Below are 57671 nucleotides of genomic sequence, written 5' to 3' on the forward strand. Positions count from 1 at the left end.
GCGTAGCAGTTTGCGTCCTGCCGGTGCTGAAGCTGAGGTCACTCGATCGACCTTACGCCTGCCGTGCGCCGCCGTCGGATGCAGTCCATCACTGTCCCGGGCAACGCGATAGCAGCCGACTCATTCGGCTTTCGCAGGCTCGGCGGCCGGTGCGGCGCGGACGATGTCGTGTGCGGTCACCGAGAGTTCGCCATTGAGCGCGCGGGTGATCGCAGCGGCGACGAGCGGCTTGACTTCGGCCACCGTGACTTCGCGACCGAGTTCGCGCGTCAGCGTGGTGACACCGGCGTCGCGGATGCCGCAGGGGACGATCGCCTGGAAGCCGTCGAGCGCGGAATTGCAGTTGAGCGAGATGCCGTGCAGTGCGACGCCCTGCTGTACCCGCACGCCGATCTGGGCGACCTTGCGCTCGGAGTAGAGCTCGGTCGCGGCCAGCCAGACACCGGAACGGCCTTCGACCCGCCCGCAATTCAGGCCCAGCCCGGTGCAGACGGTGATCAGCGCTTCTTCCAGCCTGCGGACGTAGTGCACGACATCCACCGGCTCGGCCAGCCGCACGATCGGGTAGCCGACCAGCTGGCCCGGCCCGTGCCAGGTGATCTTGCCGCCGCGATCGACCTGCACCACCGGGCTTCCATCGATCGGCAGATCCTCGGCCTCGGTGCGGCGACCAGCGGTGTAGACCGACGGGTGCTCGAGCAGGAGCAGATGGTCGGAGCCCTCCCCGGCGGCCCGCTGCGCGGCGATCGACCGCTGCATTTCCCATGCGCTGTGGTAATCGATGAGTCCGAGATCCTCGACCACGATCGGGGTCGTATCGAATCGGGCGGACCACGTGGTACGCGTGTCGTTCACGCCCTTGACGGTACGCCCAGAGTCAGCGCCGAATGAACCAGTACGGTGTGGCGGATGCCACAGGGTAGCCGGGTTTAGTTCAGCGGATCCGAGAGTCGCTAGTCGCCCTCGACCGGCAGGGTCAGTTGCATCAGCGTCAGATCCATCCAGCGACCGAATTTGCGGCCCACTTCCGGCAACTCCCCGACGGTGCAGAAATCGAATCGCTCGTGCAGCGCGATCGAACCGGTATTGCTGGATTCGATCGCGGCGACCATGGCGTGCACGGTGCCCGCTTCGCGGGCGCGCTCGATCAGCGCGGTGAGCAGGGCGCTGGCAATACCGCGGCGGTGGAAACGGTCGGCGACGTAGACCGAATTCTCCACGGTGAAGCGGTAACCCGATCGGGTCCGCCACGGGCCGTAGCTGGCGTAACCGGCGACCTCGCCGCCGATATCGGCGACCAGAATGGGTAGCCCGGCGGCGGTGCGCCCACGGAACCAGGCGCGTCGATCGTCGAGATCGACCTGTTCGTGATCCCAGATGGCGGTAGAGGTGGCGATATTCGCATTGTGGATGACGAGGATCTCGGGCAGATCGCCCTCATGCGCGTCGCGGATGACGGTGGCACCTCGGGTGTCTAGCTCAGTCATCGATCTACTCCATGGGGACGCTTGGCAATTGGCTCCGATGCCTGGACCAATGTGCTGCCGGTGAATGTCGACGCGCGGTCGACACACTGCCGGGCTCGGGTCCAGCGTCATCGGTCGTCATCATGGCCCAAGGCAGCCGCGAGCGCGGCACCGATCGTCTGGTGCTGGAACGGATAACCCGCCTCTTCCAGCGCCGTCGGAATCGCGCGCGGCCCGTTCAGGATCGCCTCTTCGGCGAATTCGCCGATCAGCGCGCGTAATGCGAACGCGGGCACCACGAATGGGGTCGGCCGGTGCAGCACACGCCCCAGTGCCCGATTGAATTCGGCATTGGTGACCGGTGCCGGACCAACCGAATTGATCGGCCCGGCAATGCTGTCGTGGGTAAGCGCGAAGATGATCGCGCCGATCTCGTCGGCCATCGAGACCCACGGCGTGTACTGCCGTCCATTGCCGAGTCGGCCACCGAGTCCGAGCGAATACAGCGGCTGCAGCATGCCGAGCATGCCGCCGTGATGGGACAGCACCACGGCACTGCGCAGCAACACCGTGCGCACACCCGCATCGACGGCGGGTTTGGTCGCGGCCTCCCAGTCCCGGCAGAGGGTGGCAAGGAAACCCGTTCCCGCGGGGGTGGTTTCGTCGACCACCCGGTTGCCGGTGGCGCCGCCGTAGTAGTGCACGCCGCTGGCATTCACCAGCACCGGCACTCCAGCGGCGGCGACCGCATTGGCCAGGACATCGGTCGGGGTCAGCCGACTGTCACGCAGCTCCTGTTTGTAGCTGCCGTTCCAGCGCCGCCTGCCGATGCTCGCCCCGCAGAGGTTGACCAGCGCGTCGGCACCCCGCAGGGCCCGCTCGTCCAGATCGGCGCGAGCGGGATCCCAGCGGTATTCGTCCGGCGCGTTGGGGGAGCGGCGTACCAATCTGGCGACTTCATGCCCCTCGCGGCGCAACGCCGCGACGAGTGCCGTCCCGATCAGCCCGGACGAACCGGCGATCACCACCTTCATACGCGACAGACGACCCTTTCCGACTACAGACCGAGGTCCGCCTCGAACGCCGCTTCCTCGAGCCGGTGCCGGATCGTGGTCAGGAAGCGACCGGCGTCGGCGCCGTCGATGAGGCGGTGATCGTAGGTGAGCGGCAGGTAGCACATGGACCGAACGCCGATGGACTCGTTGCCGGTCTCATCGGTGACCACCACCGGACGCTTGACGATGGCACCCGTGCCGAGCATGCCCGCCTGCGGCGGAACCAGGATCGGAGTATCGAACAGCGCGCCCTGGCTGCCGATATTGGTGATGGTGAAGGTGCCACCGGCCAGCTCGTCCGGCTTGAGGCCACCGGTGCGGGCGCGGTTGGCGATATCGGCGATGGCGCGGGCCAGTCCGGCCAGCGACAGGTCGCTGGCGTTGTGGATCACCGGGGACAGCAGCCCCTGCTCGGTGTCGACGGCGATGCCGAGGTGCACCGAGGCGTGGTAGGTGATCTCCTTGGTGGCCTCGTCGTAGCTGGCATTCACATTCGGGTGCACCCCGAGCGCCTCGACCACCGCCTTGGCGAAGAACGGCAGGAACGTCAGGTTGACGCCCTCGCGGTCCTTGAACGCGGCCTTGGTCTGGCTGCGCAGCGCCGCGATCTTGGTGACATCCGCCTCGTGCACCTGGGTCAGCTGCGCGGTGGTCTGCAGCGATTCCCGGGTCTTGGTCGCGGTGATCTGGCGGATGCGGCTCGCCTTCTGCACGGTGCCGCGCAGGTGCGCCAGCTGCGACGGGACCGCGGCGGCGGGCGCCTTCGCGGCCGGTGCGGCTGCCGCGGGGGCGGCTGCGGCCGGAGCCGGTGTCTGCTTGGCCTCGACGGCGGCGAGCACATCCTGCTTGCGGATGCGTCCGCCGACACCGGAGCCGGTGATGGTGGCGAGGTTGACGCCGTTCTCCTCGGCCAGCTTGCGGACCAGGGGGGTGACGTACGGGGTCGCGCCGTTGCCGGAGGTGTCCGGAGCCGGAGCCGTGGCGGCCGGAGCCGGAGCAGGCTTGGGGGCAGGGGCAGGGGCAGGTGCCGGAGCGGCGGCCGCGGGTGCCGGAGCAGGGGCGGGTGCCGGGGCTGCAGGTGCAGGTGCCGGTGCGGGGGCGGCGGGTGACGGTGCGGGGGCGGCGGGTGCCGGTGCGGCGGCCGCGGGGGCGCCGCTGCCGATCACGCCGAGCTGTCCACCGACGGCGACGACATCGTCTTCCTGCGCGGAGATTTCCAGCAGGGTGCCCGCGACGGGCGAGGGGATCTCGGTGTCGACCTTATCGGTGGAGACCTCGAGTAGCGGCTCGTCGACGGCGACCTGGTCACCGACCTGCTTGAGCCAGCGGGTGACGGTGCCCTCGGTAACCGACTCGCCGAGTTCCGGCATCTTGACCGGGGTGCCCGACGCGGCGGCGGGGGCGGGTGCGGCGGGAGCCGCGGGTGCTGGGGCCGCAGCGGCGGCAGCCGGCGCTGGGGCCGGTTCCGGTGCTGGGGCCGGGGCGGGTGCAGGCGCGGCTTCAGGTGCGGGTGCGGCGGCGGGCGCGGGCGCTTCGCCGGCTTCGCTGATCACACCGAGCTCACCGCCGACCTCGACGACGTCATCCTCGGCGGCGACGATCTTCGACAACACACCCGCCGCCGGCGACGGGATCTCGGTGTCGACCTTATCGGTGGAGACCTCGAGCAGTGGCTCGTCGACCTCGACCGTGTCTCCTTCCTGCTTCAGCCACCTGGTCACCGTTCCCTCGGTGACGCTCTCACCAAGAGCCGGCATCTGGACGGAGAAGGCCATGTCCGTTGACTCCTCTGACTGCTCGACGGGTTCTACAACAGTTGATCTCACTGCGAACACCCACCGCGGGTCGCGATGGGTGTCCGAAAGCCACCGATCATTGTGCGTGGCACCGGAGATCTGTGTGGTTCTTGTACCGCGATCCATCCTTGCACTCGTCCGCGAGACGTGTAGCACAGGGCAGCGAACTACACGGTGCTGGCAAGATGGAATGACCGGTGCCGAGCACTCGATAACCGGTGGAAGGAGGTCGGCGTCGTTGGGTTTGCTGGATCGTTTCCGAGGCGGCGCGGCCCGGGGTGGCAGCGCTTTACGTGGGGGTTCGGGTAGCGGCGACGATGCGCGCTATCTCGCCGAGTGGGTACGCACCCATACCGGGGTGGAGGGCTACGTGGAGCCGAAGACGACCGTGACGGATGTCACTGTCGTGTTGGTCGCGGCCGACGGTGAATGGACCCGTCGGGTGGTCGGCGAGCGCGGTGCGCGACGGCTAGCCGGAGATTTGCGGATTCCCGTTTACGACGTCCACAAGACCGGTTATCCGCAACGGATGCGCGACTATGACGCCCGCAAGCGGATCGAGCGCCAACGGGCGCTGGAACGCGAATTGGACGACTTGTAGGGCTGTTCTTTTCGTTCAATTTGTTCGCGGGCCGTGGTGCGACGCCGGGGAATCCCGGACGCCGCACCGGCATTCGGTTACTCCGCCGCGTCCTCGTGCGCGATGTCCTCGATCACCGAGACCAGGGTGCGGACCGGAACCCCGGTGCCGCCCTTGCCGATGTAGCCGAACGGGCCGCCGGTGTTGTAGGCCGGACCCGCGACGTCCAGGTGCGCCCACTGCACACCCTCCGGGACGAACTCCTTGAGGAAAATCGCGGCCGAGAGCATGCCGCCCCAGCGGTGCGATGCGACATTCGCCAGATCGGCGACCTTGGAGTTCAGATCGGCCCGCAGTTCGGTGGGCAGTGGCATGGCCCAGCCGTTTTCACCGGCCAGCCGCGACAGCCGCGCGACGCGGTCGCGGAAATCGTCGGTGCCCATCACACCGGGGGTGCGGGTGCCGAGCGCGACCATCTGCGCGCCGGTGAGGGTGGCGACGTCGATGAGGTACTCCGGATCGTCCTCGCCCGCGCGCACGATCGCGTCGGCCAGGATCAGGCGGCCCTCGGCATCGGTGTTCAGTACCTCGACGGTCTTACCGCCGTACTGGGTGAGCACATCGCCGGGGCGTTGCGCGGTGGCCGACGGCATGTTCTCGGCCATCGGCACGGTCGCGATCACGGTGACCGGTAACTCCAGCTTGGCGGCGGCGACGGTCGCGGCGATGACCGCGGCGGCGCCCGCCATATCGGAGGTCATATTTTCCATATTCGCTGCGGGCTTGATGGAAATGCCGCCGGTGTCGAAGGTGATGCCCTTGCCGATGAGCGCGACCTTCTTGGCGCCGCCGTTGTAGGTCAGGCGCACCAGGCGCGGCTGGCGCGAGGAGCCCTTGCCGACGCCGAGCACGCCGCCGTAGCCGCCGTCGGCCAGCGCCTGCTCGTCGAGCACCTCGACCTGCAGACCCGCCGCCTCGGCCAAAGCCTTTGCACGGGTGGCGAATTCGGCCGGGTACAGGTGACTCGGCGGAGTGTTGACGAAATCGCGTGCGGTGGCGATGGATTCGGCGATCACCCAATCGTGGTTGAAGCCCTTGCGGTAGGACACGCTCGGGTCGCCGACCAGGAGTTCGACCTTGTGCACCGGCTGCTCCTCCGGCTTGCCGTCGGCACTCTCGGATTTGAACGCGGTGAAGGTGTACGCGCCGAGGAAGAACCCTTCAGCGGTCGGGCCGATGCCGCCTTCGAGACCCGACAGCGTGGTCACGGCCAGGCCGACACCGGTCAGCGCACGTCCGGCGACACCGGCCGAGCGGCGGATCTGTTCGGCATCGATCTTGTCCGCGGCGCCGAGTCCGACGGCGAGCACGCTCTTCACATCGAGGCCGGTGGGGGCGGGAATCCGGGTGAGCTCCTCGGCCTTACCCTTCGCACCGACGGCGCGCAGCTGTTCCTGCAGCGCAGCGCGGACATCCGGGGCGAGGATGTGGTCGACGAATTCGTCCTCCAGTGTGGCGATCGTCGGGCCGTCGTCACCGGACACCAGGCCGATCACCAACACGTCGGTGTCGGCGCTGATGGTGTCGACCAGGTCCAGGTCCGGTCCGAGCGAGCGATCTGCAACAGCGGTCATGGCAACAGGCTATTCGGTCCGCTCCGGGTGGCGCATCGCGACGCCACCACCGGGCTAAGCTCGGCCGGTGACCGATGCGAACCTGCTGCAAGGCCCGATCCATGCTGTCCACGTCGAGCTCGGGGCGAAGTTCGCGCCGTTCGGCGGATGGGAAATGCCGGTGTCGTACGCGGGGACGGTCGGCGAACATCAGGCAGTTCGCACGACCGTTGGCCTGTTCGATGTGAGTCACCTCGGCAAGGCCACTATCCGCGGCGCGGGCGCGGCGGATTTCGTGAACTCGGCGCTCACCAACGACCTCGGTCGGATCCAGCCGGGCAAGGCGCAGTACACGCTGTGCTGTGCGCCCGACGGCGGTGTGATCGACGATCTGATCGCCTATTACGTCGGCGATGACGAGATCTTCCTGGTGCCCAATGCCGCCAATACGGCGGCGGTGGTCGCGGAACTACAGAAGGTCGCGCCGGAGGGCATCACGGTGACCGACGAGCACCGCGAGTACGGGGTGTTCGCAGTGCAGGGACCGCGCTCGACGGAGGTGCTCAACGCGCTCGGGCTACCGACCGATATGGAGTACATGGCCTATGCCGACGCCGAATGGGACGGCCGCCGGATTCGGGTCTGCCGCACCGGATACACCGGCGAACACGGCTACGAACTGTTGCCGCGGTGGGCCGATGCCGAGCCGCTGTTCCGCGCGCTCGTCGAGCAGGTCCGCGCGCACGATGGGCAGCCCGCCGGGCTCGGCGCCCGCGATACGTTGCGCACCGAAATGGGTTATCCGCTGCACGGACATGAACTGTCGCTGGAGATTTCGCCCGTGCAGGCGCGCTGCGGGTGGGCGATCGGCTGGAAGAAGGCCGAGTTCTGGGGTAAAGCCGCACTCGAGCAGGAGAAGTCGACCGGTCCGCGCCGAATCCTGTTGGGGCTGAAGGCGCTTGATCGAGGTGTACTGCGCCAGGGACAGGCCGTGCTGCGTGACGGTGCGCCCGTCGGCGAAACCACCTCCGGCACCTTCTCGCCGTCGCTGCAGATCGGTATCGCCCTCGCCCTGCTCGATACTGCGGCGGTCCTCGAACCCGGCGCGGAGGTCGAGGTCGACGTGCGCGGCCGCCGCCTGCGCTGCGAGGTCGTGCGTCCGCCGTTCGTCGACACGAAGACCAAATAGTCGGCGTCTCGCTGTGTACTGCGGATGTCGGCAGGTGACGCGGGCACATTCGCGGCGCGCCGACACTCGCACCGCGGCAAAACCGCGACCGATAGGATCTGCCTCATGACCGTTGCCGCACAGTTCACCCATGTTCCGCATCCCGCGCCAACCCCGGCGCAGCGGGTACAGGAGATTCTGGCGGCACCGGGCTTCGGACGCTTCTTCACCGACCACATGGTCTCCATCGACTACACCGAGGGCGAAGGCTGGGGCAATGCCAGGGTCGAGCCGTACGGGCCGTTGGCGATGGATCCGGCGACGATGGTGTTCCACTACGGCCAGGCCATCTTCGAGGGTCTGAAGGCCTATCGGCAGAACGACGGCAGCATCTCCTGCTTCCGCATCGACGCGAATGCGACGCGCTTCCGCAAGTCCGCGCGCCGGATGGCGATGGCGGAACTGCCCGAGGAACTATTCATCGAATCCGTGCGTCAACTGCTCGAGGTCGACAGCGGCTGGGTGCCCGCGGCCGGTGGTGAGGAGTCGCTGTACCTGCGGCCGTTCATGTTCGCGACCGAGGCCGGGCTCGGCGTGAAGCCCGCCTCCGCCTACAAATACCTGCTGCTGGGATCGCCTGCGGGCGCGTACTTCCCGCGCGGTGTGAAGCCGGTGCGGGTCTGGCTGTCGACCGAATACGTACGGGCGGCACCGGGCGGTACCGGTGAGGCGAAGGTCGCCGGCAACTACGCGGCCTCGCTGCTCGCCCAGGCACAGGCCTCCGAGAAGGGCTGCGATCAGGTCGTCTGGCTCGATGCCTGTGAGCGTCGCTATGTCGAGGAGATGGGTACCAACAACCTGTTCTTCGTCTTCGGCTCCGGTTCCGAGGCGCGGCTGGTCACCCCGGAACTGTCCGGATCGCTGTTGCCCGGTATCACCCGTGATTCGCTGCTCACCCTCGCCGCCGATTCGGGCTATGTGGTTGAGGAGCGCAAGGTTTCGGTGGAGGAGTGGCGCAAGGGCGCCGAATCCGGTGAGATCACCGAGGTTTTCGCCTGCGGAACCGCCGCCGTGATCACGCCGGTCGGCTGGGTTCGCTCCGCCGATGGTGAGTTCGCCGTCGGCGGTGGTGAACCGGGCGAGGTCACCATGGCGCTGCGTGACACCCTCACCGGCATCCAGCGCGGCACCTTCGCCGATATCCACGGGTGGATGCGCGGCATGTGACTGCGGCAGTCTCGCGAACGCCGCAGCCGTGTGCCGTTCGTGAGTCAGCTGGGCATGAAGGTGCGCCATTCCTCCAGGGTTTGCGGGCGCATGACGTAGTTGGCGTCCTTGACCGTGGAGAGCGCGGCGGAGGGGTGCTGGGAATACCAGTGACCGGGGTAGACGACCGGGTCGCCGGATAGGTCGGCTAGGTAGCGCAGGCTACGGAACATGGCGTCGGAGTCGCCGCCGGGGAAGTCGGTGCGGCCGCAGCCGTCGATGAAGAGCGTGTCGCCCGCGATGAGGCGATTGTCGAACAGGAAGCATTGGCTGCCGGGGGTGTGGCCGGGGGTGTGCAGCAGCTCGATATCGAAGGCGCCGACGCTGACCTTGTCGCAGTGCTCGTGTCCGGTGAGTTCGCTCGGCGCGATGCCTGTGACATTGGCGACCCAGGACAGTTCCTCGGCATTGACATGCACCGGAACGCTGGTCTTCTCCAGCAACTCCCGCACCCCGCGCAGGGTGAATCCCAGCATGGTGCCGCCGACATGGTCCGGGTGGTGATGGGTCGCGAGTACCCCGGTCAGCCGCAGCCCGTCAGCCTCGGCGATATCCACCAGATCGCCCGCCGCATACGCCGGATCCACCACCACACACTCGCCGGTCTCCCGATCGCCGATCAGATACGCGAAATTTCGCATCTGTGTCGCGATCGGATCACCCACGGCAAAATCTCGACCGGACAGCAGTTGACGAAAATACAGACGCTCGGAAGGCATACCGTCCACTGTATTGCCTGACCCAGACAATGCGCGCACCGTGCCAGCTATCTCATCGCGGGCAATGTGTCCGGATGCGAGTGTGGGCGTGCGTGTGTACGTGGTTACCGGACTGACGAAGCCGCCGGGTGGGCAGGCACTGGCCCGATGCGAGTGAATACCGCCGCTGCCCTGTCCAGCTGACGGTGAGCGTGCACTTTCCCGCCGAGTCCGCGCGAGAATGCACGCTCGAGCCCGATCCGCTATCCCGGCGGGGACCAATGTGGGTCATGAGACCTGAAATATCAAGGGCGGCATGGCGACGCGTTGCTGGCGACGCTGTTGTGAGTCAGGTGCCCAGGGTTAGTCCGGCGGCGGTGACGGCGACGGATATCTCGAGTGTTGCGCCGAGGATGTCACCGGAGAGGCCGCCGAAGCGGTGAGTGCAGTGTCGGGCGAATAGAGCTGAAATGCCCAGGGCGACAAGGACAACGGCGGGGCCGAGCCAGCGGTGGTCCGGGACGGCGAGTATGCCTGCGGCTACGGCGAGTGCGGACCAGAGTGCGATGGTGATCAGGTGCTGGGTCCCGGCGACTAATGCGCCGAAGCCGGTGCCGGGCGCGGCGGCGATGCCACGCCGACATGCGAGGACCACGACCACTCGGCCGACGGCCACCGCGAGCAGCACCGCGAACCAACGCTCGGCCTGGGCCAGCGCGGCGAACGAAAACGCTTGGATCCCAACGGCGAACACAATTGCCGCCACCCCGAACGGCCCCGTGTCACCACGCTTCAATATCTCCCTGGCCCGCTCGGGCGAACCATAGGACCCCAACCCGTCCAGCGTGTCGGCCAACCCATCCAGGTGCATCCCCCGAGTGATGAGCGCTAACCCGGCAACCACCACCAGCCCCGCGACCGCCGTACTCGCCCCACCCCACACCAACACCCACAGCACCCCGACCCCGGCGGCCCCGAGTCCCACCCCCACCAACGGCGCCAACGCAATCGCCCGCCCCGCCGCGCTCCGATCGACACTCTCCGGCCCGCGCACCGGCAGCACCGTCAGCCACGACACCGCAAGCCGCACACCGTTCATATTTGCCGACCTGTAATCGCTCGACCATCGCCATCGTCGAATTCACGCAGCGAAACCGCCGTCGCGCACGCCCTACGCCGTGCACCGTTCGTGCTGAGCGTTCCGTCGGCTCGGAGTGCCAGGCCCGCCTGTCGCCGCAGGCGTGTGTTGCCGCTGGTGGTTGGGGTCGCCTTGCGAGTCGGGACCGTCGGCTGCCGATGGCGGTTGTCGCGGAGCTTCGGACCGGAAGCGCGGTCCGCTTGCCCGGAGCGCAAGGCTCGCTTGTTGCGGAAGGCGCGTGCGGTCACCGTCTATTTCCGCAAGTCCGGTTGCGCGGTCGCTTCGGCGGCGATGCTGGTCTCGGCTTCGGCTTCGGCTTCGGCTTCGGCTTCGGCTTCGGCTTCGGCTTCGGGTTCGGCGGCCGAATCGGCTGTGCTCACGCCGGCTTCCGCGAAGGTGGCCATTTCGGCGAGGGTGGCCACGGCGGCGCGGAGGACGGGGAGGGCGGTCAGGGCGCCGGATCCTTCGCCGAGGCGCATGTCCAGGTCGAGGAGGGGCTCGAGGCGGAGGTGGCGCAGGGCGAGGGCGTGCGCGGGTTCGGTGGAACGGTGGCCCGCGAGCCACCAGGCGCTGGCACCCGCGGCCAGATCCTCCGCGACCAGGGCGGCCGCCGTGACAACCACGCCATCGAGGATGACCGGAGTCCGTCGGGTCGCGGCCTGGGCGAGGAAGCCCGCCAGGGCGGCGAAGTCGGCGCCTGCGGCTACGCGCAGCAATTCGGCCGGGTCCTTGGCGACCGGGCGGGCGCGGCGCATGGCATCGCGGATCGCGGCGACCTTGCGGATCCAGCCCGCATCGTCCACGCCGGTACCCCGGCCGACCGCGGCGATGGGTTCGGTATCGGTAAGGGTCGCGATGAGGACGGTGGCGGGTGTCGTATTGCCGATGCCCATATCGCCCGCAATGAGCAGGTCGGCGCCCGCATCAATCTCTTCGTCGGCGATCGCCTTGCCCGCGGCCAGCGCGGCATGGATCTCGTCCTCGCTGAGCGCGTCCTCGCGATCGATCGCCCCGCTCGAGCGCCGCACTTTGTGCTTGGCGATCTGCGGATCGGTATCGGCGTCGACGGAAATATCGACGACCCGCACGGTCGCACCCGCCACTCCGGCCAGCGTATTCACCGCTGCGCCGCCGCCGAGGAAATTGGCGACCATTTGTGCGGTCACCTCACTCGGATATGCCGAAACACCGTGGCGCGCAACGCCGTGATCTCCGGCGAACACCACCACCCGCGCCCGCTCGAACTGCTTCGGCGGGCACACGCCCTGACATGCCGACACCCAATTCCCAAGTATCTCGAGCCGCCCGAGCGCCCCACCGGGTTTGGTCAGCTGCGCCTGCCGCTGCTCCGCCGCCACCCGAACCCCCGCATCGGGTGGCACAACCGGTCCGAATCCGTCTGTCACTATCGAGCCTTTCGGGTCGGGGCAGTTCATTCCTACACCGCGCAGTCCATATCCGGCCCAATCTTGCCGCCACCCCCACCCATCCGCACCACCCACCCCGCGCCCGATGCCTCCTCCCGCGCGCTCGCGGCCCACCCGGCCGTCCGCGTGGCGCATCCTGCACGGTTGGCGCGACACCCGATACGGCGCGGCTCTCGCGAGTGACGCGACGTGATCGCCGCAGCTGTGCGGTCCTATTTCAGCCGGAGAGGGAGCCCGGCGACGATCAAGAAGGCCTCGTCGCAGGTTTGCGCGAGGCGTTGGTTGAGGGTGCCGATCTCGTCGCGGAAGAGGCGGCCGGAGCGGGTGGCGGGGATGACGCCCATACCTACCTCGGGGGTCACGATCACCAAGCGGCCGGGGTAGGCAGTGACGGCGGCGACCAAGGCGTCCGTGTCTGGGGCGATGGTGCCGCGCGGGGCATCCCAGGCCTCGCGCGCATCGATACGGGCGGTGAGCCAGGTGCCGATATCGTCGATCAGTGTGGTTCCGGCCGGGGGAGCGGCGGTGAGAACTGTTGCCGGATCAGCGCTTTCGAGGACAATCCAGTCCGCGGGCCTGCGGTCGCGGTGGCGGGCGATGCGCTCGGCGAAGTCGAGATCGGCGGGATCGGGAATCGCGGTGGCGATATAGCGCACCGGGCCGCCCTCGGCCGCCAGCACCTCCGCGAATGCCGACTTACCGGATCGCGCGCCGCCGAGTACGAGGATGCGGTGCGCGCGGTTGCTGGTAGATGAGCGATCCGACACGGCAGCACCGTATCAATCCGCCGCGGTCATGCCTGCACCTCGCTGGCGCTCGGTTCCGGCGTGACCGCGTTGGCGGCTGTGTTGATAGTTCGCTCGCTTCGCTCGCTCATGCCTGCACCTCGCTGGCGCTCGGTTCCGGCGTGACCGCGTTGGCGGCCGTGTTGATAATTCACTCGCTCACGCCCGCTGTTCGGTCGCCTCCGTGGGGCCGAACCGGCGGCGATACTCGGTCGGCGCGATACCGACGACCTTCTGGAAGTGATGCCGCAGCAGCGCGCCGGATCCGAAACCGGCTTGTGCGGCAATCTGTTCCAGTCCCTCGTCGGTGTCCTCGAGCAGATGCTTGGCGTACAGCACACGTTGATTGGTCAGCCATTTCACCGGTGTGGTTCCGGTTTCGGCGGCGAAGCGGCGGGCGAAGGTGCGGGTGGACATCATCGAGCGGGCGGCCAGATCGTCGATGGTGTGCGGCAGGTCGAGATTTTCGTTCATCCACTGCAGCGTGGAGCTGAGACTGTCGGAGGTGCATTCGGGCACCGGACGCTCGATGAATTGGCGCTGTCCGCCGTCACGCTGCGGCGGCACCACCATCCGGCGGGCGATCGCATTCGCGACGGAACTGCCGATCTCCCGGCGTACCAGATGCAGGCAGGCATCGATACCCGCGGCCGTGCCCGCCGAGGTGATCAGATTGCCCTCGTCGACGAACAACACATCGGGATCGACCGTGGCCTGTGGAAACTGCGCCGCCAACTGGTCGACATAGCGCCAATGCGTGGTGCACTTGCGACCGTCGAGCAGGCCGGCCGCCCCGGCCAGGAACGCACCGGAACATACGGTGAGCACGATCGCCCCACCATCCGACGCGTCCCGTATCGCGCCGACCACCCGCGGGTCGAGCCCCTGCTCGAGGGCGGATGCGGGAAAGGCCGGAATCGCCACCAGATCGGCCTTTGCCAACTCCTCCAGCCCGAACTCCGGTGTGACAGTGATACCGGGAGTCGTGGACGGCAGCGGCTTCCCGGGCTCGGCCCCGCACACCTTGAAATCGAATCCGGGCAGTCCGTCCGCGGTCCGATCGAGCCCGAAAACCTCACAGACCACGCCGAATTCGAACATGGCCAGGCGCTCCGACAGCACCACCGCGACCTTGGACAGCATGCAGACAGCGTACCTGGCTGAATCTTTACGAACAATGTCAGAACAGCCACTTTCGGCGGTAAATCGCCGAGCGCAAAATTACTGCCATGATTACTTTTCTCGTAAGCATGGCGGTAGTGGTGGGCTTCGCGGTCCTCGTCACACGAGGCGGCGGTCACGCCGGATCCGCGAATGTCACCGATCGCGACGCCCAGCGCCTGCAGTCCGATCTGTCCGCCATCATCGCCCACTCACATCACCACTGAGGGATCCACGACCATTCCGGGACGCACGATGGGCGTGGGCGATTGCCGCTCTCCCTCTCCCGACCACGACGGAGCGAGTCTTACGAGCGACCCGTTCGCGGCCCGTCTCGCGTCCGAGTCGTCGAAGCGCATGCGCCGCAGGCGCGAGTCTCGACGGCTCGGACGCGAGACAGAAGGGGCCGCGAACCCGCAGCGCCGAAGGCGCTGCAAATTAAACACTGTCGCCGGGGCCGACCCGCGGCTTCGGCGCCCGCATCTTGCGGATCTGCGAGGCGCGGACGAAGGCGTACCACCCCAGCTTGTAGCCGGTATCAGTGCTCTCCGGGAAGCGCTCACGCACTCGTCCGTTGATGATCCGGCCGAGCAGGAAGCCCTCGGCGATCATGAAGAACATCATCACCAGCATGGCGAGGGTCACAATCGTCTGCAGCGCGGGCGCAACGAACATCGACAGGATCAGGACCAGCGCCATCGGCATGAACAACCCGACCAGGTTGCGTCGCGCATCGACGATGTCGCGCACGAACGCCCGCACCGGACCCTGATCACGGGGCAGCAGGTATTTGTCCTCACCGGCCAGCATCCTGGCGCGCCGGTCCTGGGCCGCCAGCCGACGCTCGGCCGAGGCCGTTTTGCGGTCCTGGCGGCTACCGCGGGTGGCCTTGCGCCGGGCGCGCGCCTCCTTCGCGGTGAGCGGGGCCGGAGCCACCGGGCCGCGCCGCTTGCCTTGGGCGTCACGACGTTTCGGAGTCGGTCGGCCCTTGCCCTCGGTGGCGGTGGCCGCTTTCGTGATGGAGACTGCGGTCGAGCCGCCGTCCGAGCCCGCCGTCTGGTCGGCGCTCTCGTCGGTGGTGCTGGACTCGCCGCGACGGAACAATTTCACGCGACCAGGCTATTCGATGCGGTACCCCGCAGGAAATGAGGTCGGTGGGAGGTTGTGTCCACCGCGGCACCCGGTGGTGGCAAGATGGGGGAATAACAGCCCGCTGCGTGGTGTTGACAGCCACGAGCCGTGCGCTGTTCACGGGTTGAACACAGCTGTCTTGAGGAGAGTTCATGACTGTGCAAGACGAGACGACCACCCACGGTGTGGCTCTGACCGACGCCGCCGCCAGCAAGGCGAAGGCGCTGCTCGACCAGGAGGGTCGCGACGACCTCGCCCTGCGTATCGCCGTGCAGCCGGGCGGCTGTGCGGGCCTGCGCTACCAGCTCTTCTTCGACGACCGCTCGCTCGACGGCGACCTGACCGTCGACTTCGGCGGCGTCAAGCTGGCCGTCGACCGGATGAGCGCGCCGTACGTACAGGGCGCCTCGATCGACTTCGTCGACACCATCGAGAAGCAGGGCTTCACGATCGACAACCCGAACGCGACGGGTTCCTGCGCCTGCGGCGACTCCTTCAACTGACACCTCGACCCCCGGCCGGTTGTCGCCGGGGCGGAGAAGTCGTTGGTGCTCGGCGGACGCGGTAGTTGATACGGTGAAGGCGCGGGTTCCTCCCCGCGCCATTCGTCGTCTGCCGCCTACTCGAAGGGGCTCAGCCTCGTGTCTATCGCCGTGTCCGCGTCCATTGCAACCGACCACCTCATGCGTTTCCCCGGACGGTTCGCCGACGCGCTGCTGGCCGATCAGCTCGACCACGTCTCGGTGAGCTTTCTCGTCGATGATCTGCAGATCCGCAAGGGCGGTGTCGCGGGCAACATCGCCTACGCCATGGGCGTATTGAACCGCACGCCGCTGCTCGTCGGCGCGGTCGGTGCCGATTTCACGGAGTACGGCGGCTGGCTGGAGAAGCACGGTGTCGACTGCTCCACGGTCAAGATCTCGGACCGGGCGCATACCGCGCGCTTCGTTTGCACCACCGATGACGACATGGCCCAGATCGCCTCGTTCTACCCGGGCGCGATGAGCGAGGCCCGTGACATCTCGATCGGCGAGCTCGCCGAGCAGCACACCCTCGACCTGGTGCTCATCGGCGCCAACGATCCCGAGGCGATGCTGCGCCACACCGCCGAATGCCGCGAACTCGGCATTCCGTTCGCCGCCGACCCGTCCCAGCAACTGGCCCGCCTCGACGGCGATCAGGCCGTGCAGCTGATCGAAGGCGCCGCATACCTTTTCACCAATAAGTACGAGTGGGCGCTGCTGCTGCAGAAGACCGGTCTGAGCGAGGAAGAGGTCGCGCGCAAGGTCGGTATCCGGGTCACCACGCTCGGCAAGGACGGCGTGCAGATCGTCGACCGCGACGGCACCGAGGTGACCGTCGGTGTGGTCCCCGAGGTTGACAAGGTCGAGCCCACCGGCGTCGGCGACGCTTTCCGCGCGGGCTTCCTGACCGGCCACACCACCGGACTCTCGCTGGAGCGTTCCGCCCAATTGGGTTCGCTCATCGCGGTTCTCGTACTCGAGACCATGGGCACCCAGGAGTGGACCCTCAGCAAGGACGATGCCCTCGAGCGCCTCACCAAGGCTTACGGTCCCGAAGCCGCCGCCGATATCAAGCCTCTGCTCTGACCGACGCGATCCCGACGGCCGCACCGTATCCCGGTGCGGCCGTTCGCATCTGCTCACCGCGCCCCGCTCGGCAACCCCCGCGCTGCGCACGCTTTAGCGCGCCGCCCACGAATTCGCTGGGCGCATCCATGCGCGGCGTGCGCAAAGATGCGCCGCACAGCGCATTGCGTCGAGACGACGGCTTGGCACTCTGGTTCCGTGCTGCGCACGTCTTGTTGCGCCGCGCACGAAATTGCACGCGAATCCATGCGCGGCGTGCGAAAAAATGCGCGGCACAGTCGCATTGCGCGGAGACGACGGTGCCGCCGTGCTGCGCAACATGATGTGCGCGGCGCGAGTGGCTACAGCGAGACGGGGTAGACCGGCTCCTGGATGTCGGGGGTGATGCGCTTCTCCACGAAGATCCCGTGCCAGACCATGAAGACCAGCAACGTCCACAATCGGCGGCTGTGGTCGCCGCGGCCCGCGCGGTGGTCTTCGAGCATGCCCTTGATCGCGCCCTTGTCCAGCAGGTGATCGGTCTGCGATTCGGCGATCTGCAGGTGCGCCCAGTCGTAGAGTTCGGTGCCGCGCAACCAATGCCGCAGCGGCACAGGGAAACCCAGCTTCGCTCGGTGCAGCACATGCGGCGGGACGATGCCCTCGAGTGCCTGGCGCAGCGCGTACTTCGTGGTCTCCTTGGTGATCTTCTGCTCGTAGGGCAGTTGCTCGGCGACCTTCAGCACCTCGGAGTCCAGGAACGGCACGCGCAGCTCGAGCGAATTCGCCATGGTCATCTTGTCGGCCTTGACCAGGATGTCGCCGCGCAGCCAGGTGTAGAGATCCAGATGCTGCATGCGCGCCACCGGATCCCAGCCGCGCGACTGCGCGTAGATCGGCGCGGTGACGTCCTGGTGGGTCCATTCCGGCCGGAATTCGCGCAGCACCGCACGCAACTGCGCATCGCTGAAGCTGCGCGCATTGCCGTAGTAGCGCTCCTCGAGGGGGAGCGAACCGCGGTGCAGCAGGCTCTTACCGCGGGTGCCGTCCGGAATCCGCTCCGACAGCTTGCCCGCCAGCTTGCGCACGCCACGCGGCAAGTACTCGAAGGGCTTGAGCGACAACGGTTCCCGGTAGATCGTGTATCCGCCGAACAGCTCGTCCGCGCCCTCACCGGAGAGCACCACCTTGACGTGCTTGCGCGCCTCCTTGGCGACGAAGTACAGCGGGACGAGCGCCGGGTCGGCCACGGGATCGTCGAGGTACCAGACGATTTCGGGGATCGCGGCCGCGAATTCGGCGGGGGAGACAACCTTCACGATGTGCCGCGCGCCGATCGCCTCCGCGCTCTCGGCGGCCACATCGACCTCGGAGTAGCCCTCGCGTTCGAAGCCGGTGGTGAAGGTGATCAGCTTCGGGTTGTGCCGCATGGCCAGCGCCGCGACCGCGGTGGAGTCGATGCCGCCGGACAGGAACGATCCGACCGTCACATCCGCGCGCATATGCTTGGCGACCGAGTCCTCCAGGGCCTCGGCGATATCGCGATAGCGGGCGGCCGCCGAACCGGGTGCGAAGGCCCGCACCTTGAACTGCGGGTTGAAGTAGCGGGTGATCTGCGGTGCCTCGCCCGCCCGCACGGTCGCGTAGTGCCCGGATTCCAAGCGACGGATGTCCTTGTGCAGGGTCTCCGGCTCCGGCACATACTGCAGCACCGTGTAGTGCTCCAAAGCCCGCGGATCCAGCGCATCGGACAGCCCGAGTGCGGGCAGCAGCCCCAGCAGACTCTTCTTCTCACTGCCGAACGCGGTCCCGCCGGGGCCCGTCGCCAGGAACAGCGGCTTGATCCCGAACGGATCGCGCGCCAGGAACAGCTCCTGGGTTTCGGTATCCCAGATCGCGAACGCGAACATGCCGCGCAGCTTGCGCACCGCCTCCGGACCCCAGTAGTGGAAGGCCGCGACGATCGCCTCGCTGTCGCCCTCGGTCTCGAAGATCCTGCCGTCCGGATACTCCTCGGCATGCGCCTTCGCGAGTTCCTCGCGGATCTCGATGTAGTTGTAGATCTCACCGTTGAAGGTCAGTGCGTAGCGCTCCCGGTTTTCGGCCGGACCCCAGCGCAGCGGCTGGTGCGAATGCTCGATATCGATGATCGACAGCCGGTTGAAGCCGTAGATCACATGATCGTCGTGCCAGGTGCCGCGCTCGTCCGGGCCGCGATGACGTACGCAGTGCAGGGCGTCGTACACCCGCTCCACGGTGTTTACCCACCCCGCCAGCTGCGCTGGCTGCCGTCCCCGACTGTCGTCGGTTGCCGCATCAGATGTCAGAAATCCGAGCAGTCCACACACGGCGTCGGCAACCTCGTTTCCTACTTGGTACGGGCGCTGGCCCGATTCATTGGGTGGCTGCGCCCGATAGGTGGGCGCACAGGACGAAATCTCGTGTCCGAGTATGCCGCACCGGCTGGATTTGTGTCTCGCGCAGACCGTGTTCCGGGAAGGCCGGGCCCGCTGAGTGCCGCGATCTACCGATCTCCCGGTCTGCGTCCGACGCCGCGACGAAATCTTCGTGTCCGAGTACGTCGCACCCCACTGGATCAGCCGGTCTTTCCGGCGCGGATGGTGCGGCGTCGAGCGCGCGAAGTGCAGCTGCCCGGCATTCGAAATATTGTGTCCGAGGCCCTCGCATGCGCCGGATCCGGTCGCGGCGCAGGCCCTGTCCTGGGACGATGTTCGGGTGACCGTACCCACCTCGGCGTCGGCGGAGTGTCGAATGCGACCCGACGTCAAACGGGGCGCCGGTTTGGTCTACGCTGCGTAGTACTCAGGACATTCTTAGGTGGATCGCGCCCGAACGGGCAGGTCGGCCGGAATGCCCTGAAACGTGCTTAGGACGTACCGCCGGGCGATCGCAACCCGAGCGGTGCACTGTCGGAATGTGTGGCGACCAGGAAGGCGTGAGCGTGGCGCACAAGGCGAGCGAAGAGATCGGGGCACGACCCGTAAAGGGTCGGCAGGGCCGGATCCTTCGGCGGGCCGGGCTGGCGGTGTCCTTGGGGATCACCGCGGTGCTCGTCTCGGGCTGCTCGATCGACAATGTTTGGCTGCGATTCGGCTGGCCCTCGGGCATCACGCCGCAGGCCACCCGGATGCGGGAACTGTGGACGTGGTCGGTCATCGCGGCGTTGTTGATGGGTGTGCTGGTGTGGGGTCTGACCTTCTGGACCGTCGCCTTCCACCGCAAGAAGAAGGACTCCCCGGAGTTCCCGCGCCAGACCGGTTACAACGTGCCGCTGGAGCTGACCTACACGGCGGTGCCGTTCGTCATCATCGCGGTGCTGTTCTACTTCACCGTGGTCGTGCAGAACTACGTGCACGAGAAGGTCGCCGACCCGGATGTGACCGTCGACGTGACCGCCTTCCAGTGGAACTGGAAGTTCGGTTACCGCGATGTCGACTTCAAGGATGGCTACCGCTTCGACGGCATCGATAAGGCCCGCGAGGACGCCAACCAGGAACAGCTCGAGGAGTACAAGGAGCTGACCAAGGACGGTCACCCGCAGCCGGGCCCGGTGCACGGCAAGCCGGAGAACGACATCCTGTCCTACCTGCACTACGACAAGGTCGAGACCGTCGGCTCCAGCAGCGAGATCCCGGTGCTCGTGTTGCCGACCAACAAGGTCATCGAATTCCAGATAGCCGCGGCCGATGTCGTGCACGCCTTCTGGGTGCCGGAGTTCCTGTTCAAGCGCGACGTGATGCCGAACCCGAAGGAAAACCACTCGGATAACGTCTTCCAGATCACCAAGATCGAGAAGGAAGGCGCATTCGTCGGCCGCTGCGCCGAGATGTGCGGCACCTTCCACTCGATGATGAACTTCGAGGTCCGCGCGGTATCGCCGGAGAAGTTCACCAAGTACATCGATGCGCGTAAGGCGGGTAAGACCAACGCCGAGGCGCTCGAGTCCATCGGTGAATCCCCGATCGCGACCTCCACCCAGCCGTTCAACACCAAGCGCGACACCAAGAGCGCGTCCGCGGTAGAGAGCAAGTGAGGACTGATCTGAAATGAAGATCGAAGCGCGGATTTTCGAACTGCTCACGGTGTTCTTCATCATCGTGGCAGTCGTGTACGGCTACTTCACCGGCCAGTCGCGGACCGGTGTCGAGTGGGCGGGCACCACCGCGACGGTGCTGACCGCCGGTCTGTCGCTGATCATCGGCACCTACTTCCGTTTCGTCGCACGTCGCCTCGACCTGCGCCCGGAGGACTACGAGGATGCCGAGATCGTGGACGGCGCGGGCGATCTGGGCTTCTTCTCGCCCGGCAGCTTCTGGCCCATCACCCTGGCCGGCGCGGGCTCCATCACCGCCCTGGGCCTGGCGTTCTTCCAGTTCTGGTTGATCGGCATCGGTGTGGTGTGCATCCTCGGTGCGGCCGCCGGTCTGGTCTTCGAGTACTACCTCGGCCCCGAAAAGCACTGAGCTGATAGCTCTTTTCGAAGCGCCCCACCGGACTCCGGTGGGGCGCTTCGTCGTTGCTGGGCTGGGATATCGCCGACGGTAGTCGAATGGTTGTTGCCCAAGGGCCTTGAAGCCACTATTCGACTACCGTCGGCGCTGCTGCCGCCGGTCTAGAGCGAGGCGAGGCGGGACAGGATGCGGTTGGTGGAGCGGGGTGCGACACCGGCCAGTCCGCGCAGGGTGCGCGCGAAGCGGGGTTGGAGGCGGGCCGGGCGGGTGCGGATGGCCGTTTCGATCAGCCGGGCGGCGTCGGTCGGTTCCAGTGCGGGCTCGGTGACGTAGTGCGCGATTGTTCCGGTATCCGGTTGGACGGCCGGATATTGGACGGCGGTCACCTGGATGCCGCGTGGCGAGAGTTCGGCGTCCGCGCATTGACCGAAGGTGGTCCAGGCCGCCTGGGAGCTGGCGTAGGAGGCGAAATTCGGTGTGGCGCCGGTCTTCAGACTCCACGGGCCCACATTGATCACGTGGCCGGAGCCGGATTCCAGCATGGCGGGCAGCAGACCGAGCGTCAGACGCAGCGGACCGAAGTAGTTGGTCGCCATCATGCGCTGGTAGTCACGGAAGCGGTCCAGGGATTGTGAGACGGGTCGGCGCAGCGGACGGCCGGCATTGTTGATCAGCACGTCGACGCGGCCGAAATCGCTGAGCACCCAGTCGACGAGTTGATCGACATCACCGAGTGCGGAGATATCACAGCGGAACCAATTCGCCGCACCGCCCGCATCGACGATCTGATTGCAGCTGGCGACGAGTTGATCCCCGCGCCGGGCGACCAGCAGCAACTGCGCGCCCTGTGCGGCAAGCAGCGTGGCTGTGGCGTGACCGATTTCGGAACACGCGTCCGTCACGAGAACCCGCAGCCCCTCGACGGATTCGGGCCGCTGACGCTTACGGTCCGGCAAACGGGGCGGGGCAGTGCGGAATTCGAGCATCAGAGCAACCTTCACCGTAGATGGGCTGAACCAACGCATCGACACCCCGCCGACAGTGCCGAAGTCGACCGCCGTCACCAACAGATAGCCGAACCGCCGGATGGGCGGTGAAGCTATTTGCTGGCGACTATATGCGGCGCGACCAGTCTAATCCGTGGAGTCGTACCGCAGGGCGTGTTCGGATGCGCAGATCTCATCGATTCCGGTAACGATGTCGCGCAACAGTTCTGAGGGCAGCGCCGAGGGCCGCAAACGGCAGGTGAAGGTGATCAGTCCGTGGTCCTCGACCGCGAGTCCGCGTGCTTGCGCGTCCTCACGCAGGTACTTCGAGCGCACGCCGTAGGTCATCGCGGAGATGACGGTGAAGCATCCGGTCCGCTCCCGGTGTCCAGCAAACAAATCGTGCAGTCTGTAGAAAACCGAGGCATAGGTCGACAGCGGCGCGAAAATCGCGACCCGGTAGGCGGGTCCGCGTTCGGAGGAGCTGATGACCGTGTCGGCCAGATACTCCGCATCGCGCAGTGTCAGCACTTTCGGGGCGAACATGAGCGCGCCCGCCGCGGCATTGCGCACCGGTGCACCCGCGCGGCCGCCCGCGGCAGAGGCGATGACGCCCAACGACTTCCTGGTCTTGGTGCCGACCTCACGGCGCGCCCGCAGCGAGCGGGTGGGCGTGGTGGGGTACAGGCTCGACCACTGACCGAACCGCACGGTCCCCAACTGCACATGGCCGGTGCCGACCGGGCGCGAAACCTTCAGCGGCGCGGTATCGACCCAACGACCGACCTGCAGTGCGACATTGCCCGGCCGGGCGATTTCGGCGTATGCGTGTTCGACGAAGGAGTCGAAGTCCAGGAAGCGGTCGGCGTCGGTGGTGAGCCAGGTGTGGTCCTTGTCGATATCGACCGCATCGAGGGTGAGCGCGGTGATGATGCCCGCGCGTCCGCCCGCGCCGAGGATCCGGTGGAAGCGCTCGGTGTGGTGGTTGCGACCGCAGGTGCCGATGCGTCCGTCCGGATCGACGTACTCCAGGTCCACGATCTGATCGATGAACATGCCGTACTTGTGCGATGCCGTGCTGACACCGCCGACCGAGGCGAAACCGCCCGCGGTGATATCGCGGTGGTCGCCGACGATCGGCAGACCGAGGCCGTGTGCGCCCAGGCGCCGATCGATATCGGAGAGTTTTGCGCCCGCCTGCACGCGCACAGTGCGCCTGCCGAGGTTGATATCGAGCACCGAATTCATCTTTCGCAGCGAGACCACCGCGCGCGGATCGGGTAACGACAGACCGTCGTCGATCGGTTCGCCGCCACGCACCGTGAGGTTTTCCGCGCGACCGCGTGAATTCCGCACCGTACGAACGACATCCGCGGTGTCACGAGGTAGATATTCTTCGGCGGCGACAGTGTGCGGCGTGCTCATGGACCGAAAGCTAACCACAGCGCGGCCTCCGATGCTCGTTCGATCTCTACGGTTACCGGGCCGGCGGCGCGAGCCGCTGGCTGAACAGGACGGATCCGGTCGCATCGCACAGATTGACCGTCAGTTCCCTTGACTTGCCATCGATCAGCACCTCACCGAAATGTTGGAAGCTGTCCAGTGGTGAGGCGTTCTGAACGGTCGGCGCGTGCACGAAGACCGCCTCCGGACCGAAGGTGCCGTCGAGCGGATTCGGGCCGAACGCACCGGCATTCAGCGGTCCGGACACGAACTCCCAGAACTCGTCGAAGTCGGTGAAGGCGGCGCGCTCGGGCGAATAGTGATGGGCCGCGGTGTAGTGCACGTCCGCGGTCAGCCAGACCACACCGCCCACCTTGTTCGCCTTGATCGCCGAGAGTACTTGGGCGATTTCGGTTTCCCGGCCGGACGGGGCGCCGTTGTCGCCATTGGCGGGGCCCTCGTATGCCGTGACTTTTTGTTCACCGTCCTTGACGACAAGGCCGAGCGGTAGGTCGTTGGCGACGATTTTCCAGGTTGCCTTGGAATCGCGCAGACCCTCGATGAGCCACTTCGTCTGTTCCGGACCGAAGATGCGACCGCTGGGTCCGTTGTCGATGTCGTTGGTGTCCTTATAGGTCCGCATATCCAGGACGAAGATGTCCAGCAGCGGGCCGTAAGAGATCTTGCGGTAGAGGCGGCTGTCGACCGCCTCCTCGGGCTCCAATGGCATCCACTCGTGGAAGGCCTGCCAGGAGCGCGTCGCCAGGGTGTCCATGCTGCGCTCGCTGTAGCCCTTGGTCTCGGCGACCAGGCCGCCGTGGTACCAGTTGTTGACGGTTTCGTGGTCGTCCCACTGGACCACCTGGGCGACCGAGCTATTGAAGCGGCGGTAGTTCTGGTCGGACAGGTTGTAGGCATAGTTGCCGCGGAACTGGTCCAGAGTCTGCGCGACAGCGCTTTTCGCCTCGGAGACGGTATTGCGCCAGATCCGGCCGTCGGGCAGCGTCACCGATTCCTGCAGCGGGCCGTCGGCGTAGATCGAGTCGCCGGAGTGGATGAACAGGTGCGGGTCACGCGCGGCCATGGCGGAGAAGATCCTCATACCGCCGAGTTCGGGGTTGATGCCGTAGCCCTGGCCGACCACATCACCGGACCACTGCAGCTTGATATCGGACCCGCCGGTGGGCACGGTGCGGAACACACCGGTAATCGGTTCGGAGGCGGCGCCGTCCTCGCCTTCGAGGGTGACCCGGTAGTGCACCTGCTGGCCGGCGGTCAGACCGTTGACTCGCACGCGTCCGGTGCCGTCGGAGGCCGGGGTCAGCATCGGACCGGTGAATCGTTTGGCGTCGATGAAGGATTCGGTGGCCGCGGTCTCCACGATCAGCTTCGCGGGCTGATCGGAACGCGCCCAGATCAGCGCGCCGTCGGTGCGCGGATCGCCCACCGCGACGCCGTGGGTGAGGTTCGGGCGCGGACGGACCAGTGTGGGCCCGTCGTTCGAGCAGCCGGCGAGTGCGGGGACCGCGACGAGACCGAGGGCGGAGGTGCGCAGCAGCGTGCGCCGGGAGATGCCGAAGTCCGAACCAGTCATTGGCCCACCTTGGCGCAGGGAGTCCAACACCATGTGAACTCCCATCGTCGGCTCGGCCAACAGGCGCCCGGTATCAGCCGCGCGGTCGGAGTTCGATGATCGGGATGAGCCGGTCGGTCTTCTTCTGGTAGCCGAGATAGCGCGGTTGCACAGCGGTGATCTGCTTCCATGCCTGCTCACGCCGTTCCTCGTCCAGCTGCTCGGCCGTGACGTGGTACTTCGTACCGCCCACCTCGGCCCACACCTGATCCGGATGCGCGGCGATATTGTGATACCAGCCCGGATGTTGGATCGCGCCGCCCATGGAGGCGACGATCAGCCAGCCGCCGTCATCGGCCGGAAACCGGCTCACCGTCACCCGACGTTCCTGACCGCTCTTCGCACCGACGGTGGTCAGATACACCAGGTCCATCCCCATGAATCGGTCGTGGCGGAATCGGTGATATCGCTCCATCGCCCCGATGAGGAAACGGAACACCGGATTGGGTGACGGCGGTCGGGATCCCCGGGTCCCCGGTGGAATCTTCTGAAAACTCATGATTCGCTCCCATACCGCTCGGAACTGTCTGCCTAACAGCATTCCACTTCGGTGATCATTTCGTGGCCGGACGCCAGATGACCGAAGACCCCGAACCCGGATGGTTCGGGGCCTTCTGGTGCGAACCCTCAGATGGTGTTGTCGCAGAGGATTTCGAATGCGCGGACGGCGTCTTCCGGGAAGACGAGTACCCGGTGTCGAGCGGGCTGAGCCGGGCCGATGGTGGCGCGGATCCCGTTGTCGCGCAACAGGTCGCGGACCGCGCGGGCGGTGGCTTCGGCGGCCACCGTCGCGGCCGCGACCAGCAGGCCGTAGTCCTCGGTAGCCGGCTCATGCGAGCGCGTGAGCCACATCATGGGGTGTGCCTTTCGCCGTCGGTGATTCGGTCCTGGTACTTCTGCAGCACGGCGAGCTGTTTGCGTTCCTCGGCGTGCTCGATCTCGAAGTATTGCTCGGATTCCGCCACGGGATCGGGTCGCAGGAAGCTGCCGGTGCCCGGTTTGCCCGCCGAACCGAGTTTGTTCATCTTCTTCGGGATCGCCGCGCCCTGGTAGACCAGCGGCACCGGATGGCCGTGCTCGTCGACCGATCCGAGCGCCTGGTGCACCTCGACGTATTCACCGTGCGGCAGTCGCTTGATTATGCCCGTCTCGATGCCGTGCTCCAGCACCGCCCGGTCGCTGCGCTGCAGACCGATGCAGAACCTATAGGTGATGAAGTACGCGATCGGCGGTGCGATCAACAAGCCGATGCGGCCCATCCAGGTGGTGGCATTGAGCGAGATGTCGAACTTCAACGCGATGATGTCATTGACGCAGCTGAGCGTCAGCACCAGATAGAAGGTGATCGCCATCGCGCCGATTCCGCTGCGCACCGGCACATCTCGCGGCCGCTGCAACAGATTGTGGGCCGCGTAATCCTTGGTGAGCCGCTTCTCGATCCACGGGTAGGCGGGCAGGATCACGAGCACCAGGCCCATCACCAGGGCAACCCAGAACGCCGCCGGGATGGTGTAGTTGCCGAGGTATATCTCCCACGGCGGCATGAGCCGGGCCAGGCCGTCGGTCCACATCATGTAGAAGTCCGGTTGTGAACCCGCTGACACCTGCGCCGGGTTGTAGGGCCCGAGTTCCCAGATCGGATTGATCTGGAATACCCCGCCCATGATCGCCACCGTTGCGAGGGTGAACATGAAGAACGCACCCTGGTCCGCGGCGAAGACCGGCACGATGCGCGCACCGATGACATTGTGCTCGGTGCGCCCCGGTCCCGGGAATTGCGTGTGCTTCTGATACCAGACCAGCGCGATATGCGCGGCGATCAGCGCGAGCATGATCCCGGGGAACAGCAGCACATGTGTGATGAACAGGCGCGGAATCAGCACCTCACCCGGAAATTCGCCGCCGAAAAGGGCGAAGTGGATCCAGGTTCCGACGATCGGGATGCTCATCGTGATCCCGCCGAGCGGTGAACGCAGGCCGGTGCCCGACAACAGATCGTCGGGCAGGCTGTAGCCGAAGTAGCCCTCGAACATGGCCAGGACCAACAGGGTCGAGCCGATCACCCAATTCGCTTCGCGCGGTTTGCGGAACGCGCCGGTGAAGAAGATCCGCAGGCAGTGCACGATGATCGCGGCCAGGAACATCAGTGCGGCCCAATGGTGTACCTGCCGCACGAATAGACCGCCGCGTACCTCGAACGAAATGTCCAGGGAGCTGGCATAAGCCGCCGACATGTGCACGCCGCGCAGCGGTTGATACGCACCGTCGTAGACCACTTCCGTCATCGACGGATCGAAGTACAGCGTCAGGTAGATGCCCGAGATCAGCAGAATGATGAAGCTGTACAAGGCGATCTCGCCGAGCAGGAAGGCCCAGTGCGTCGGGAAGACCTTATTGATCGAACGTTTCACGAAGGCCGCGGCGCGGTACCGCTCGTCCGCGGCGTCGGCATGCTGCGCCGCCTTCGAGCTCATCGCGGGCTCCCGTCCGAGCCGAGTGGAGCCACCTCGTAACGAATGAACAGCACAGGCATTGTCATCTCCTTCTCGATCGACAGCCGGCTACGCATAAGACGGTCGAGCGGTCCGAAACGTGACGTCCTGGATGCGAGAGGTACTGCCGTGTGACGTAGATCTCGTCAGGGCTCGGGGAGTTCGTTCAATGCGGCGAGGAAGTCGTCCGACGGATAGATGCAGAGCGATTCACCGGTGTGCTGCGTGGCGGCGGCCAGCTCGATGGTGCCACCGTGCCACCAGTAGACATCCTGGCTGACCGGCCACGGGCGCTGCGTGTAATCGAGCACCGCGACCTGGGCCAGCACCGTGGTGGCCTGGACCACCTCGAGATTCGCCACTGGGTGCGCGTAGATATGGCGCTGCGACGGCACCACGAATACCGCACCCGCCGGTCCGATCACCGGATACGCGTCGAGCCAGCACGCGTGCGCGGTGACGTAGTCGCAGATGCCGCACAGCATCGTGATCGCGATACCGTCGGCGTTCGGCGTATCGATCTGGTGAGTGAGCACATCCAATGGACCGTCGCTGCGGGTGTTCCGCTCGGCGAGGGCGAACAGGTCGTATTCGTCGATCGGCCACTGCCGCAGCATCGGATAGGTGACCGGAGCCATGGTGTGCACCTGATCGATCAGGACCCGCTGGATCAGCCCGGGCGCGACCTGGCGACGCACCACATCCGGCGCACCGCCGTGCCCGGAGTAGAGCCGAGTCCTGATGAGCCCCTGCATCATTGCGAAGTCGCCGGTATCGAGCGGATCGCTGTCGACCTCCAGATCGACCAGACCGGTGCTCAGATAGTCCGCCACCAATGCCGGCCACTGATCCGGCGGCTCATCCGCGGCCATCCGCCGCAAATTCGTCAACCCGACCATCACATCCCCCGCGGGCCCGGACAACATCACGTCATCGGCCGCCGCAACCCGGCACGAATACCCCAACTGATGCGCCGCCGCCACGGCGAGGGACAACAACAGATCCGGCGCTATTTCCGACACCGTGACTCCCTCGCTCGTCTTGCGGTGCACCGGCTTTCACCACTGCACGCCCGCAGTTACCGCACTCGGAACAGGTACCCCGTGATTGTGCCTCCCCGGTGAGACCCGCACCCGGGTGTTGCCGAGATCGCCTGCCCGCGAGACGCCACGGGCATTACTGGCGGGCGTTGCGGCGATTGGATGCCCCGACCGCCGGGATCATCGGCCGCAACGAGGCCCTTGTCGACACTGTGATTGCGGGTAGCCATGTCACCGCGCCGACGCTGCTCGCCGGACCCGGGTGGCTCATGGCCGTGGGACGCGAGGTACGACTGCCCCGTGCGCCGCTGCGACGAACGCCGCGCATGCGTCGGGATCTTTATCCCCGGTGGCAGTTTCGACGCCGCTATTGACGTCCACCGCGAACGGACGCACCCGTGCGATGGCATCGGCGATATTGTCCGGACCGAGACCACCGGCGAGGATCACCGGGCAGCCCAGTTCGTGCAGCGCTGTCACGACAGCCGCACTAACCGACCAGTCGTGGGTGCGGCCGGTGCCGCCCAAGCGGTCGGCGGTGCGTGAATCGAGCAGTACCGCATCGCAATCCGCGGCGGCCTGACGCGCGGTATCGACGGCCTCCGGTCCCGTGACGTGCACCGCCTTGATGACTTTCCGGCCACCGGCGGTCTTGCGGACTTCACGAACGGTGTCGATGGTGACGAGCCCGTGAACCTGGATCGCCTCCACCCCGACTCGGTCGGCCAGGTCCACGATCGCGGCCGCGTCCTCCAGATGGGTGACCAGGACACGGGTGACGAACGGCGGAGCGAGCCACGACAGCGCCGCCGCGCGGTCGGCATCGAGAGCATCTTCGCTGAAATGGGTGATCCCGGAGATGAATCCGATGGCGTCGGCACCGACGGCCAGCGCGATCCGCAGATCGTCTTCGGACCTGATCCCGCAAATCTTTGCGCGCACCGTCACGACTCGACGATATGCGCCGGCCTGTGGAGCCGCCGAAAACCGAACGAGCCCGGTGCGTTGGGCACCGGGCTCGTGGAGGTGGAAGGGGCTAGCTGGCTGCCGTCTCCGGGATGCGGGTGGCTTCGGGGGCGGAACCGCTGGGGACGCCCTTCTTCAGGCTGGCGGCGTAGACGTCGACGTATTCCTGGCCGCCGAGCTGCATGAGTTCGTACATGACCTCATCGGTGACGGCACGTTCGACGAAACGGTTGCCGCCCATGCCTTCGTAGCGGGAGAAGTCGATGGGGGCACCGAATTTGACGGTCACCTTCTGGCGGCGCCAGCGGAACGGGCCGGGCGGGCAGACCTCGAAGGTGCCGATGACGGCGACCGGGATGACGGGGACGCCGGTCTCGAGCGCGAGGCGGGCCAAGCCGGTCTTGCCCTTGTATAGGCGACCGTCGGGGGAGCGGGTGCCCTCCGGGTAGAGGCCGACCAGGTGACCTTTGTCGAGCAGTTTGCGTGCGGCAGTGAGCGCGTCCTCGGCCGCGGAGGCGCCGCTGCGGTCGATCGGGTACTGCCCGGTGGCGCTGAAGAAGAACTTCTGCAGCCGACCCTTGAAGCCGGGGGCGGTGAAGTACTCGGCCTTGGCGAGATAGCTGATCCGACGCGGGCTCATCAGGGGAGCGAACAACCAGTCCGAGAAGGAAAGGTGGTTCCCGGCCAGGATGGCCGGTCCGTCGGCGGGGATATGCTCCACGCCTTCGACCGTCGGACGGTTGTAGAGGTGCATGAACGGTCCTGGGAACAGGTACTTCAGCATCCAGTAGAGCATGGCGTCCTAACCCCCGCGGCCGGGATCGTTTACGCGTACAACCGTCAGTTGCCGACTTTACCGCTGGGTATAGATCACATCCAAGCCGAGCGGCGTATCTCACCACATGTTCTCGAGTACTGATAACCGACCGATCAGTGGGTGGAACGAGCCGCCCAGGAACGGCCACGGCCGGTCTCGGCGAGGGTGGCCCTGGCGAGCTCCGCCGCGCCGATCATCCCCGCCGCCTCACCGAGCTGTGTGGTCCGGATCCGGGCGAGCGGCCGATGCCCGGCGCCGGTGATCGCCCGCGCGTATTCCTCGCGTGCCTCGTCCAGGAACTGCGGCGCCGAACTGCTTACGCCACCGGCGATCACGATCAGCCCGGGATCGAAGATATCGCTGACGAATGCCAGGCCGAGCCCGAGCCAGCGGGCGAAATCGGCCATGACCGCCACCGCCAACGGATCGCCGTCCTGGGCGGCCCCGGCCACCCGGCGTCCGGTCAGCGAACCGGGATCGCGCAGCACCTCGCGTGCCAGCACCGTCGAATGCACCGGATCGGTGGCCAGCATCTCGATCGCGGTATCGACCAGAGCCGTTCCGCTGCAATACCTTTCCCAGCACCCGCGCTTGCCGCACGGACAGGACCGGCCCTGCGGCACCACCTGCAGATGCCCCAGCTCCGGTGCGACGCCGTGCGTGCCCCGATACAGTTCGCCGTCGATGAGCAGTGCCGCGCCGATGCCGGTGCCGATCGCGACGAGCACCGAATTGTGTCCGCCCGCCGCCGCGCCGAAGCGGTACTCGGCCCACATGGCGGCATTGGCGTCGTGTTCGAGGATCACCGGCAGTTCGAGGCGTTCGGTGAGCCGCTGCGCGACCGGGGTGTCCTGCCAGGGTAGGTGCGGTGCGAAGCGCACCGTCGAGCGATCGGCGTTGATGAATCCGGCCACGGCAAGGCCGACCGCGCCGATCGGATGTCTGCGGCACAGTTCGCGGACCGTGCGGTCCAGCGCGTTCTCCAGTGCCCGCGCCGAATGCGGTGTCGGCGCGACCACGGTGTCGAGCACCTCGCCGTCGCCGTCGACCACCGATGCGCGAATATTGGTGCCGCCGACGTCGATTCCGACGGTCAGCGGTCGCGCATCTGCTACTCGCGCCGTCATGCCTTGATCGTCACGGGGATGCCGACATAGCGGGATCGCTTGCGCCCGGACGAGTTCGACTGCCGTGTGCGGGTATCCGTGTCGGCGGGTGTGGGTTCCGTATCCGGTGGGTCGTCGTGCTGCTCGGGGGCGAACGAATGATCGTGCGGCACACCATCTTCGGGCATCACCGGTTCGACCGGCACCCCGGCGAGAGCCTCGCGCAGCACCGTGACGATCGCGGTCCCGTGATCGGCCACCACCGCGAGCACATCGTGATGCTCACCGCGCATCAGCGCCGCGGCCGCGCAGACCGGGCACCAACTGCAACTCGACCAGTCCGGCTGTCCGTCGGCGGCGCGCCGCAGCACGGGTTCGACCCGTTCGAGCACCGCCTCGGCCAGCAGCTTCAATTCCTCGGCGAATTCGCCGAGGCCGTCATCGGGCTCGGCAGCGCCGGGCCAGTCGTTCGAATCGCTCATGCCTGCGCCTCGCTAGCGCTCGGCTCCGGCATGCGCGATGCACGCTGTGACATGATTCGCTCGCTCATACCGGCCACGCTTCCGGGTCCGGGTGAAAACGCACGATCAGATAGCCGTTGTCGAGTTCGGCGCCGTCGACCGTGCACCGTCGCAATACCGGCGCCAGGCGCACCCGGCGTCGGACCCCGTCCGCTCCCACGATCAAATCGTCCTCCACTCGTCCCAGTCGCAGCGTCGCCGGATCGACGACGGGCAGATGCATCCGCAACGCGTACACCGAATGCAGACCGGTGCCCGATTCCAATCGAACCACCGGCTCGCCGGAACTTGTGCGAACCTCCGCCGGATTGTCGCTCAGCTTCGAGTCGGCATTCAACCGCTCACCCGAATCCATCGCATACGACAGCGCGGACAGGGACGTGAGCCCGACCGGTTCGGGCCCGGTGTGCTGAGCGATCAGCACCCGTGTCCCGTTCATACCCCGTTGCAGCCGGTTCACCACATCCAATTGTTCGGCGCGTCGATTCACGTACCACTGCACGGCGGGATGGGCGGCCACCTCGAGCGCGGTCGGCGGGGGCACGGCGGGCAGCACCTTGTTCACCACCACCGCGTCCAACCGCAGACCGAGCAGTGCCGCCGCCGAACGCATCCGCTCCGATTCGGCGATGGCGACCTGTTCGGCGACGGTGATCAGTCGCGCACCGGTTCGTCCGTGATCGGCGAGCAGATCGCGCACCTCGGTGACCGCCTTGACAATCCGCTCGACCGTGGTGGCCAGCACCGCGCGCCGCAGATCGGTGCCGACCATGCTCATCGCCCGCGCATGCGGCGGCCACATCCGCTCCACATATCCGAGCAGGGTTTCCGGCGCGGTGATGATGCGCAACATATCCGCCGAGGGCGGGCAGTCCACGACGATCACATCCCAGTCGTCCTCGGCGGCGAACTGGGTGATCTCCACCAGCATCAGCAATTCCTGCACGCCGGGCAGTCCGGTCAGCTCGGCCGGATCCAGTGCGGCCAGGTCGATGCCGTGATCGTGGGTTCCGGTCGCGAGCACGCGCACCACCTCGCGGAACCGATCCTCCAGCAGCGCAAGGGAATCGACCTCGATCACATCGAGTCCGGACAGGACGCTCGCGATCCCGGGCACGGTGCCGGGATCGTGCGGAAATCGGAAGCCGAGCGCGTCGCCGAGCGAATGCGCCTGATCCAGCGAGGCCACCAGCACTCGCTGCCCCGCCCGGGCATAGGCCATGGCGGTAGCGCAGGCCAAGGTCGTCTTGCCGACCCCGCCTTTGCCGATGAACAGTTCGACCCGAGTACCGGCCGCCTCGGGCTTGTGCACGATCAGCCTTCGACCCGTTTCTTCAGTTCCTTGAGCGCGGTATCGGTGATCACCTTCTCGGCCTTGCGCTTGAACATGCCGATCATCGGGATATTCAGGTCGACGGTCAGCTCATAGGTCACCTCGGTGGTGCCGTCGGGCTGGTCGACGAGTTCGTAGGTGCCGTCCTGCGCCTTCTGCAGTTCGCCGCTGATCAGCGTCCAACTGACCGATTTATCGTCGGGCTGCCAGGTGTAGGACAGCACATAGGTGTCCTTGACGACTCCGGCATCCAGCACGAAGCGCGCTTTTCGGGCCCGGCCGTCGGCGCTCTTCTCCAGCACCTCAACGGTTTTCGCCGCCGAGACCCACTCCGGGTAGGACTCCAGATCGGCAATGACGGACATCACCCGCTGCGACGGTGCATCGATGATGATCGACCTCTGGGTCCTGTCGGCCATGGCGGACAACGATTCCTTTCAGCTGCTGTGCTGTGCTCGTGTGCGTCAGCGGGCGGTCGGTGCGGCGTGTGCCGGTGCGACACCGGCCGCGCGGCCCGTCTCCAGCCTGGCCTTGATCTCGAACGACATATTCTTGCCCGCCACCCTGCACGCCCGATTGGCGGCGGCCAGATCCCGTGTCGGCGCCTTCGGTTCGGCGTGCAGGAAGTAGTGCAGGATCACCCCGTCGAGCGCGGGCTCCAGCCATACCTCCATGGTTCCGGTCAGCGCACCGGTGACCGACCAGCGAATACCCTTGTCGGCCCGGTCTTCCCGGACGCCGAGGGTCAGATCGGGCCACCAGCGGCGCCAATTGTTCTCCCCGGCCAGGATCTCGGCGACCGCGGCCCCGGGGGCGGCAACAAACGTCTGATCAGCGACCTGAATACTGCTCACGGCTGCGCCTCGCTGACGCTCAGCTCCGCCGTGCGCAGAGCGCGCTGGCACATGGTTCGCTCGCTTCGCTCGTTCACAGCCCGAGCGTAGTAGATCACAGTCCCAACCTGTGAGCCGCCGTCGCCTTTATCGCAGCAGCTGACGCAGTCGCGCGCCCAGACTGTCCCAGCGCCACTGTTCCTCGACCCACGCGCGTCCCGCAGCGCCCATCTCGGCGGCGGCATCGCGATCGGACAGGATCTCGACGATGGCGTCGGCGATCTCGGTGGTCTTGCGTCCGTCGACGACGCGGCCGGACTTGCCCTCCAGCACGGTTTCCGGTGCACCGCCCGAACGTCCGGCGACCACCGGCACTCCGGACGCCGAGGCCTCCAGGTACACGATGCCCAGACCTTCGACATCGAGCCCGGCCCCGCGGGTGCGGCTCGGCATGGCGAATACATCGGCCAGGGTGTGGTGGGCGGCGAGTTCGCTGGAGGGGACCCGGCCGGTGAAGACCACGTCATCGCTGACGCCGATGGCTGCCGCGAGCCCGTGCAACTTGTCCTCGTACGGTCCGCCGCCCGCGACCACCAACACCGCACCGGGGATCCGCGCGCGGATCTCGAGCATGGCGACGATCAACGCGTCCTGGCCCTTGCGCGGAACCAGTCGGGACAGGCACAGGATGGTCGGGCGATCGCCGAGGCCGTAGCGCTCGCGCAATTCCGCGCGCGCTGCCGGATCCGGCCGGAACACCTCGGTATCGACCCCCGGCGGCAGATATTCGAGTGCGGCGTTCGGCCCGAACGCCGACGCGAATCGGCCGCGCGTATATCTGCTGACATAGGTGACGACATCGGTGTGCTCACCGATGGCGCGCAGCGCCTGCCGCGCACCCGGCAGCATGGACCAGCCGACCTCGTGACCGTGCGTACTCGCCAGAATCCGGGTGGCGCCTGCGCGCCGCAGCATCGGCGACAGCAGTGCCAGCGGCGCCGCCGCACCGAACCACACCGTGTCGCAGTTCTCGCTGCGCAGCAGGCGCGCGGCCCGACGCAGCACCAGCGGGGTCGGCAGCATCAGCGTGGTCGGATGGCGCACCACCTGGAACTTCTGCTTCGCATCGAATTTCAGATGACTGTCGCCACGCCACCGCGGAGCGTAAACGACCAGATCATCGGGCGGCAGCTCACCGGCCAACGCCTGCAGATACGACTGGATACCGCCCGGCCGCGGCGGGAAATCATTGGTAACCAGCAGAGTTCGGGCCATGCGAACAAACTACTGTGTTGGATTTGCCGCGCCGTCGGCGCTGTGTCTGATTGCAGCGCCTTCGGCGCTGCGGGTTCGCGGCCCCTTCTGTCTCGCGTCCGAGTCGTCGAGACTCGCGCCTGCGGCGCATGCGCTTCGACGACTCGGACGCGAGACGGGCCGCGAACGGGTCGCTCGTAAGACTCGCTCCGTGGTTGTCGCTGATGGCGGATTGTTGGGCCACTGATGTGTGCGTCGGATGGTCGAGTCCCGCGCCTGCGGCGCATGCGCTTTGACCACTCGGGCGCGAGACGGGCCGCGAACGGGTCGCTCGTAAGACTCGCTCCGTGGTTGTCGCTGATGGCGGATCGTTCGGCCACCGATGTGTGCGCGCATGCGCTTCGGCGGCTCGGCGCGAGACGGGTCGCTCCGTGGCTGGGAGGGCGGTAGTGGTCCGGGCTCAAGCGGTGCGGGCGGACAACCAAGCGCGCCAGTCGGCGACCAAGTCGTCACGGCTGGTGCCGAGCACATCGCGCATGATGCGGTCCTCGCTCGCGGAGTCCTGTTTACCCGCGGCGATGCGGCGGTACAGCTCGACCATGCGCGGCTGGTCGAACTTATCGGCGACGAACGAGCAGACCGACCACGCCTGCTCATAGGCGGCGACGGCACCGCTGCTCGCGAAGTCGGCGGCGGACGGGAGATCGCGTGGGACATTTCCGGCGCGAATGCTGGTGGCCACCGTCGGCGCGATATCGGCGAAATGATGTCCGGTGCCGAGGTGGGCCACGAATTCGGCGAAACCCTCGAGCATCCACTGCGGTGCGCCGTCGACGGTTTGGGCCCGCGTGGCGATATGGGTGAGTTCATGGCGCAGCAGTGTGCGCAGACCGTCAGCGTCGAGGCGGCGTCCGGCATCGGAGCTGAAGACCACGCGCTGGCCGGTCGGCTGGGTGCCGGGCACGAACGGATCGGCGACCGAGGCCGCGGCGACATCGGCGGGCAGGCTCGCGCCCGAGCGCACAAGCGCGGCGAACTCCGACGGATTCGACGCGACCACAACGATCGCGGACTGGGCCCAGCCCGGCCCCCACACATCGGTGACGGCCGTGGTCGCGGCGGCGAGTTCGCCCGCGAGCGTATCGATTTCGGCCCGCTGCGCCGGATGACCGACGACCAGGGACTCCTGGCCGTTCCCGGTCGGCACCTGCTCCGTGACGAGCTGCCCGAAGGGTTCGAGCGTGCGCCGCACCGCGACCAGGCGCGGATCGTTATCGGCGGCGCGCAGGCTGCCGATCGAAGTCGGCTGGGCCGCATGCAGTTTCGGCAGTACCGAATTCGGCACCATCAGCAGTGCACCGCAGGTTCCCGTCAGCACGGTGACCATCACGACGGTGGCGACGAACTGGAAGCGGCGCCGCACGAACAACCAGGCGCGGGCCCGCCGAAAGCTACTCATAGCTGATCAGTATCGCCGAGCCGAGTGATAGGGCGTCGACCCCATCGGCGCAACGGCTACCGGAACCCCGAATGTGGAGGCGTGCAGCATCAATCCATTGCCCGCATAGATGCCGACATGGGAGATATCGGAATAGAAGAACACGACATCGCCGGGTTGCAGATCCTTCTGACCCACCGGGGTGCCGTAGGAGGCCTGCTGCGAACTGGTCCGCGGCACATCCTTGCCGACCTGTTTGAAGGCCCACTGCACCAGACCGGAGCAGTCGAACTGGTGCGGTCCGGTCGCGCCCCAGACATACGGGTCGCCGATGCGGGTGAGTCCGGCGGCCAATGCGCTGGTGCCGCTGCCGGGAACCAGCCCGCGCAGCAGGGTGTCGGTATCGAAACCGGGTGGGAACGGCGATCCGGCCAATGCCGATTTGTCCTTGGTGGACAACTGACCCCACGCCTCGACCACCTGCGCGATGGATCCGGATAGACCGGCCCGCTTGCGCTCGAGGTCGGCGCTCACCTGGTCGGCCTTATCGGAGGCGGCGCGGGCGGTGTCGGCGGCGGCACGTGCGGCCTTTTCCGCCTCGGTCGCGGCGGCGGTCGCCTGCCTGTAGAGATTGAGCTGCTCGGAGTTCTTGGCCGAGATCACGTCGATGGTGGACATCTGGTCCAGCAGACGCTGCGGCGAATCGCTCAACAGGACAGCGGAGAGCCGGCTCGTGCGCGCGCCCTGATAGGCGGCGATCACGGTGCGATCGATGATCGGCTGGAACCTGCGGACCTCCTCGCGGGCCGCATCGGCGGTCTGCGTGGCCGCGTCGAGTTTGGCGTCGGCATCGTGCAGGGCGGCGAGTTTGGTGTCGAGATCGGCCTGCGCGCCTAGTGCCTGCTGATTGAGCTGCTCGGATTCGCGGGACAGGTCGATCATCCGCTGTACGGCCTCACCGGCCGTGGTCGGCATGGCGGCCGGATCGGCTCCGGCTGGACTGCCACTGGAGAGTGCGGCGGCCAGGACTACAGCCGCTAATGCCCCTCCCACCAGACGTTTCCTGCGATGTCTCCGGTGATGTGCTGTCACAGCGCGCCAAGCCCCGTTTTCTCTCGTGAAGCGATCTTGTCGCCTCCGTAAGCTGCGGAAACTCTGCGGCGAACCCCGCAAGCCGGGAAGGTCTCGATTAGGTTACGGAACGGCGTAGGTCTGTGTCCAGTGGGCCACAAAATGATCACTGGCCCTTCGAGCGACCCGCCAGCGATCGCTACGCAATGCCGTCCCGGCGCCCGGCCGTCTCGTACGGCCGGGCGGGGTGATCGAAAGGGTTGCTCAGAAGCGGCGCGCGCCGGCGACCGGCATGGAGGAGATCGACGCGAGCTTCACCGGGGTACCGGAGGTGGAGGCGTGGACGACGTTGCCGTCACCGGCGTACAGGCCGGAGTGGCTGCCACCGTAGAACGACACCAGATCGCCCGGCTGCAGGTCGTCGAGCGAGACCGGGGCGCCCGCGTTCAGCTGCTCACCGCTGGTGCGCGGCAGTTCCAGGCCGGCCTGCTGGTAGGACCACTTGACCAGACCCGAGCAGTCGAAGGCGTTCGGGCCCGCGGCACCGTAGACGTACGGCGAGCCGACCTTGCTCATCGCGGCGTCGAGCGCGATATCGCCGACGGACTTCTTGGGGGCCATGAACGGCAGCGGGGCGTTGGGCACCTCGATGCCCGGGATGCCCTGCGGGATCGGGATCTCGTTGGGCACATCGAAGGTGCCGACGCCGGGGATCGTGACCGGCTGGGCCGAGGCGGGCGCGGCGGGCAACAGGAAGACGCCGAGCGAGGCAGCTCCGACGGCTCCGGCCGCGACGGCACGCTTGGCATGTCGCTTGACGGTGTTGGTCGCCATGATGCGGTACTTCCAATCTGCCCCACGACGCCGCACCCGGTGGTACAGCGGACTGCGTGTCGAAGCACCGTCGGGTGGTGCGCCGAACTCCGTGAGGTCTCGAAAAGGTTACGAACACATCACGGTGGTTTGTAAAGCTGGAGGCATCCGAAATGGCGATGCTCAACAAATTTGCCACCGAATATGTGCGACTTATGTCACACCAATCACGAAACGATAACAACGGGTGATTTTCCGGGGATCTCGGCATCGCGGGCCGAGCTGGAAGGCGTCCGGTGCCGGTGTGTCTCAGACGCGGGGTTTCTCGGAATTTCTCCAGGTCGTGAAGGCATCTTGGTGCGTGTTCGGCCGGGCGAGTCGAACCGATCGGTCTCAGCGCGCGGGTCGCGGGCAGCGCGCCGACGGCACCGGCTCCGAGCGCCCGGGCGTGTCCGTCCGTTTGATGTAATTTTCCAAAGAATGTGATGTGCGCCACTTTTTGGTGTTCTAGATCATTTTGTGGGAATCGGAGCGAAATCCTCGCCGTGTAATTCGGACATTTCTCTGCTGAAATCCCAGGTGGCTTTCCGGCGGTTCCTGTCGTACCGAGGCCCTACGCTGCACGCCGTGCCCGATCCGACGCCGCGCCAGGCCGCCGCACTGCAGTTGGCCTTCGACGAGCTCGAGACGCCGCTCTATGACACCACCTTCGTGGTCGTCGACCTGGAGACCACGGGAACCAGCCCCGAGGGCGACGCCATCACCGAGATCGGTGCGGTGAAGGTGCGCGGCGGTGAGGTGCTGGGGGAGTTCGCGACCCTGGTGAATCCGGGACGGGCCATACCGCCCGCGATCGTGCAGATCACCGGGATCACCACCGCGATGGTCTACGAGGCGCCCCGGATCGAGGCGGTGCTGCCGGGTTTTCTCGAATTCGCCAAGGGCGCCGTGCTGGTCGCGCACAACGCCCGGTTCGATATGGCCTTCCTGCGCGCCGCTGCGGCCCGCATGGATGCGCTGTGGCCGAGCGGGCCGGTGGTGTGCACGGTGAAGCTGGCGCGGCGCGTCCTCGCCCGCGACGAGGCCCCATCGGTCCGGCTCGGGGTGCTCGCGCCGCTGCTCGGTGCGAGCACCCAGCCGAACCACCGTGCACTCGACGACGCAAGGGCGACAGTGGACGTGCTGCACGCCCTTATCGGTCGAGTCGGCAATCTGGGCGTGCACAGCCTGACCGAACTGCTCGACTATCTGCCGAATGTCACACCGCGCCAACGCGCCAAGCGCGTTCTCGCCAACGATCTGCCGTCGAGTCCGGGCGTCTATCTCTTCCGCGGACCCTCCGACGAAGTCCTCTATATAGGGACGGCCGTGAACCTGCGCCGACGCGTGCGCAATTACTTCACCGGATCCGAGACCCGCGGCCGGATGAAAGAGATGGTCTCCCTTGCCATCCGGGTCGACCACGTGGTGTGCGCGCACGGTCTGGAGGCCGGGGTGCGGGAGCTGCGACTGATCGTCGCGCATACCCCGCCCTATAACCGGCGCTCGAAATTCCCGAAGCGCGGTTGGTGGATAACGCTGACCGACGAACCGTTTCCCCGATTCGCGATCGCGCGCACACCGACCGCGGATGCGTTGGGACCCTTCCCTTCTCGGATGGACGCGAACGACATCGCGCTGACCATCGCGGAGCACAGCGACCTGCGCACCTGCACCACGCGACTGCCGCGCGACGGTCGCCACGACTGTCCGCCCGCGGTGGTCGGCGGATGTCCGGCGGCCGCCAGCGGCACTCCTATATATAGGGAGGAATACGAACCCACTGCCGCGGCCGTCCGGGCGTTCTTCGCGGGGCACTCCGACGCGGCGTTGCGGGCCATGCTCGACCGCATCGAAACCCATTCGCACGCCGAACATTTCGAGGCTGCCGCCCGATTGCGCGACCGGACCGTCGCGGTGGTGCGGGCACTACACCGCACCCAACGACTCGCCGCGGTGGCACGGATCGCCGAACTGATCGCGGCGCATCCGGACGGTGCGGGCGGTTGGGAGTACGCGGTGATTCGCTATGGGCGGCTGGCGGGGGCCGGCACCTCGGCGCGGGGTGTGCCGCCCATGCCGGTGATCGAACGCATCGTCGCGGCATCGGAGACCGTGCTGCCGGATCCGGTGCCGCCGTTGCGCGGTGCGCCGCCGGAGGAGGTCGGTCTGGTGACGCGATGGTTGGGCCGGCCGGGGACGCGGATCGTGCGCACGACTGAGGGTTACGGCGATTCGATCCGAAGTGCCGGGGCCTGGGCCGGATGGGCGGATCTCGCCGATGCGGCCGCACGGGCCAGACTGCACGGGCCGGAGACCGAACTCGCGGAGTACCAGGGCGGTGACCGCCTAGGCTGACAGCCATGATTACCGCGATCGTGATGATCCAGGCCGAGAACGCCCGCATTCCGGAGACCGCACAGGCGGTCGCCGACACCGTGGGTGTCACCGAGGTCTACTCCTGCGCGGGCGATGTCGACCTGATCGCGATCGTGCGGGTGCGCGACCACGAGGAGATCGCCGAGGTGGTGACCGGCCGGATCGACAAGACCCCCGGCGTCGCCCGCACCACCACCCACATCGCCTTCAAGTCCTACTCGAGCGCCGACGTCGAAGCGGGCTTCTCCCTCGGCGAGTGATCCGTACTCAGCGAACGAGGATGGAGGACCCGGAGCAGGTGCGGGAGGCGCCGGAGGGGAGCACGGCGCCGGCAGTCAGTTGTCGCCGAGGGTGTTGGTGAGCTTGGCCCAGCGGTCGAGCAGGGCCGCGGATCTGCCTGTGTCGATGGCTTCAGCGGCGCGATCGATGCCCGAGGCGATGGCGTCGTGTATATCGGCATCCGGATCGCCGACCCCCTGGGACAACTCGTACGCGACGATGGCGGCGGCGGAGTTCAGCAGTACCGCATCGCGCACCGGGCCCGCGGTACCCGCGAATACGCTGCGCGCGACACCCGCATTGACCTCGGCGTCGCCGCCGCGCAATGCGTCCAGCTCGACGCGCGCGATGCCGATGCGGGTCGGATCGATGGTGGTTTCCCGCAGTTTTCCGCCCGATACCACCCACGCGTGGGTGGTATCGGAGGTGGTGATCTCGTCCAGGCCGTCATTGCCGCGCACCACGATGGCGCTGGCGCCGCGCTCGGCGAAGACCCCGGCGATTACCGGCAGTAGTTCAGGGAACGCACAGCCGACCAGCCCGGCGCGTGGTTGCGCGGGGTTGGTGAGCGGGCCGAGCACATTGAAAACGGTGGGGATGCCGATTTCCTTGCGGGCCGGACCGGCGAAGCGCAACGCGGGGTGGAACAGCGGCGCGAAGCAGAAGCCGATGCCGACCTCGCGTACGCAGCGAGCAACGGACTTGGGGCCGAGGGCCAGCTTCACGCCCAATGCCTCCAGCACATCGGCGCCACCGCTCTTCGAGGAGGCCGCGCGATTGCCGTGCTTGACCACGGGCACACCGGCCGAGGCCACCACGATCGAGGACATCGTCGAGATATTCACCGAACCGGACCGGTCACCGCCGGTTCCGACAATGTCCACCGCGTCGCCGTCGACGTGCACCAGGCGGGCGTGGCCCAGCATGCCCGCGGCCATGCCGGACAGCTCGGTAGGAGTCGGGCCCTTGATCTTCATCGCGACACCGAATGCGGCGATCTGTGCCTGCGTCGCATTGTCGGTGAAGATCTCGTCGATCACCCAGGTCGTGTCGTCCGCTGCCAGATCGCCACCATCGGCAAGGGTCCCGAGTACTTGGGGCCAGCTGCGCATGTCCACTTCTCCTGTCACCACTGGTTCGCGCACCAGTCTGTCGCGATAGAGCGTAGTGGTCGAGACGTTATTATCGCTGCGCGGTCGCGGAACCCGGTTGCAGGGCGTCCCAGCCGTCCGTCACGCCGTCGTGGCGCTGGGCGAGACCGACCATCCTGGCCCGCTCCTGCGAACAATGCAGTGCATCGAGTAATTGAACACGTTGCAGGATCAGCGATTCCAGATCGTGTGGACCTTCGGTGCGTGGCGCGGCGGCGTAACCGTCCTGGGCCGCGATCGCACACACCTCATCGACCCGATCCGGCGGAATACGCAAGTGATGGCGCAGCAGTGCGGGCTCGTCGGCTTTGAGAGCCGAAGCGCGCGCGAGTGTCGTCGAACACGCCTCGGAGTCATCGAAGCACTCCACTACGACTACTAGATCGGAACGGGTCGGATCGAGCGGTTCGGGTTCGTTCCCGCCGAACAGCCGTTGCCACCAACGCGTCACATCCGCCTCCTGATCTCAGCTTTTCCTAATGCTGGGCTGTCATCCTGTGGTCGCGCGACATTCACCCCCCTACGTCACCACAACGGAGCGAGTCTTACGAGCGACCGTCGGTGGCCCGTCTCGCGGCCGAGTCGTCGAAGCGCATGCGCCGCAGGCGCGAGTCTCGACGGCTCGGCCGCGAGACACCAGGGGGCCGCCGACACGCCGGCCGCAGGCCGGCCATCAAACACCGTCTGTCCGTGCGTTTTCCGACACGGGAGGACAAGTTTCGCACCCGGGTACTTGTGTCGTACTACGACGAGTCATACTTACCCCCGTGACGACCGCAGTAGGGACCCCAGGATCGGCCATTACTCAGCGTGTGCATTCGCTGAACCGGCCCAACATGGTGAGCGTCGGTACCATCATCTGGCTGTCTAGCGAGCTGATGTTCTTTGCCGGGCTCTTCGCGATGTACTTCGTCGCGCGCGCCCAGGCCCACGGCAACTGGCCGCCGGAACCGACCGAGCTGAACCTGAAGCTTGCCGTGCCGGTCACCACCGTGCTGGTCGCCTCGTCGTTCACCTGCCAGATGGGTGTGTTCGCGGCAGAGAAGGGCGATGTGTTCGGCCTGCGCCGCTGGTACGTCGTCACCCTGATCATGGGTGCGCTGTTCGTGTCCGGTCAGGGCTACGAGTACACCAACCTGGTCAAGGAAGGCACCTCGATCTCGAGCAGTGCCTACGGCTCGGTGTTCTACATCACCACCGGTTTCCACGGTCTGCACGTCATCGGCGGTCTGATCGCCTTCGTGTTCCTGCTGGTCCGCACCAAGGTCAGTAAGTTCACTCCGGCACAGGCCACCGCCGCGATCGTCGTCTCGTACTACTGGCACTTCGTCGACATCGTCTGGATCGGGCTGTTCGCCACGATCTACTTCGTCCGCTGAGTCGGGCCAGTACCCCAAATCTTTTGCACAAGTCGGTTCCGTCTACTCCAAAGGGACACAGATGAGTTCATCTCCCCCGTCAGCGCCAGAGCCCGCCAGCCCCGGGAACGGCCAGGCAAGCAAGACGCGCAAGCAACGCCGTATGCGGCGTCGCATCGCGGGTGGGCTTGCGCTGTTGGTGGGCCTCGTCGGAGCCGGATTCCTCGCCACCGCGATCACGCCGGACCCCCAGGTCGCGACCGCGCACGAGGACCAGTCCGCGCTGATCCGCGACGGTAAGCAGCTCTACGAGACCTCCTGCATCACCTGTCACGGCGCCAACCTGCAGGGCGTGCCCGACCGCGGTCCGAGCCTTATCGGCGTCGGCGAGGCGGCCGTCTACTTCCAGGTCTCCTCGGGTCGCATGCCGTTGGCCGCCAACCAGGCTCAGGCCACCCGCAAGCCGCCGAAGTTCGATGCCCACCAGACCGACGCCCTCGGCGCGTACATCGCCGCCAATGGGGGCGGCCCCTCCGTGGTGCGCGACGCCAACGGCGAGATCGCGCAGGAATCGCTGCGCGGCGGGGACATCGCTCGCGGTTCCGAGCTGTTCCGGATGAACTGCGCGTCGTGCCACAACTTCACCGGCCGTGGCGGCGCGCTGTCCTCCGGTAAGTACGCGCCGCCGCTGGAGCCCGCCAGCGAGCAGCAGATCTACGCCGCGATGCTCACCGGCCCCGAGAACATGCCGAAGTTTTCCGACCGGCAGCTGAGCCCGGAAGAGAAGCGCGACATCGTCGCCTACGTCAAGAACGCCACCGAGGAGAAGAGCCCCGGCGGCTGGGACCTCGGCGGGTTCGGTCCCGCGACCGAGGGTCTGGCCATGTGGGTGGTCGGTATCACGCTGGTCGTCGGCGCCGCGATGTGGATCGGATCACGTTCATGAGCGAGCGCAGCGAGCGAACAACAAACACAGCCGATATATCGGTCATGACGGAGCCGAGCGCCAGCGAGGCGCAGGCATGAGCGATAGCAAGGAGCCAACTGACATGGGTCGGCCGGATGAGGGCCTCGACGGCGCAGAGCCGTCGAACGAGCAGGTGAACACCACACCGGCTGAGCCCACCGAGGAAGAACTCGACGCGATGTCGCGCGACGAGCTGGTCAAGCTCGGTACCGAGCGCGACGGCGTCGACGTCGCCTACCGGCGCCAGCGGTTCCCGGTGCCGGGCACCCGAGCCGAGAAGCGGGCCGAGCGGCAGGTCTCGTTCTGGTTCGCGGTCTCCGGTATCGCCGCCGCGGTCCTGGTCGGGGTCTTCCTGTTCTGGCCCTGGGAGTTCAAGGGCTCGAACGAGGAAGGCCACACCGCCTACTCGCTGTTCACCCCGCTGGTCGGCCTCAGCCTCGGTATCGCCGTGCTGGTCATCGGCGTCGCGGTCGTGCTGATCCGCAAGAAGTTCATCCCGGCCGAGCTGTCCATCCAGGTGCGCCACGACGGGCCCTCGCCCGAGGTCGAGCGCCGCACCCTGGTCGCCGAGCTGCAGGACGCGCTGGATACCTCCACGCTGGCTCGCCGCAAGATGATCACCCGGACCGCGGGCGCCGGTGTCGGCGTGCTCGGTATCGGTGCGCTGCTGGTCTTCGTCGGCGGCATGATCAAGAACCCGTGGGCCAAGGGCGACAAGTCGCCGCTGTGGGTCTCGGGCTGGACCCCGGATTTCCCGGGCGAGACCATCTACATCCGTCGCGACACCGGTCGCCCCGAGGACGTCATGCTGGTGCGTCCCGAGGATCTGGACGCGGGCGCGATGGAGACGGTGTTCCCGTGGAAGGAGAAGTGGCGCGGTGACGAGCACGCGACGCTGCAGTCCCTGCGCGGTATCCGCAACGCCGTCATGCTGATCCGGCTGCGCACCGAAGACGCGCAGAAGGCCATCAAGCGCAAGGGGCAGGAGAGCTTCAACTACGGCGACTACTTCGCCTACTCGAAGATCTGCACCCACCTCGGTTGCCCGACGTCGCTGTTCGAGCAGCAGACCAACAAGATCCTGTGCCCCTGCCACCAGTCGCAGTTCCTGGCGACCGAATGGGGTAAGCCGGTCTTCGGTCCCGCCGCTCGCGCACTGCCGCAGCTGCCGATCACCGTCAACTCCGAGGGCTACCTGGTCGCTGCGGGCGACTTCATCGAGCCGCTCGGACCGGCCTACTGGGAGCGTCGTTCATGAGTCGGGTTGCAGCCCAAGCCAACGAGGCGGACGAGCGGTACCGCGCCGCCGCGTTCATGAAGCGGTCGATCAACAAGGTCTTCCCGACCCACTGGTCGTTCCTGCTCGGCGAGATCGCCCTCTACAGCTTCATCATCCTGCTGCTGTCGGGTGTTTATCTGACGCTGTTCTTCGATCCGTCGATGAGCGAGGTCGTCTACAACGGCGCCTACCAGCCGCTGCGTGGTGTGACCATGTCGAGGGCCTACGAGACGGCGCTGAACATCTCCTTCGAGGTGCGCGGCGGTCTGTTCGTGCGCCAGGTGCACCACTGGGCCGCACTGCTTTTCGCGGCCTCGATCATCGTGCACCTGTTCCGCATCTTCTTCACCGGTGCGTTCCGCAAGCCGCGTGAGGCGAACTGGGTCATCGGCTGCCTGCTGCTGATCCTGGCCATGTTCGAGGGCTTCTTCGGTTACTCGCTGCCCGACGATCTGCTCTCGGGTACCGGTCTGCGGGCCGCGTTCGGCGGTATCACGATGAGTATCCCGATCGTCGGCACCTGGATGCACTGGCTGATTTTCGGCGGTGACTTCCCCGGCGACATCATCATTCCGCGCCTGTACATCGCGCACGTGCTGCTGTTCCCCGGCATCTTCCTGGCGCTGATCGCCGCGCACGTCGCGCTGGTCTGGTATCAGAAGCACACGCAGTTCCCCGGCCCGGGCCGCACCGAGAACAATGTCGTCGGTGCGCGCATCGTGCCGGTGTTCGCCTCGGATCAGGGCGCGTTCTTCGCCTTCACCCTCGGCATCGTGGCGATCATGGCCGGTGTGCTGCAGATCAACCCGATCTGGAACATGGGTCCCTACAACCCGTCTCAGGTGTCGGCGGGTTCGCAGCCCGACTTCTACATGATGTGGACCGACGGTCTGGCGCGTCTGATGCCGCCGTGGGAGATCTACATCGGTAATTACACGGTTCCGGCCGTGTTCTGGGTCGCGCTGATCATGGGTCTGGTGTTCACGGTGCTGGTCCTGTACCCGTGGATCGAGAAGCGCCTCACCGGCGACGATGTGCACCACAACCTGCTGCAGCGCCCGCGCGACGTGCCGGTGCGCACGGCGATCGGTGCGATGTCGATCGGTTTCTACGTGGTGCTGACGCTCTCGTGCGTCAACGACATCCTGGCGCTGAAGTTCGACATCTCGTTGAACGCCACCACGTGGATGGGCCGCATCGGCCTACTGGTCGTGCCGCCGGTGGCGTACTTCATCGCCTACCGGTTCTGCATCGGTCTGCAGCGCGGTGACCGGGCGGTGCTCGAGCACGGCATCGAGACCGGTGTGATCAAGCGTCTGCCGCACGGTGAGTACATCGAGGTGCACCAGCCGCTGGGCCCGGTCGACGATCACGGCCACCCGATCCCGCTGGAGTACCAGGGCGCGCCTGTGCCCAAGAAGATGAACAAGCTGGGTTCGGCCGGTAAGCCGGGCACCGGTAGCTTCCTGCGCGCCGACCCGCCGCACGAGATCGAACAGGCCTTCGAGGACGAGCACGCGGAAGAGCACAAGCAGCTCGCCGTACTGCAGAAGGTCCAGGAGAAGGCGAACGGTCAGAACGGTAGTCACTCGCACTGACAGATGAACAGAAGGCCCCGAGTCGAATTCGACTCGGGGCCTTCTGCTTTAAATGGATACCCGGCGGCGGGCGGCCTCGATGGCCTCGAATTTGGCCAGGTTGTGGCGGGCGTCGGCGAGGGCGTCGTGGGCGTCCGGGGGGACCGGGGGCAGTTCGGGACGACCGTGGGCCTCCCAGTGTTGCCGCAGTTCGTTGGTGTAGCGGGGGAGGGTGTTGGGTAGATCGACCATGGAGCCCCAGAGCTGGCACAGGGCGACGTGGTCGTAGGCGGCCACCCAGGCCCACAGTTCGGGGGTGACGCTGGGGCGCGGGACCAGGAATTCGTAGAGGTCTTTGCGGATCTGTTCGCGGCTGCGCCAGCGCGGGGAGGCGGGCGGCGGAAGCTGCGGAAGCACGTACCTGCGTACCCACGGGCCAGCACGTTCGGGGTCGAATTCGGTTGAGACCGCGTAGTATTCGCGGCCGTCCTCGCAGACCACACCGATCGATACGAGGTCGATAGTCGACCCGTCCTCGATGAATTCGCAGTCATAAAAATATCGAAGCGAGATCGGTCTCTCCTCCAAAGATCGGTACGGTGCGGCGATACTGCCCGGCAATCCACCCTAGGTGGGCAGAATCCACCCCTAATACCGGGTACCTGCACGCTTCGGAGTATCCGTATTCTGAACGAGTGAACTGGACCGTCGACGTACCCATCGATCGCCTGCCGGAGCTGCCGCCGCTGCCCGCAGAGCTGCGGAGGCGGCTGGACGACGCGTTGGCGCGTCCTGCACTACAGCAGCCGGCGTGGGATCCGGAGCAGGCGGCAATGATGCGCACCGTGCTGGAGAGCGTGCCGCCGATCTGCGTGCCCGCCGAGGTGGAGGAGCTACGCGGGCAGCTCGCGGAGGTCGCGCGCGGCGAGGCCTTCCTGATGCAGGGTGGTGACTGCGCGGAGACCTTCGCCGACAACACCGAACCGCATATCCGCGGCAATATCCGCACTCTGCTGCAGATGGCCGTCGTGCTCACCTACGGCGCCAGCCTGCCGGTGGTCAAGGTCGCGCGTATCGCGGGCCAGTACGCGAAGCCTCGCTCCTCGGATACCGACGCGCTCGGACTGAAGTCCTACCGCGGTGACATGGTGAACTCGCTGGTCGCCGACGCGAAGGTGCGCGAACACGACCCTTCGCGACTGGTGCGCGCCTACGCCAACGCCAGCGCGGCGATGAATCTGGTGCGCGCACTGACCGGTGCGGGTATGGCGGATCTGCATCGTGTGCACGACTGGAACCGCGATTTCGTGGCCCAGTCGCCCGCGGGTGCGCGCTATGAGGCGATGGCCGGGGAGATCGACCGCGGTCTGGCCTTCATGACCGCCTGTCGGGTGAACGATCCGAGCCTGCAGTCGGCCCGCATCTACGCCAGCCATGAAGCGCTGGTGCTGGACTATGAGCGCGCCATGCTGCGCCTCGGCCAGAACCCGGCGGGCGAGCCGGTGCTCTACGACCTGTCCGCGCATTTCTTATGGATCGGCGAGCGCACCCGTCAGCTCGACGGCGCGCATATCGCGTTCGCGGAACTGCTGGCCAACCCGATCGGGCTCAAGATCGGCCCGACCACCACGCCGGATCAGGCCGTGGAGTACGTCGAGCGGCTCGATCCCAATAACGAGCCGGGCCGGTTGACCATCGTCTCGCGCATGGGCAATAACAAGGTTCGCGACGTGCTGCCGCCGATTATCGAGAAGGTGCAGGCGACCGGACACCAGGTCATCTGGCAGTGCGACCCCATGCATGGCAACACCCACGAGGCCTCCACCGGCTACAAGACCCGGCACTTCGACCGGATCATCGACGAGGTGCAGGGCTTCTTCGAGGTGCACCATGCACTCGGCACGCATCCCGGCGGTCTGCACATCGAACTCACCGGTGAGGATGTCACTGAATGCCTCGGCGGCGCACAGGACATCTCCGATCTGGATCTGTCCGGTCGCTACGAGACCGCATGTGACCCGCGGTTGAACACCCAGCAGTCGCTGGAACTGGCCTTCCTGGTCGCCGAAATGCTGCGCTGACCAAGGCTTTTCGACAGGAGCACCGCGACATGCGGCGCTCCTTTGTCGTCAGGGCAGCGCCGTCAGCGAGACGGTACTGCCCGCCTCGACATTGGAACCCACGCCCGGAACTTGGCCGATCACCACGGAGCTGTCGGACGGGGCGAGCTGACGCACCGCCACCACCAGGCCGAGCGCCTGCAGCTTGGAGCGGGCGTCGGCGACGCTCGAGCCGACCAGCAGCGGCACCTTCACGGCATTCGAGACGATCAGGATGATGCCGTCGCCGGACTGGATCGTGGTGCCCGCGGCCGGTTCGGAGCCGATGACGGTATCCGCCTCGATCGTGCGGTCGAATTGAGTTCTGGTCTCGCGCACCGTGATTCCGGCTGCGGTGAGCACCTTGTTCGCTTCCTCGGTGGTCTTACCGCGCACATCGGGCATCTTCACCGGCTGAGATCCCTTGCTGCGGTATACCTTTACCTGCGCGGCCAGCGGCAGGACGGTGCCCGGAGCCGGATCCACCTTCGCGAAGGTGCCCTTGGGCGCGGGGCTGCCGGTTTCGCCCGCGTCCACCGGTTGCAGTCCGGCATCGCGGATGAGCTGGTTGACCTTCGAAATGTCGTCGCCAGCTTTGATATCCGGCACGCGGGGTTTGCCGCTGGAGATCAGCACGGCCACCGTCGAACCCTTGGTGACCTTGGATCCGGCCGAGGGATCGGTGCCGACCACCCCGCCGACCGGGATGGTGTCGGAGGTCTTCTGTCTGATCTCGGTGTCGAAACCGGCATCCGCCAGCGCTGAAATCGCGCTGGCCTGATCCTTCCCGGCCACCGACGGGACGGCCGAGTAGCGCCCGACGCCCAACCACCAGCCGCCGATCCCGACCAGCAAGGTGAGGACCGCGACGATGGCGACCCAGAGCAGGACCGTGCGCCGCGATTTGGTCCGGTCGTCGAAGGGTGACGGCTGCGGCGAATGCGATGGTGCGTAGTGATCGCGGTAGGTGTCCGGCGGCCCGTAGTTGTCGGGCGGACCGTAGTCGGGCACCCGCGGGCGCGCCGCCGTGACGACCTTGGTGTGCTGCTCGGACTGTGGTGGCGGCGCCGCGGCTCTGGCCTGCTGCGGGGTCGGCGCGGCGGTCTTGAAGCTGGCGCTGAGATGTTCGGCCGACTCCTTGGGTGCGGGCACTCGATACGGCGGCAGATTCAGCGCGACCCCGATCGAATGCAGTTCGGCCGCCATCTCGTTGGCATCGGCGAAGCGATGCGCGGGTTCGCGGTTGGTGGCCCGCGCGATCAGCTCGTCGAACTCCTGCGGGACTCCGGCGATGAATTCGCTCGGGCTGGGCACATCGTTCTCGATGCGCTGGTATGCCACCGATAACGAAGTGTCGCCGGTGAACGGGACCTGGCCGGTGAGCAGTTCGAAGATCAGGATGCCGAAGGAGTAGACATCGCTGCGCGAATCGGCGGTGCCTGCGGTCACCTGTTCGGGTGACAGGTACGCGGCGGTGCCGAGAATTACGCTCGCCGAGGTGGTGTTCGCGGCCGCGACGGCGCGCACCAGACCGAAATCAGCGATCTTGACCTCGCCGGAATCGGAGATCAGCACATTCTCCGGTTTGATATCGCGATGGATCAGGCCCGCCGAATGCGCGACGCCGATCGCGGCCAGTACCGGCTCGGCGACCGCGCGCACCGCATGCGGTGGCATCGGACCGCGTTCGCGCAGCAGCTCGCGCAGCGTGCCACCCTCGACCAACTCCATGATCAGGAACGGATACTCGCCGTCCACTCCCTGGTCATAGACCGCGACCAGGGAGGGATGCTTGAGCTTGGCGACCGCGCGCGCCTCGAATTCGAACCGGGACAGAAACTGGGGATCGGCGGCGAACTTGGGATCCATCACCTTGATGGCGACCGGACGGTCCAGACGGGTATCCACCCCTCGGAAGACCATCGACATCCCGCCCCGCGCGATCGGCGCGTCGATGCGGTAGCGCCCCTCCAGGATTTGCCCGATCAACTGATGTCCTCCGGCTTTCACAAAGTTCTCACCCCTCGCTCGGAATGCGACAAGCGATTGACCGCCTCGCGCGGCCCGCTCACGATCGTAGCTGTGTCGATCGGCTGTGTTTTTGGCCGCGCGGGCGCGGCGTGTTCGCGGCCCCTGGTGTCTCGCGTCCGAGCCGTCGAGACTCGCGACTTCGTCGCATGCGCTTCGACGGCTCGGACGCGAGACGGGCCGCGAACGGGTCGCTCGTAAGACTCGCTCCGTGGTGGTCGGCGATGGCGGATCGTTCAGCACCTGATGCCCTCATGCCGGGCGGTGGAGTTCCGCGACTTCGTCGCATGCTCTTCGGCCACTGGGACGCGAGACGGCGCGAATGGGTCGCTCGTAAGACTTGCGCCGTTGTGGTCGCTGATGGCGGATCGTTCAGCACCTGATGCCCTCATGCCGGGCGGTGGAGTTCCGCGACTTCGTCGCATGCTCTTCGGCCACTGGGACGCGAGACGGGCCGCGAACGGGTAGCTCGTAAGACTTTTGTCTGCAAACTGATGGTTCGTAGCCGCAGGTGTCGAATCACGCGGGAACGGTTCAGGGTGTCTCGAGCCACGCGAGTCGGGACCGTCTACCGTTATCCGGGTGAGTGCATTTCCTTGCAGTGACGATGTTCTTCCCCAGTCGGAGGCGGTTATACCGCTGCCCGAGGTGGCCGACAAGCTCGGGCTCGTGGTGACCCGAGTGCATCAGATGCTGCGCGACCACCAGTTGCTCGCCCTGCGCCGCGATGGCGTGGCCGGCGTGCCCGAGCGATTCTTCGACGATACCGGCGCGATCGTGAAGTCGCTGCCGGGCCTGATCACCGTCATGAAAGACGCCAAGTACACCGATCAGGAGATCCTGGAGTGGATCTTCACCGACGACGAGAGCCTGCCCGGTAAGCCCGTCGACGCATTGCACGGCCCGCTCGCGCGCGAGGTCCTGCGCCGCGCGGCAGCCGAGCCCTTCTGAATTTTTGGCCGCGCGGGCGCGGCGTGTTCGCGGCGCTTAGTTGCGATCGAGTCTCAGTGCGGCAGGGCCGCGGAGGTGAACTCGATCGCCGCGACACGCAGGCGTCGGCGGCGGGGGACCACGGCGCGGCGCGCGAACACCGCGTAGTCGGAGTGTTCGATTTCATCGAGAATGCCGGAGTAGAGCGTGCTCGCGGTGCGGATGGCGGGGCGCACGCGGGGGTCGAGTAGGTCGATGCCCGGGTTCGCGAAACGGTAGAGGTCGCGGTTGATCGCGATCAGGTGGGCCAGCGCGCGGCGCACCCGCTGGTCGGTGTGGCCGATGCGGTGGCAGTGGGTCAGCAGATCCGCTTCCACGCCGAAGGCCGCGAGTTCGTCGGTGGGGAGGTAGATCCGGCCCCGGTCCAGATCCTCGGCGATATCGCGCAGGAAGTTGGTGAGCTGAAAGGCTTCGCCGAGTGCGGCGGCGGCGGGTTCGGCCTCGGCTACCGGGACGACCGTGCCGAGTACCGGCAGCAGTTGCAGACCGATCGCGGCCGCGGAACCGCGCATGTAGTCGCGCAGCTCGGTCATGGTGGCGTAGGCGGCACGGAAGTGCGCGGTTCCCGGCACATCCATGCGCATGGAGTCCAGGAAGGTCCAGAAGTGTTGGGGCGCAATGTCGTAGCGCTGGATAGTGTCGGCCAGTGCGGCGAGTACCTGGGTGTGCCGGTCGACGGGAGGCTTTGCCTGCTCCAAGGCGACGCGCAGTTGCTTCTCGATCAGATCGAGTTCGCCCGCGGGTCCGTGTTCGGCGTCGTACGTGGGGTGATCGACGATGTCGTCGACCAGTCGCGCGAAGGCGTAGAGCGCGTGCACCGCGGGTCTTCGTGGTGCCGACAGCAGGCGGGTGGCGAGGAAGTAGGTGCGTCCGTGTACGGCGGCAATCGCCCGGCAGACGCGGTATGCCGCGGCCAGTTCCGAGCCGCGAGCGGGTAGCGCGACCTCGGTCATGACCGGGTGACAGCGACCGGATTGCTCTCCGGTGGGGTGGCGCGCAATCGCAACGGGTCGACCCGCCGCAGCGACAGTGCCGCGACCACGGCGGCGAACGTCGCGGCGGCCACGTGCCCGAAGCTGTAGAGCCCGATCGAGCCGTCCGGCTGGAAGACCAGCATCAACCAGGTGCACAGCCCGACCAGCACCATCAGCGTGGTGGTGGACAGTGCGAACCCGGCGGCCAACGCCAGCGGCCAGGAGTAGTACCAGGGCAGTGCCGCGGGCGAGAGGATGACGATGGCGACGAAGGCGATGAGGATGCCGAAGACCGCCTCGCGCTCGCTGTGCCGGAACCGCCACCAGGTCCACGCCAGCACGGCGATCAGCGCCAGCGCACAGAGTGCGCGGGTCACCGTGAGCACTGGATCCATCTGGAACGGCGTCACCCAGCGGACCATATGCGCCATGATCGTCGGCAGCGAGAGCCAGTTGATGATCTTCTTCGAGCCCGACAGCGCGGTCAGCCAGCCGATGCCGACCCCGGCGATGGCCGAGGCGGCCACGAAGACCACCGCGAACACGCTCAAACCGAGTCCGGCGATCTTGGCGAACATCAGCGCCGGATGCGGTACTTCCGCACTCGGTCGCGCGGGTTCGGCCTCGCTTTCGATGCGCTGGGTCGCACCCGGTGATTGCGCGGCGCGTTGCAGCGCCCGGCGTTCACGTTCGTGCAGCATCCAGATCCACACCAGGAACGGCAGTGCGACACCGGCGGTCGCCTTGATGGCGACGCCGATCGCGACGACCACGATGCCCGCCACATGATGGCGCTCCAGCACGAGTGCGATACCCGCGCACATGAGCCCGACCATGAGCATTTCGTTGTGCACGCCGCCGATGAGGTGGATCAGCACCAGCGGGTTGAGCACCGCCAGCCACAACGCGACCGTCGGCTTACCACCGAGATGTTTGGTCAGGTACGGCACCGCCCACATCATCAGCGCCAGTCCCGGCAGCATGACCAGTCGCAGTGCGATGGTGCCCGCGACCACGTTATCGCCGGTGATCGCGGTGATCGCGTTGCCGAGTAGCAGGAAGATCGGACCGTACGGCGCGGTGGTGGTGGTCCAGACCGGGCTCACATTGTCCAGCAGCACACCGGCATTGGCGACCGGCGGAGAGACGTAGGGATCGAAGCCGTCGCGTAGCAGTGCGCCCTGGGCCAGATACGAATACGCGTCCCGGCTGAACATCGGCACCGCGAACAGCAGCGGGAAGATCCAGATGCCGACGATCGCGCGCAGTTCGTTCAGCGTGACCCCGGCGTCGGGCCGGTCGCCGAATCCGATCGTGGTGCGGCCCAGGCGCACCCACGCGGTGATCATCAACAGCACACCGACCCAGATGACCATGGTGGACAGCACATAGCCGTGCCCGAATCGCAGCCAGGACAGATGCATCGCCTCGAGCAGCGGATCGCGCTTGCGGACGCTGCCCGCGCCGAATCCGCCGAAGGTGATCATCAGCGCGCCGAAGAAACCGAGCAGCGCCGAATGTCCCTCGGGGCTGCGGGCGAAGTCGGCGGTGGTCCGCAGCCAGGCCCGGAACCCGTGTTCGTCGACGGCCTGCGGTGCCTGGCGCGCCGGGGCGCTCGATGGACGCGCCTCGTCTTCGGTCGCGGCGATCGAGTTGTCGGTGGGTGCGGCGGCCGTCGTCTCAGGGGGATGCATGTGGTGTCGGTCCCCCCGGAGTGGTCGGCGGTCGCAACCGCAGGCGAATAGGTCGGCCGTTAGTTTATCGGCTTGCCGGGAACACTATCCCGCTGGTGCGTGAGGATTCATCCCGAGTGGCTCGCGCGGTGCCGATAATTCGGTTTGCCGCCAGTTTTCCGGACAGCAAGGTGGTCGGCACGCCGACACCCGGAGTGGTGCCACAACCGGCGATAACCACGTTGTCGCTGCCGCCGGAAAAATTGCGCGGACGAAATGGGCCGGTTTGCCGGAACAGATGGGCTGCCGAGAAGGGGGTGCCCGCAAGCATGCCCTGATCGTGCCAGGTGCCGGGTGTGTCGAGATGATCGGCGGTGAAGTGTTCGGCGATGCCGTGATATCCGCGCTCCTCCAACACATTCAGGAGTTCACGCAGGTATGAAGGGCCGAGCCGATCCCAGTCCAACGGCGCTGCGTCCAGGTTGGGGCAGGGGGCGAGTAGCGAGAACGGCTCGTGCCTGCCGTCGGCACGGTCGATGTAGAGCGTGGGATCAGTCAGCGCGGGCCGGGTGAGCAGCAATGACGGGTCACTCATCAAACGACCGTTGCCGGGGCGCGCGGCGATCTCGTCGAAGGTCCGGTTCCAGGCGTCGCCGAAATCGATGGTGTGGTGGGCCTGGATCGGCCAGGTCTGGGCGATCGCGGCGGGGATGGTTCCGTGTGCGACGACGGCGGACGGTGCGGCGCGCAGGCGACGGCGGCGGCGCACGCCGAAGCGCTCGAGAGCGCCGAGGTCGGTGGTGAGCACCACGGCGTCGCAGACGAAGGTGCGGCCGTTCGCGGTGCGGACCTGCCTGGCCCGGCCGCCCGCGTATTCGATCCCGGTGACCTCGGTGTTCAACTCGAGGGCGCCGCCCGCCGCGGTGAAGGCATCGGCGAGTGCGACGGTGATGGCGCGCATACCGCCCTCCGGGAAGTAGACGCCCAGTGAGGTGTCCATATGCGGGATCGCGCCGTATACGGCCAGTGCCTTCGCCGGGGCCATGCCCGCGTAGAGCGCCTGGAAGGTGAACAGTCGGGCCAGGCGGGGATCGCGCAGGAAGTGGGAGACGCGCGGGCCGAGCCTGCCGAATCCGCCCAGACGCACGAGGGTGGCCAGTGCGCGGCGCTTGGCCGGATAGCGGACCATATCGACCGGCGAATCGAAGTTCGTATCCATGAACTCGATGAATTCGGCCTGGTAGATCTCCGCGAGCCAGTTGCGCAGCCGTCGGTAGCGCAGGGCCTCGTCCTCGCCGCAGACACGGGCCACTTCGATCGCCATCGCCTCGGGATCGGCGTAGACGCGAATGGTGGAGTCGTCGGCGAAGCGGGCGTGATAGCTGGGGGCGAGTTGGTGGATGCGCAATGGCGGAGTGCAGGTTTCGGGGGTTGCGCCGACGGCGGCGAGGGCATCGGCGATCAGCTCCGGCAAGGTGAGTACCGTTGCGCCGGAGTCGATTTCGTAATCGGGGCCGCGGTACATGCCGACTCGGCCGCCGGGATGATCGGCGCGTTCCAGCAGGGTGACGGTGCGCCCGGCCCCGGTCAGATACAGGGCGGCGGCGAGGCCGGATAGGCCCGCGCCCACCACCACGACGCGATCGGTCGGTCCCGCAACGGTTTTCATGTGGATCTCCTCGCGCGGCCGCGGCTAGTGCGTACGACTCGTCGCGGCCAGGGCCATGGCGCGCAACCGCTCCTTGGCATCGGGCGTGGCGGTACTCGAGGCCAGTGCGGCCAGGCCC

At 66.7% G+C, this 57671-nt stretch carries 55 protein-coding genes (2 of these 55 only partly in view); 16 read left to right on the top strand and 39 right to left on the bottom strand.

Annotation, left to right across the window (positions count from 1 at the left end; translation table 11 throughout):
- The 5 genes from lipA to sucB form a co-directional block, all read right to left on the bottom strand.
- Positions 1-42, bottom strand: partial view of a lipoyl synthase gene (gene lipA, locus OIE68_RS44015; protein ID WP_327096798.1) — the beginning only. 975 nt of this gene lie to the left of the window's left edge; the window shows 42 of its 1017 coding nt (coding positions 1-42); it begins with the start codon at positions 40-42; the stop codon falls past the left edge of the window.
- A gap of 78 nt (positions 43-120) precedes the next feature.
- The gene (gene lipB, locus OIE68_RS44020) at positions 121-855 is read right to left on the bottom strand and encodes a lipoyl(octanoyl) transferase LipB (RefSeq protein ID WP_327096799.1); all 735 of its coding nucleotides are present in this window, start codon (positions 853-855) and stop codon (positions 121-123) included.
- 98 nt (positions 856-953) lie between these two features.
- Positions 954-1487 carry an N-acetyltransferase family protein gene (locus OIE68_RS44025; RefSeq protein ID WP_327096800.1) on the bottom strand — a complete coding sequence of 178 codons (534 nt, stop codon included), beginning with the start codon at positions 1485-1487 and terminating at the stop codon, positions 954-956.
- Between the two features lie 107 nt (positions 1488-1594).
- Positions 1595-2500 (bottom strand): TIGR01777 family oxidoreductase, encoded by a 906-nt coding sequence (locus tag OIE68_RS44030; protein ID WP_327096801.1) that lies wholly within the window; start codon positions 2498-2500, stop codon positions 1595-1597.
- Positions 2501-2523: 23 nt separating this feature from the next.
- A complete protein-coding gene (gene sucB / locus OIE68_RS44035) occupies positions 2524-4296 on the bottom strand; it encodes a 2-oxoglutarate dehydrogenase, E2 component, dihydrolipoamide succinyltransferase (RefSeq protein WP_327096802.1) in 1773 nt (590 codons plus the stop codon).
- Positions 4297-4555: 259 nt separating this feature from the next.
- On the opposite strand from sucB, the gene OIE68_RS44040 reads away from it, so the two are divergent.
- A complete protein-coding gene (locus tag OIE68_RS44040; protein WP_327096803.1) occupies positions 4556-4918 on the top strand; it encodes an oxidoreductase in 363 nt (120 codons plus the stop codon).
- A gap of 77 nt (positions 4919-4995) precedes the next feature.
- Here the strand turns inward: OIE68_RS44040 and OIE68_RS44045 are convergent, their stop codons facing one another.
- On the bottom strand, positions 4996-6531 hold the full coding sequence (locus OIE68_RS44045) for a leucyl aminopeptidase (RefSeq protein ID WP_327096804.1): 1536 nt from the start codon (positions 6529-6531) through the stop codon (positions 4996-4998).
- A 67-nt stretch (positions 6532-6598) separates the two neighbouring features.
- Here OIE68_RS44045 and gcvT point away from each other — a divergent pair, with 67 nt between their 5' ends.
- Together gcvT and OIE68_RS44055 are read left to right on the top strand one after the other, a co-directional pair.
- The gene (gene gcvT / locus OIE68_RS44050) at positions 6599-7699 is read left to right on the top strand and encodes a glycine cleavage system aminomethyltransferase GcvT (protein WP_327096805.1); all 1101 of its coding nucleotides are present in this window, start codon (positions 6599-6601) and stop codon (positions 7697-7699) included.
- Positions 7700-7804: 105 nt separating this feature from the next.
- Positions 7805-8905 (top strand): branched-chain amino acid aminotransferase, encoded by a 1101-nt coding sequence (locus OIE68_RS44055; protein ID WP_327096806.1) that lies wholly within the window; start codon positions 7805-7807, stop codon positions 8903-8905.
- Between the two features lie 44 nt (positions 8906-8949).
- Here OIE68_RS44055 and OIE68_RS44060 read toward each other — a convergent pair whose 3' ends face one another.
- The 5 genes from OIE68_RS44060 to OIE68_RS44080 all read right to left on the bottom strand — a co-directional run bounded on the left by OIE68_RS44060 (position 8950) and on the right by OIE68_RS44080 (position 14135).
- Positions 8950-9663, bottom strand: a complete 714-nt coding sequence (locus OIE68_RS44060; RefSeq protein WP_327096807.1) for an MBL fold metallo-hydrolase — start codon at positions 9661-9663, stop codon at positions 8950-8952.
- 328 nt (positions 9664-9991) lie between these two features.
- Positions 9992-10741: an adenosylcobinamide-GDP ribazoletransferase gene (locus OIE68_RS44065; RefSeq protein WP_327096808.1), complete on the bottom strand. Its 750-nt coding sequence runs from the start codon at positions 10739-10741 to the stop codon at positions 9992-9994.
- A 290-nt stretch (positions 10742-11031) separates the two neighbouring features.
- Positions 11032-12216 (bottom strand): nicotinate-nucleotide--dimethylbenzimidazole phosphoribosyltransferase, encoded by a 1185-nt coding sequence (cobT, locus tag OIE68_RS44070; protein WP_327096809.1) that lies wholly within the window; start codon positions 12214-12216, stop codon positions 11032-11034.
- 203 nt (positions 12217-12419) lie between these two features.
- A complete protein-coding gene (gene cobU, locus OIE68_RS44075) occupies positions 12420-12974 on the bottom strand; it encodes a bifunctional adenosylcobinamide kinase/adenosylcobinamide-phosphate guanylyltransferase (protein ID WP_327096810.1) in 555 nt (184 codons plus the stop codon).
- A 177-nt stretch (positions 12975-13151) separates the two neighbouring features.
- A complete protein-coding gene (locus tag OIE68_RS44080; protein ID WP_327096811.1) occupies positions 13152-14135 on the bottom strand; it encodes a helix-turn-helix domain-containing protein in 984 nt (327 codons plus the stop codon).
- 86 nt (positions 14136-14221) lie between these two features.
- Between OIE68_RS44080 and OIE68_RS44085 the strand changes: the two genes are divergently transcribed.
- Entirely contained in the window at positions 14222-14380 is a 159-nt protein-coding gene (locus OIE68_RS44085) for a hypothetical protein (protein ID WP_327096812.1), read from the top strand.
- A gap of 211 nt (positions 14381-14591) precedes the next feature.
- Here the strand turns inward: OIE68_RS44085 and OIE68_RS44090 are convergent, their stop codons facing one another.
- Positions 14592-15263: a DUF3043 domain-containing protein gene (locus OIE68_RS44090; RefSeq protein ID WP_327096813.1), complete on the bottom strand. Its 672-nt coding sequence runs from the start codon at positions 15261-15263 to the stop codon at positions 14592-14594.
- A 173-nt stretch (positions 15264-15436) separates the two neighbouring features.
- On the opposite strand from OIE68_RS44090, the gene OIE68_RS44095 reads away from it, so the two are divergent.
- Together OIE68_RS44095 and OIE68_RS44100 are read left to right on the top strand one after the other, a co-directional pair.
- Positions 15437-15787 (top strand): iron-sulfur cluster assembly accessory protein, encoded by a 351-nt coding sequence (locus OIE68_RS44095; protein WP_327096814.1) that lies wholly within the window; start codon positions 15437-15439, stop codon positions 15785-15787.
- Positions 15788-15925: 138 nt separating this feature from the next.
- Positions 15926-16894 (top strand): carbohydrate kinase family protein, encoded by a 969-nt coding sequence (locus tag OIE68_RS44100; protein WP_327096815.1) that lies wholly within the window; start codon positions 15926-15928, stop codon positions 16892-16894.
- 341 nt (positions 16895-17235) lie between these two features.
- On the opposite strand, the gene asnB is transcribed toward OIE68_RS44100, so the two are convergent.
- Positions 17236-19221 carry an asparagine synthase (glutamine-hydrolyzing) gene (asnB, locus tag OIE68_RS44105; protein ID WP_327096816.1) on the bottom strand — a complete coding sequence of 662 codons (1986 nt, stop codon included), beginning with the start codon at positions 19219-19221 and terminating at the stop codon, positions 17236-17238.
- A gap of 614 nt (positions 19222-19835) precedes the next feature.
- Here asnB and OIE68_RS44110 point away from each other — a divergent pair.
- A complete protein-coding gene (locus OIE68_RS44110) occupies positions 19836-20927 on the top strand; it encodes a cytochrome c oxidase subunit II (protein WP_327096817.1) in 1092 nt (363 codons plus the stop codon).
- A 13-nt stretch (positions 20928-20940) separates the two neighbouring features.
- Positions 20941-21357 carry a cytochrome c oxidase subunit 4 gene (locus OIE68_RS44115; RefSeq protein ID WP_040688533.1) on the top strand — a complete coding sequence of 139 codons (417 nt, stop codon included), beginning with the start codon at positions 20941-20943 and terminating at the stop codon, positions 21355-21357.
- Between the two features lie 149 nt (positions 21358-21506).
- On the opposite strand, the gene OIE68_RS44120 is transcribed toward OIE68_RS44115, so the two are convergent.
- The 18 genes from OIE68_RS44120 to OIE68_RS44205 form a co-directional block, all read right to left on the bottom strand.
- On the bottom strand, positions 21507-22331 hold the full coding sequence (locus OIE68_RS44120; RefSeq protein WP_327096818.1) for an SDR family NAD(P)-dependent oxidoreductase: 825 nt from the start codon (positions 22329-22331) through the stop codon (positions 21507-21509).
- A 147-nt stretch (positions 22332-22478) separates the two neighbouring features.
- A complete protein-coding gene (locus OIE68_RS44125; protein WP_327096819.1) occupies positions 22479-23756 on the bottom strand; it encodes an FAD-binding oxidoreductase in 1278 nt (425 codons plus the stop codon).
- Positions 23757-23808: 52 nt separating this feature from the next.
- Entirely contained in the window at positions 23809-25368 is a 1560-nt protein-coding gene (locus OIE68_RS44130) for an alkaline phosphatase D family protein (protein ID WP_327096820.1), read from the bottom strand.
- 73 nt (positions 25369-25441) lie between these two features.
- Positions 25442-25906, bottom strand: a complete 465-nt coding sequence (locus tag OIE68_RS44135) for a nitroreductase/quinone reductase family protein (protein WP_327096821.1) — start codon at positions 25904-25906, stop codon at positions 25442-25444.
- Between the two features lie 128 nt (positions 25907-26034).
- Entirely contained in the window at positions 26035-26262 is a 228-nt protein-coding gene (locus tag OIE68_RS44140) for a hypothetical protein (RefSeq protein ID WP_327096822.1), read from the bottom strand.
- Positions 26259-27881 (bottom strand): cytochrome bc complex cytochrome b subunit, encoded by a 1623-nt coding sequence (locus tag OIE68_RS44145; protein WP_327096823.1) that lies wholly within the window; start codon positions 27879-27881, stop codon positions 26259-26261. The genes OIE68_RS44140 and OIE68_RS44145 overlap by 4 nt, the downstream gene beginning before the upstream one ends.
- Positions 27882-28045: 164 nt before the next feature.
- Positions 28046-28921 carry a hypothetical protein gene (locus OIE68_RS44150; protein WP_327096824.1) on the bottom strand — a complete coding sequence of 292 codons (876 nt, stop codon included), beginning with the start codon at positions 28919-28921 and terminating at the stop codon, positions 28046-28048.
- A gap of 285 nt (positions 28922-29206) precedes the next feature.
- A complete protein-coding gene (locus OIE68_RS44155; RefSeq protein WP_327096825.1) occupies positions 29207-29887 on the bottom strand; it encodes a phosphoribosylanthranilate isomerase in 681 nt (226 codons plus the stop codon).
- Between the two features lie 88 nt (positions 29888-29975).
- The gene (locus OIE68_RS44160; protein WP_327096826.1) at positions 29976-30701 is read right to left on the bottom strand and encodes a lysophospholipid acyltransferase family protein; all 726 of its coding nucleotides are present in this window, start codon (positions 30699-30701) and stop codon (positions 29976-29978) included.
- Between the two features lie 134 nt (positions 30702-30835).
- Positions 30836-31849 carry an ROK family protein gene (locus tag OIE68_RS44165; RefSeq protein ID WP_040688542.1) on the bottom strand — a complete coding sequence of 338 codons (1014 nt, stop codon included), beginning with the start codon at positions 31847-31849 and terminating at the stop codon, positions 30836-30838.
- Entirely contained in the window at positions 31846-32310 is a 465-nt protein-coding gene (locus OIE68_RS44170) for a hypothetical protein (protein WP_327096827.1), read from the bottom strand. Before OIE68_RS44170 ends, OIE68_RS44165 begins: the two co-directional genes overlap by 4 nt.
- Positions 32311-32374: 64 nt before the next feature.
- Positions 32375-33661 (bottom strand): ArsA family ATPase, encoded by a 1287-nt coding sequence (locus OIE68_RS44175; RefSeq protein WP_327096828.1) that lies wholly within the window; start codon positions 33659-33661, stop codon positions 32375-32377.
- A 2-nt stretch (positions 33662-33663) separates the two neighbouring features.
- On the bottom strand, positions 33664-34101 hold the full coding sequence (locus tag OIE68_RS44180; RefSeq protein WP_327096829.1) for an SRPBCC family protein: 438 nt from the start codon (positions 34099-34101) through the stop codon (positions 33664-33666).
- Between the two features lie 45 nt (positions 34102-34146).
- On the bottom strand, positions 34147-34536 hold the full coding sequence (locus OIE68_RS44185; protein ID WP_327096830.1) for a polyketide cyclase / dehydrase and lipid transport: 390 nt from the start codon (positions 34534-34536) through the stop codon (positions 34147-34149).
- Positions 34537-34662: 126 nt separating this feature from the next.
- The gene (locus OIE68_RS44190; protein WP_327096831.1) at positions 34663-35790 is read right to left on the bottom strand and encodes a glycosyltransferase family 4 protein; all 1128 of its coding nucleotides are present in this window, start codon (positions 35788-35790) and stop codon (positions 34663-34665) included.
- A 439-nt stretch (positions 35791-36229) separates the two neighbouring features.
- A complete protein-coding gene (locus tag OIE68_RS44195; protein WP_327096832.1) occupies positions 36230-37228 on the bottom strand; it encodes a hypothetical protein in 999 nt (332 codons plus the stop codon).
- A 6-nt stretch (positions 37229-37234) separates the two neighbouring features.
- On the bottom strand, positions 37235-38260 hold the full coding sequence (locus tag OIE68_RS44200; protein ID WP_327096834.1) for an NlpC/P60 family protein: 1026 nt from the start codon (positions 38258-38260) through the stop codon (positions 37235-37237).
- 282 nt (positions 38261-38542) lie between these two features.
- Positions 38543-39112 (bottom strand): C40 family peptidase, encoded by a 570-nt coding sequence (locus OIE68_RS44205; protein WP_327096835.1) that lies wholly within the window; start codon positions 39110-39112, stop codon positions 38543-38545.
- A gap of 606 nt (positions 39113-39718) precedes the next feature.
- Here OIE68_RS44205 and OIE68_RS44210 point away from each other — a divergent pair.
- Together OIE68_RS44210 and OIE68_RS44215 are read left to right on the top strand one after the other, a co-directional pair.
- Entirely contained in the window at positions 39719-41488 is a 1770-nt protein-coding gene (locus tag OIE68_RS44210; RefSeq protein ID WP_327096836.1) for a DEDD exonuclease domain-containing protein, read from the top strand.
- 5 nt (positions 41489-41493) lie between these two features.
- Positions 41494-41769: an Lrp/AsnC family transcriptional regulator gene (locus tag OIE68_RS44215; protein WP_040688558.1), complete on the top strand. Its 276-nt coding sequence runs from the start codon at positions 41494-41496 to the stop codon at positions 41767-41769.
- Positions 41770-41844: 75 nt separating this feature from the next.
- On the opposite strand, the gene trpD is transcribed toward OIE68_RS44215, so the two are convergent.
- Together trpD and OIE68_RS44225 are read right to left on the bottom strand one after the other, a co-directional pair.
- Positions 41845-42900 (bottom strand): anthranilate phosphoribosyltransferase, encoded by a 1056-nt coding sequence (gene trpD, locus OIE68_RS44220; protein ID WP_327096837.1) that lies wholly within the window; start codon positions 42898-42900, stop codon positions 41845-41847.
- A 70-nt stretch (positions 42901-42970) separates the two neighbouring features.
- Positions 42971-43390, bottom strand: a complete 420-nt coding sequence (locus tag OIE68_RS44225; RefSeq protein ID WP_327096838.1) for a hypothetical protein — start codon at positions 43388-43390, stop codon at positions 42971-42973.
- Positions 43391-43706: 316 nt separating this feature from the next.
- Between OIE68_RS44225 and OIE68_RS44230 the strand changes: the two genes are divergently transcribed.
- From OIE68_RS44230 to OIE68_RS44245, 4 genes are all read left to right on the top strand, one after another.
- Complete coding sequence (locus tag OIE68_RS44230) at positions 43707-44318, top strand: heme-copper oxidase subunit III (protein ID WP_327096839.1); 612 nt, start codon at positions 43707-43709, stop codon at positions 44316-44318.
- 61 nt (positions 44319-44379) lie between these two features.
- Positions 44380-45243: a cytochrome c gene (locus OIE68_RS44235; RefSeq protein WP_327096840.1), complete on the top strand. Its 864-nt coding sequence runs from the start codon at positions 44380-44382 to the stop codon at positions 45241-45243.
- 103 nt (positions 45244-45346) lie between these two features.
- Positions 45347-46522, top strand: a complete 1176-nt coding sequence (locus OIE68_RS44240; protein WP_327102022.1) for a ubiquinol-cytochrome c reductase iron-sulfur subunit — start codon at positions 45347-45349, stop codon at positions 46520-46522.
- Positions 46519-48141, top strand: coding sequence for a cytochrome bc complex cytochrome b subunit (locus OIE68_RS44245; RefSeq protein ID WP_327096841.1), 1623 nt, complete (start codon positions 46519-46521; stop codon positions 48139-48141). Before OIE68_RS44240 ends, OIE68_RS44245 begins: the two co-directional genes overlap by 4 nt.
- Positions 48142-48189: 48 nt before the next feature.
- Here OIE68_RS44245 and OIE68_RS44250 read toward each other — a convergent pair whose 3' ends face one another.
- Positions 48190-48708, bottom strand: coding sequence for a polyadenylate-specific 3'-exoribonuclease AS (locus tag OIE68_RS44250; protein ID WP_327096842.1), 519 nt, complete (start codon positions 48706-48708; stop codon positions 48190-48192).
- A gap of 107 nt (positions 48709-48815) precedes the next feature.
- On the opposite strand from OIE68_RS44250, the gene OIE68_RS44255 reads away from it, so the two are divergent.
- Positions 48816-50201, top strand: coding sequence for a class II 3-deoxy-7-phosphoheptulonate synthase (locus OIE68_RS44255; protein WP_327096843.1), 1386 nt, complete (start codon positions 48816-48818; stop codon positions 50199-50201).
- A gap of 48 nt (positions 50202-50249) precedes the next feature.
- Here OIE68_RS44255 and pknB read toward each other — a convergent pair whose 3' ends face one another.
- Positions 50250-52208: a Stk1 family PASTA domain-containing Ser/Thr kinase gene (gene pknB, locus OIE68_RS44260; protein ID WP_327096844.1), complete on the bottom strand. Its 1959-nt coding sequence runs from the start codon at positions 52206-52208 to the stop codon at positions 50250-50252.
- A 621-nt stretch (positions 52209-52829) separates the two neighbouring features.
- On the opposite strand from pknB, the gene OIE68_RS44265 reads away from it, so the two are divergent.
- Positions 52830-53198: an Rv2175c family DNA-binding protein gene (locus OIE68_RS44265; RefSeq protein WP_327096845.1), complete on the top strand. Its 369-nt coding sequence runs from the start codon at positions 52830-52832 to the stop codon at positions 53196-53198.
- A gap of 53 nt (positions 53199-53251) precedes the next feature.
- Here the strand turns inward: OIE68_RS44265 and OIE68_RS44270 are convergent, their stop codons facing one another.
- From OIE68_RS44270 to OIE68_RS44285, 4 genes are all read right to left on the bottom strand, one after another.
- Positions 53252-54190, bottom strand: a complete 939-nt coding sequence (locus OIE68_RS44270; protein ID WP_327096846.1) for a phytoene/squalene synthase family protein — start codon at positions 54188-54190, stop codon at positions 53252-53254.
- A complete protein-coding gene (locus OIE68_RS44275) occupies positions 54187-55905 on the bottom strand; it encodes an alpha-(1->6)-mannopyranosyltransferase A (protein ID WP_327096847.1) in 1719 nt (572 codons plus the stop codon). The genes OIE68_RS44270 and OIE68_RS44275 overlap by 4 nt, the downstream gene beginning before the upstream one ends.
- Positions 55906-55969: 64 nt before the next feature.
- Positions 55970-57553: a phytoene desaturase family protein gene (gene crtI, locus OIE68_RS44280; protein ID WP_327096848.1), complete on the bottom strand. Its 1584-nt coding sequence runs from the start codon at positions 57551-57553 to the stop codon at positions 55970-55972.
- Positions 57554-57577: 24 nt separating this feature from the next.
- Positions 57578-57671 carry the 3' end of a polyprenyl synthetase family protein gene (locus OIE68_RS44285; RefSeq protein WP_040688582.1) on the bottom strand. 1049 nt of this gene lie beyond the right edge of the window, so 94 of the gene's 1143 nt are visible here — the last part of the coding sequence; the start codon falls outside the window, past its right edge — the gene reads right to left on this strand; it ends in the stop codon at positions 57578-57580.

It is taken from the genome of Nocardia vinacea (assembly GCF_035920345.1).
GTDB lineage: Bacteria > Actinomycetota > Actinomycetes > Mycobacteriales > Mycobacteriaceae > Nocardia > Nocardia vinacea_A.

Coding starts and splice junctions, on each gene's coding strand:
- OIE68_RS44025 (WP_327096800.1), bottom strand. CDS start 1,487: ATGACTGAGCTAGACACCCGAGGTGCCACCGTCATCCGCGACGCGCAT.
- OIE68_RS44030 (WP_327096801.1), bottom strand. CDS start 2,500: ATGAAGGTGGTGATCGCCGGTTCGTCCGGGCTGATCGGGACGGCACTC.
- sucB (WP_327096802.1), bottom strand. CDS start 4,296: ATGGCCTTCTCCGTCCAGATGCCGGCTCTTGGTGAGAGCGTCACCGAG.
- OIE68_RS44045 (WP_327096804.1), bottom strand. CDS start 6,531: ATGACCGCTGTTGCAGATCGCTCGCTCGGACCGGACCTGGACCTGGTC.
- OIE68_RS44055 (WP_327096806.1), top strand. CDS start 7,805: ATGACCGTTGCCGCACAGTTCACCCATGTTCCGCATCCCGCGCCAACC.
- OIE68_RS44060 (WP_327096807.1), bottom strand. CDS start 9,663: ATGCCTTCCGAGCGTCTGTATTTTCGTCAACTGCTGTCCGGTCGAGAT.
- OIE68_RS44065 (WP_327096808.1), bottom strand. CDS start 10,741: ATGAACGGTGTGCGGCTTGCGGTGTCGTGGCTGACGGTGCTGCCGGTG.
- cobT (WP_327096809.1), bottom strand. CDS start 12,216: ATGAACTGCCCCGACCCGAAAGGCTCGATAGTGACAGACGGATTCGGA.
- OIE68_RS44080 (WP_327096811.1), bottom strand. CDS start 14,135: ATGCTGTCCAAGGTCGCGGTGGTGCTGTCGGAGCGCCTGGCCATGTTC.
- OIE68_RS44085 (WP_327096812.1), top strand. CDS start 14,222: ATGATTACTTTTCTCGTAAGCATGGCGGTAGTGGTGGGCTTCGCGGTC.
- OIE68_RS44095 (WP_327096814.1), top strand. CDS start 15,437: ATGACTGTGCAAGACGAGACGACCACCCACGGTGTGGCTCTGACCGAC.
- OIE68_RS44115 (WP_040688533.1), top strand. CDS start 20,941: ATGAAGATCGAAGCGCGGATTTTCGAACTGCTCACGGTGTTCTTCATC.
- OIE68_RS44120 (WP_327096818.1), bottom strand. CDS start 22,331: ATGCTCGAATTCCGCACTGCCCCGCCCCGTTTGCCGGACCGTAAGCGT.
- OIE68_RS44125 (WP_327096819.1), bottom strand. CDS start 23,756: ATGAGCACGCCGCACACTGTCGCCGCCGAAGAATATCTACCTCGTGAC.
- OIE68_RS44130 (WP_327096820.1), bottom strand. CDS start 25,368: ATGACTGGTTCGGACTTCGGCATCTCCCGGCGCACGCTGCTGCGCACC.
- OIE68_RS44135 (WP_327096821.1), bottom strand. CDS start 25,906: ATGAGTTTTCAGAAGATTCCACCGGGGACCCGGGGATCCCGACCGCCG.
- OIE68_RS44140 (WP_327096822.1), bottom strand. CDS start 26,262: ATGATGTGGCTCACGCGCTCGCATGAGCCGGCTACCGAGGACTACGGC.
- OIE68_RS44145 (WP_327096823.1), bottom strand. CDS start 27,881: ATGAGCTCGAAGGCGGCGCAGCATGCCGACGCCGCGGACGAGCGGTAC.
- OIE68_RS44160 (WP_327096826.1), bottom strand. CDS start 30,701: ATGCTCTACTGGATGCTGAAGTACCTGTTCCCAGGACCGTTCATGCAC.
- OIE68_RS44165 (WP_040688542.1), bottom strand. CDS start 31,849: ATGACGGCGCGAGTAGCAGATGCGCGACCGCTGACCGTCGGAATCGAC.
- OIE68_RS44170 (WP_327096827.1), bottom strand. CDS start 32,310: ATGAGCGATTCGAACGACTGGCCCGGCGCTGCCGAGCCCGATGACGGC.
- OIE68_RS44180 (WP_327096829.1), bottom strand. CDS start 34,101: ATGGCCGACAGGACCCAGAGGTCGATCATCATCGATGCACCGTCGCAG.
- OIE68_RS44190 (WP_327096831.1), bottom strand. CDS start 35,790: ATGGCCCGAACTCTGCTGGTTACCAATGATTTCCCGCCGCGGCCGGGC.
- OIE68_RS44195 (WP_327096832.1), bottom strand. CDS start 37,228: ATGAGTAGCTTTCGGCGGGCCCGCGCCTGGTTGTTCGTGCGGCGCCGC.
- OIE68_RS44205 (WP_327096835.1), bottom strand. CDS start 39,112: ATGGCGACCAACACCGTCAAGCGACATGCCAAGCGTGCCGTCGCGGCC.
- OIE68_RS44215 (WP_040688558.1), top strand. CDS start 41,494: ATGATTACCGCGATCGTGATGATCCAGGCCGAGAACGCCCGCATTCCG.
- trpD (WP_327096837.1), bottom strand. CDS start 42,900: ATGCGCAGCTGGCCCCAAGTACTCGGGACCCTTGCCGATGGTGGCGAT.
- OIE68_RS44235 (WP_327096840.1), top strand. CDS start 44,380: ATGAGTTCATCTCCCCCGTCAGCGCCAGAGCCCGCCAGCCCCGGGAAC.
- OIE68_RS44240 (WP_327102022.1), top strand. CDS start 45,347: ATGGGTCGGCCGGATGAGGGCCTCGACGGCGCAGAGCCGTCGAACGAG.
- OIE68_RS44245 (WP_327096841.1), top strand. CDS start 46,519: ATGAGTCGGGTTGCAGCCCAAGCCAACGAGGCGGACGAGCGGTACCGC.
- OIE68_RS44270 (WP_327096846.1), bottom strand. CDS start 54,190: ATGACCGAGGTCGCGCTACCCGCTCGCGGCTCGGAACTGGCCGCGGCA.
- OIE68_RS44275 (WP_327096847.1), bottom strand. CDS start 55,905: ATGCATCCCCCTGAGACGACGGCCGCCGCACCCACCGACAACTCGATC.
- crtI (WP_327096848.1), bottom strand. CDS start 57,553: ATGAAAACCGTTGCGGGACCGACCGATCGCGTCGTGGTGGTGGGCGCG.